Here is a 55,871-nt window from a genome sequence, read left to right as displayed (position 1 = left end):
ACCGTCGGACTGATGGTCGTGAGCATCGTGCTCGCCGGATGCTCCAACGCGGCACCGCCGCCGCCTTCGGCACCATCATCAGCCGCCGCACCGTCGTCTCCCTGGATCCCCACCCCGGAACACGAGATCGCGCCGAAGGCGTTGGCGGTCTACCGCCAGTACTGGGAACTGAGCGAGCAAGCGGAAGCAGCGCCTCGGTCCCAGGACTGGCGTCCAGCGCTGACGCGGCTCATGGCAGACCCCGCCCTCACGTCGTTCGTTGACGAGCTGGCCAACTTGGCTTCGGTGCCTGCTCATTCGGCCGGGCAGTATCGCCGAGCTCCCTCAGTGCGCTCGGTCAGCGTGGCCGAGCCGGCTCGTGTCGTGATCGACGACTGCCTGGATGCCTCCGAGGAACACCTGGTCAGCGACCGGGTGGGGGAGGCGGGCAAATACCTCGACAATCCCCAGCAGCCTCGCCGTTACCGGCTCGAAGCCGAGGTGGTCCGGTATCCGGCGCCGTACCGGTGGCTGGTGCAGATCGTGCGACCGCATGTGGACCAGCCATGCTGAGCCGCGCTGACGCCGCCATCGGCGTGATTCTGCTGCTGATCCTCCTTCCGACACCGGCGGACGGGCAGGCGGGAGGGTGTACATCTACCGGCACACGCGGCCGCTGCTGGGTCGCCGCGACCGATCCTGGTCGTCCAGGCGGTCCTGCGCCCGCACCGAGCCCTCAATCGCCCGGCACAGGAGTGCAAGCACCGCGGCCGAAGTTCACGTGTGTCGAGCGACCGTGGGCTCAGCAGCCGCCTCCGGGTGATCCGATGTGGGGCGGGCACGACCCGCAGGAGGGGGCGCTGAAGTTCCAGATGTGCCAAGGCGACGGTGCGGCCCTGCCCTGGCCGCGGGTCGTGTTCGCCCCCAACGGCCAGCCTGCCGCTGCTCCGCAGGTTTCGCCTGCGGAACTGGCCCAGCAGGCGATCGCTGAACTGGGGATCGAGGCTCCTGATATCCGGCTCGCGCCGCCGGGGGATTCGCCGCACGGCGCGACCGTCGGCTTCCCGGTCTGGATGTGGACGGCCCGTCGCCCGGCGACGACCGGTCCGATCTCGAAGACGGCAGCCGCCGGCGGGATCTCGGTGACCGTGACCGCCGCACTCGAGTCGGTCACGTGGGCGATGGGCGACGGCGCGGTAGTCACCTGCGCTGGCCCGGGCACTCCGTTCACTGAGGACCAAGCTGGCCGACCGTCTCCGACCTGCGGACACGTCTACTCGCAATCGTCCTCGCCGGGGTTCTCTATCGCAGCGACCGGGCACTGGCGGATCCGCTGGTCCGGGGCAGGACAGGGCGCGACCGACTCGATGGACCTCACGTCCCGAGCACAGCTGGCAGTCCGGGAGATCCGCACCCTCAACACCCACGTCCGGGGAGGCTGAGATGACTGTCAAGTCCGTCCCGGCCTCGGACCGTCCGGCACCGCCGGCTCCGACGCCTCTGCACCCGCCGCGGCGGCACCGGTCGAAGCTGCTGATCCTTGTCGGCGTGGTTATCTCGGCGGTGTGCGCCGTCGGAACCGTCGCAGTCTTCCGATCGACCAGCGAAACGATCGCGGCAGTCGGGGTCGCCGCGCCGGTCCGCTTCGGCGAGGCGGTGACCGAGGCTGCCTTGCGAGAGGTCGAGGTCCATCCGACCGCTGGGCTCGATCCGATTCCATGGGACGACCGGGCGGAAATCGTCGGCAAACTCGCTACCTCGGACCTCGTCGTCGGAAACCTGGTGACGCGGACCCAAGTCGAAGGCCCGTTGCTTCCTGTTGTCGGGCAGCAGCTCGTCGGCGTTCCGTTCAAGGCCGGGCAGATGCCAGCTGGCACACCGACCACTCGGTCACCGGTCCTGCTGGTATCAGCCGAGGCCGACAGCTGGCAGCCGGTCCGCGCGAGCGTCCTGCGGGTCGGTACGCCCGACGCCAGCGGAATCCGCGTGGTCGACGTCGTCGTGCCCGCCGCAGACGGGCCTCGCCTTGCGGCCAAAGCCGCCGCCGGGGCAGTGGTGCTGATCATGCTTCCGATGGGAGCTGGATAACATGCTGATCTCCTTCTTCTCGCTGGCCGCCAGCCCCGGCGTCACCACGGCGGTGCTGGCCCTCACCTGGTCGTGGCCGCACGATGCCGTCGCCGTCGAGGCAGATCCGACCGGCGGGCACGCACTGGAGGTGTTCGACCCGGATGGCGCTCTCGGCCGTCGCGGGCTCCTCGAATTGACGGTGGCCGCCCGGAAAACCCCGCTGCACCACGCCATGTCGGCGCAGCTGGTCACTTTGCCAGACGGAACCGGCCGCCACCATCTGCTGCCGGGATGCCGCAGCCCGCTGGAGTCCGACGCGGTGCCCTGGACCTCGCTCGCGGGATTGTTTCGCGAGCTCAAGACGGTTGATGTCCTGGTCGATTGCGGTCGTATCCGGGCGCACGGCGCACCGCGCGCGGTCATGGCCGCCTCGGACCTCGTCGTGCTCGTTCTCCGAAACGATCGTCATTCGCTGGCCCGCGCTGTCCGCTCGTTCGAACTCGTCCAGCGCGAAGCCGGACTCACCGCGTCCGGCGACGGCAGTCTCGTCGCCGTGGTTGTCCCCGCAGCGTCCCAGGGCTTCCCGCCTGCCGAAGTCGCCAAAGTGTTCGCGGCGCACGGGGTGCCGGTGGCAGGGGTGCTGGCCAAAGATCCTCCCGCGGCCGCGCAGTTCGCCGACCAGTTCTGCCCGCCGCGGCGATTCGCTTCCTCCTCGCTGGTGTCGTCGAGTCGCGCGGTCGCACAGGAACTCGGGAGGCGAGCCTCGACCCGGAAAGCCCTGTTGCGCTCCGCCAACGTCGTCCGGTTCCCGCCCCGCCCCGGCCCTCCGTCGGTGCGCATGGCTCCGGTGCCTGAGGCGAGGCCGATGCCGGTGCCACGGCCGAATCACGGTGGGGAGCCAGACAATGCCGGGTGAAGCGGAGATGTTCGAGGGCGCCGACGAGCTGGTCGATCTGGTACAGGAACGCTTGGCTCCGCGCGTCCAGAACGCATTGCGGCAAGGAAGCCATGCTCCCGCCGACGAACGAGCGATCGCCGGGAATCTGCTCGACGCAGTGCTGACCGACGTCGGAAAAGAGTGGGTGGCTCGCGGCAGGCCGCTTCCGGACCAGGACCAGGATTGGGCGATCCGGCAGGCCGTCATGGCGGAGATGTTCGGTCTGGGCCGTCTCGAACCCTTGCTCGCGGACGACGCGATCGAGAACATCGACGTGATCGGCAACGACGCCGCGTGGCTGTCCTACAGCGACGGCCGCGTCATGCGCGGACCGCGGATCGCGCCCACCGACGACGCGCTGATCCGCTGGCTGCAACGGATCGCCGCACGCCACGGCCGGACCGAGCACGCGATCAACGCGACACATCCGCTGCTGAACATGGAACTTCCCGGCGGCGAACGCCTCGCCGCGACCATTAGCGTCACCGACCGGCCGCACGTCTCGATCCGCCGCCACCGGCTCGGCGCAGCCGACCTGGAGGCGCTGCGCGACCGCGGAATGATCTCCACTGCCCAGTTGGCGTTGCTGCGCGCCGCGGTCCGTGCGGAGAAGAACATCGTGATCAGCGGACGACAGAAGGCCGGCAAGACGACGCTGCTGCGCGGCCTGTGCTGGGAGATTCCGCCGACCGAACGGTTCGCGACGTTGGAGACCGAGTTCGAACTCGGCCTGCACCGGCACCGCGACCGATTCCCCGCGGTGGTGGCTTTCGAAGAACAACAAGGAAACGCCGAACACGTCGAGAACGGCCGCCCGGCCGGTGGCGTCAGCCTGATGCAGCTTGTGTGGCAGGCCCTACGCATGCACACCGCCCGGATCGTCGTGGGCGAGGTCCGCGGCAAAGAGATCGTCCCGATGCTCAACGCGCTGTCCTCCGGCGGTGCCGGATCACTGTCCACTGTGCACGCTCGCAGCGCGGATCAGGCGATCCAGCGGATGGCGTTGCTGTGCCTGGACGCGAATTCCGCGTGGACACCCGAGTTCGCGCGCGACATGGTCGCGCAGTCGGTGGACCTGATCGTCCACGTCGATCTCACCGCTCGCGACGGCGCGCTTGCCCGGTCGGTGTCGGAGATCGTCGCGGTCGAGCCGGGAGAGCACGGACACCCGGCGCGCACCCACCTGTTTCGCCGCCCGACCGGAGCGTTTCGCGCCATCCCGACCGGGAACCTCCCGACCGACATCGCCGATCTCGAAGCCTGCGGATTCGACCGGAACTGGCTCACCACCAACGGCGACGGTGACTGGACCCTCCCGGCCGAGGGGCGGGCCTCATGAGCGAACTGCTCGTTGCACTCACCGGTCTCGGATTCGCCGCCGGTCTGACCGCAGTGCTGGCCGGTTTCCTCGGAACGACCACAGACCGCGCCGCGTGGCAACCTCACCTGCGCCGCCTGCGGTTCACGCGACGCCACCTGGTCGCGGCCGCCATCGGGGGAGTGCTGTGGCTGGTCTCCGGATGGCCGGTCGTCGGCGTCGGCGGTGCCGCAGCCGTGATCTTCCTGCCCTGGCTTGCTTCTGCCGGTCGCGTGTCAGCAGCGCGCATCGCTCGCCTGGAAGCGATCGAGACCTGGCTCCGCCGCCTCGCCGACCTGCTCGGCCCCGGCCACATCGGCCTGACCAGCGCGATTCAAGCTTCCGTCCGTGAAGCACCGCCGGAGATCGCCTCCGAGGTGCGCACTCTCGCTCAGCGGTTGCGGATCTGGGAGTTCCGTCCGGCGCTGCTGGAGTTCGCCGATGATCTCGACGACCGGGTCGGCGACATCGCCGCCGCAGGACTGTGCGTGGCACACCACTACGGTGCAGGCGCGGCCGAACTCCTCACCGCGCTGGCACGCCAGGTCTTTGAGGAAGTCGGCGCGCGCCGTGCCGCCGAGGTCGACCGCGCCCGACGACGCTCGACCGCCCGCATCCTCCTCGGCATCTGGGCCCTGATGTTCCTCGGCTTCGTCCTTCTCAACGGATCGACCTACACCAGCGCCTACAACACCGTCGGCGGCCAAGCAGTGCTTGCCGCCGTCCTGGGGCTAGTAGGCGCGGCAGTCGTGTGGCTGCGTCGGCTCGGCGTCGAACCGAAACCCCCACGGTTCCTCCGCACGGGAGCACGGCAATGACCACCCTCTCGCTGCTGATCCTCCTGTCCGCCGGTTTCGCGACCGGCGTCACCGCCGTGGCCGCGGCATTCGTCCGGACGCGGCCACAGTTGGCGGACATCGTCGGCGACTCCACCCCTGCACGCGGACCGGCGCGCTTCGCCTTTCTCACCGCACCGCTCGCAGATCTGGAGGTGGTACAGCGGGCACCGGAATCCTTTATGCTGCAACGGATCGTGTTCGCAGCGATCGGCGCACTCTGGGTTCCGCTGCTCGCCATCGTTCTCGCGTTCGGCGAAGTGGCCCCGCCAGTAGCCCTCACCGGCGTGCTGTCGCTGGCCACGGCTGTGATCGGCTGGATGCTCCCGGCAGTGAACCTCAAATCGAAGGTCGCCCGCGCACGGACCGAACTGCGCGGTGCGCTGGCGTGCTACTGCCGCCTCGTCGCGCTCGGCAGGGCCGGCGACCGGGGCCCGGTCGAGGCACTCCGGTACCCCGCAAGCTTGGGCGACGGCTGGACGTTCCGCCGCATCCGCGACGCAATGGACGAGGCCGCCCTGCTCGGCGACATGCCCTGGGACGGCCTCCAACGACTCGGTGCCGCGACCGGCGTCCGCGAACTTGGCGACCTGACCCACGTCGTCGCCAGCGCCGGTCACGACGGCGCGAGCATCGTCACCTCGCTGCGCGCCAAGGCCGACTCCATTGAGCAGCAACTGTCGGCCGAACGCAAAACCGGTGCGGCGGTGCGTTCCGACCGGATGGATCTCCCGCTCGCTCTGCTAGGCCTCGCGTTCGTCGTCTTTCTCGCGTTCCCCGGTGTCGCCACCATGCTCACCACCTAAGGAAGGAATCCGTCATGCCCCGCTTCGTTTTGACCTTTTGGTTGTTCGCACACGAGCTGCTTTCCGCCCGGCTGCAGGAGTTCCGCCGCGACAGCGAACGCGGCGACGAGAACATCACCAAGGCGCTGTACGCCGCCCTCGCCGTGGGCATTGCCACGCTCATCGCCGGCGCGATCACTGCCTACGTCAACGGCAAGATCCCCCTCATCGGCGGACACTGACATGAATCGCGTCGCAGAACTACGAACAGGGGAGCGGGGCGACGACACGATTAGTGCGGCCCTGATCATCAGCACGCTGATGGTTGCCGCGCTGACGGTGTTTCAGCTCGTTGCGGTCTTCCTCGGCCGGACCATCGCGCTGGAAGCCGCGCGGGACGGCGCCGACCGAGCCCGCATCCCGCCCGTCGACGTGACCGGGGCCGCTCAGCAAGCCGCAGCGTACGCCCGCAACGCCACTGGCACCTGGCTGTCCCACGCAGACGTAAGCGGCTATTCGGACGGCGACGTCGTGCGGGTCACCGTCACAGCCGAGGTCGCGTCCTTCGTGCCGTTCCTGACCGTGCGGATCAGCCAGACGGCCGCCGCGCCGATCGAGCGGATCCAGCCATGACCACCCGACTCGCCGAACTGCGCGCCGAGCGAGGCGACATGAACATCGAAGCCGTCATCGGGACGTCGGCCCTGATCGCGCTATTCGGGCTCGGTTTGCTGGGCATGCGCGTCGAGACCACCCAGTCCGCCGTGGACGCTGCGGCGCGAGCGGCCGCCCGGCAAGCGTCGCTGGCGCACGACGGCCGGGCAGCCGCGTCCGTCGCTGAGAAACAGGCCGGCGCCACGCTCGAGGAGCAGTCCCTCACCTGCACCCGGCTGGTCGTCGGCGTCGACGCCAGCGAGTTCTCACTGCCCGCAGGGACCGACGGCACCGTCACCGCGCACATCCGCTGCGACGTCCCGCTCGCCGACCTCCTCCCCGGCCTGACCGGGACCAGGCCGGTCGAGGCAACTTTCCGCTCTCCGATCGACCGCTACGGAGTCCGCCGATGAACCTGTTCCGCGACGAACGCGGCTCCATTTCCGTGCTGGTCCTCGGACTCAGCCTCGCCCTGATCATCGCCATCGGCCTCGCCGTCGACGGCTCCCGCAAAGCACTCGCCGCCTCACGGGCTACCGCAGTTGCTGAAGAAGCCGCCCGTGCCGGGGGTCAAGCCCTCGACCCGCACGCGCTCGCCGACGGACGAACCGCGCATGTTGCCCCGGAAGAGGCCGTTGCCGCAGCGAAACGCTATCTCGCGGCGGTCGGGATGTCCGGGACCGTCCAGGTCCAGGCCAACCGCGTCGCCGTGGATACGACCGACTCCGTCCACACCGTTTTCCTCGGCGTTGTCGGGATTTCTGCGTTGACCGTCCACGGCAACGGCGCGGCGGACCTGATTTCCGCCGGTTGAGCATGAAGGAGCCGATCATGCGTCCCGTCACCAGTATCGTCCGGTTCCTGGGCGGGCTGCTCGCCTTGGCCGCGATTCTCGCCGGGCCGCCGACCGCCTTCTGGACCTTCCGCGACGTCCTGCTCCCGAACCATGTGCACACCTTTGCTGACGCGCTGGCCGCACTTGTCACACACGACAGCGGCCAAGTTTTCCTCACCCTGCTTGCATTCGCCGGCGTCGTCGCCTGGCTTCAGCTCACTACCGCAGTGCTGGTCGAAGCAACCGGCTGCCTTCGCGGACTCCCGGTACGCCGACTCGCAGGCCTCGACTGGGCGAGGAAGATCGCCGCCGGGATCCTCCTGCTGATGATCGGGACCGCTACCGTCGCCACCGCAGCGGAACCACCCGCCGCTCCCACGTCCCAGTCGCGCACGACTGCCTACGTCGTGCGCCCTGGGGACAGCCTGATGCGCATCGCCGCCGCACAACTCGGCGACGAACGCCGCTACACCGAGATCTACGCCCTCAACCATGCTCGCCGCCAACCGGACGGGGAAGCCCTCCGCGACGTCGCATTGATCAAACCGGGCTGGTACCTCGACCTCCCTGCGAAGACGTCGGCCGACGGATACCGCGTGCAGCGAGGCGAAACCCTGACGTCGATCGCTCGTGAGCGGCTCGGCAACGCGGACCGATACCAAGAAATCCTGCGGCTCAACAAGAACGTGCACAATCCGGACTTCATCCGAGCGGGCGACACCCTGCAATTGCCGACTGCGCCGCCCGCCGTCCCCGCACCGCGGCCACCGCAACCGGAGCCCTCGGCACCGCCTCCTCCGGTGACCAGCCCGCTCCCGGAGCCCGCCGCGAAGCAGGAGAGCGGCGCACAGGCAGCCCCGCCATCCGGCTCGGCTGTCAACACCCCGCTCGTCATCGCGGGAGCTGTGGGACTGGCGTCGGCAGCTGTCGTGAGCGCAGTCGGTATCCGCCGGCTCCGCGCAGCCCGCAAGCACGACTCGGGCGGAGCGGAGACGGGCCCGATCGACAGACTGGACCGCGCTTTGCGCCAGCTCGCCCATCACGCCGAGAGCGAGGGGAGCAAGCTGCCGGGAATCCGGATGGTCCGGCTCGGCAGCAAGGACACGATCGTCCTTCTGGACGAACCCGCAGAACCGATCGCGCCGTTCACCGCCACCGCGACCAGCACAGAATGGCAATTGGCCGATCCAGTCCCACCAGGGCACACGGATGGAGACGCTCCATACCCGTTCCTGACCGGCCTCGGCCACGACCTGGACGGCAACCTGATCCTGCTGGGCCTCGACCACGTCGGTGCGCTCCTCCTCGACGGAGGCCCGGAGGATGTTGCGGAGGTCGCCTCTGCCATAGCCCTCGAGATCGCCAGCTCGCCCTGGGCGCACGACGTCACCGCCGACCTCGTCGGTGCCGGACACATCCTCGACGACACAGACGGCATCGAACACCATCAGACCGTCGACGCCCTCCTCGATCATCTGGCCGACTCCGCCGAGCGGCACCCGCACGTCGTGCTCGTGCCGAGTCCACTTGCGCAGGACGACGCCGACCGTCTCGCCACCAGCGACGCCGCGGCCGACATCGTCGCCGTCGTCGCAGGCACCGGCCCGGACACGCACATTCCGGGCGCATGGGAACTCGACCTCCGCCAGCACCCGACCCCGGTGGAGCAACTCGACGTTCGCGTCGCACTGCAGCGCCTCCAACAGGACGAGACACGAGACGCCGCCGAGACCGCCAGCCCCGCTCCAGCCGAGACTGTCCACCGCCCCCCGCGGGACGAGCGAGACCAGCCCGAGACACCTGCCGAGACCGGCACCGAACCAGCAGTCCCGGAGCTGCGGCTTCTCGGCCCGGTCTCGCTGCGCGGCGTCGACTACAGCCGGGTCGAAGGCAAGAAAGTCAACCGCCTCACCGAACTGGCCGCTTTCCTGGCCCTCAACCCGGGTGCCCACGCAGACGAGATCTCGCAGCAGTTGGGCACTGCCACCCAGTCATGGTCGGCCGCCACCAGGCAGGGCTACATCTCTCGCCTGCGCACTTGGCTCGGCCACGACCCCGACGGCGCGCTGTATCTGCCGAATGTGGATGCCAAGAACGGCGGTTATCGCCTCGCCGACACCGTGCTCTGCGACTGGTTCCGATTCCAGCACCTCGTCAAGACCGCAACCGGAGATAATCGGCTCGACCGATTGCAAGAAGCGCTTGATCTGGTCGAGGGCATGCCTCTGAGCAATGTTCCGCGAGGCCGCTACGAATGGGGTTCCTGGCACCAACGCGACATGATCGACCAGATCGTCGAGATCGCCCACGCACTCGTGACCGCATACCGCGACACCGGTGACCTCCCCCTGGCGCGCCGAGCAGCCGCACGGGGACTTCGCGCTGAACCCGCAAGCGAAATCCTGATCCGGGATCTGCTTCAAATCGAGCACGCCAGCGGGAACCGCTCAGCGGTGAGCGCAGTAGCCGGAAGGTTGAAGGAGAGCGCTGAGGAACTCGGCGTGCCGTTGGAAACAGACACGACAGAGCTGCTGCGCACGGTTTTGGGCGGACACCGTTAGCGAACTGCCTATTGCAGTCGATACCGGTGCAGGTTCGGTTTGCTGTCGCCGTCATCGCAGGGTATCAGATTATGTCGGATTGTCCGTGTCTGATTTACCAGCAGACGCGGAGGCGGGAATGAACAATAACAAACAAATCCCAAGAATATTGAGTGCGGGACTCTCGGCTATTCCCGATGCTTCGGTAGACTGCTGTCTTGTTCGGTTACCCGCTTCTTCAGCGCACGTGCGTCAGGTGCGAGCCCTTGCAGGAGAACTGGATCGGCTCTTGAAACCCGAGGGATCGGCGTGGCTCACCGTCGATGACAGCCGCACCTCGGGCGGTCTTGGCGGGCTGCCGTGGCGGGTCGCGTTCGTGCTCCAGAATGACGGCTGGCTTCTTCGCAACGCCGTCGTCGTCAGCATCGAGGACGGTAAGTGCGAAACTGTGCTGTTCTGCGTGAAACAAGCACGCTATTACTTCGATCTGTCGGCAGCTCGCTCAGCGCTGGGTCCGAGCCGCGGTGATGTTCTGCTGGCAGGACGAGCCGCGTTCGCGGACCGGGTTGTGCTTGCGGCATGCCCGGAAGGCGGGGTCGTCTTGGATTTGACGGACGGGCCGGAAGCAAGGGCGGCCGCAGATCGCTGGAGGCGCAGGCTTGTCCGCGTGCCACAGGCAAGGGCGGCCGCGTGATGTTGGTTCACGACGACGGGCAAGTAGCTCTTTACTGCGAGGACGCGGTTGTGGCATTGCGGTGTCTGCCAGCCGGGTCGGTGGACTGTGTGGTGACATCGCCGCCGTACTGGGGTTTGCGGGACTATCGGATCGCCGGGCAGATCGGCGCCGAGGCCACGGTGAGCGAATATGTCGAGCGGCTTGCGGGCGTGTTCGACGAATTGGCGGTCGTGCTGGCATCGTCTGGCTCGGTGTGGCTCAACTTGGGGGACAGCTACGGCGGTTCCTGGGGCAACTATGTCGCCGCCGGCTCGGCGGCGCGTACCGCAGCCACACGGTCTCGGTCGCCGTACGGCCGGCATCGTCCGCCGCAGGCGCGGCGTCGAGCGAAGGATCTGGTCGGGGTTCCGTGGCGGGTCGGGCATGCGTTGCAGGATCGCGGCTGGGTGGTACGGCGGGAGATCGTCTGGCACAAGCCGAACGCGCGCCCGGAAAGCGTCCGAGACCGGTTCTCCCATCGGTACGAGACGATCTTCGCGTTGACCCGAGACCGTCGAGACCATGGCGAGACCGGCGTCGAGACCTGGGCGGGACAGGACCTGTGGACGGTCCCGGCCGGCCGCAGCGGAGTGGGGCATCCGGCCGTCGGGACAGTAGAGATCGCCCGCCGGTGCGTGCGGTTGGGGTGCCGGCCCGGAGGGACGGTGCTGGACCCGTTCTCGGGCAGCGGGACCACGGGTCTCGCTGCCCGAGAGCACCGGTGCCGTTTCATCGGCATTGACCTCGATCCCGACAGTCATCGGGTGGCGTTGCGCCGACTCGGCCTCGATGAGGAACAGCCATGACTGTCGACGTGCCGGGGATGACATTGGCTGAAGCCGCGGCCTTGCCGGCGGTGGTGGATTTGATGACGGCCGCGCGGGTGCTGCGGATCCGGCGGACGACCGCCTATGCGCTGGCTCGCTCTGGCTCGTTCCCTTGCCCTGTTCTGCGGGTGGGCGGCGTGTATCGAGTTCCGACGGCGGGGTTGCTGCGGCTGCTGGGCGTCGATCACCTGATGCGGTGATCTCGCTTCTGCTCGGGCTTCCCCGAGTGCGGGTCGCAGCGCGAGTATCGATGTCCGAGAAACCGCCCTGGTGGGTGATGGCCAAGACGAGAGGGGTCCACGTGCCTGTTGCGAAGGGATCGGTGTTCCGGCGTTGTTCGTGCCGGGACGCTAAGGGGAAGTCGTTGGGCGGCGAGTGCCCGAAGCTGCGGAACAGGCGGCATGGGCAGTGGTTCTTCCGTATCGAGCTTCCGCCTGATGCTGCGGGCAACCGGCGTCCGCGTCGTCGCGGCGGTTACGAGAGCGCGACGGATGCCGAGACTGGTCTCGGTCGTGTCCGGGACTTGCTCGCGATCGCGGAGGAGGACGACGAGGAGACGCTGCGCAAGATCGGCGATCTCGTCGCAGCTGTGATTGCGCAGAAGCAGCCGTTGCCGGAGGTGGAGCCGGTGCGGCGGCTGGTGCGGGCGGCCGCACCAGCGCTGGAGCATCCGTTCATGGACGAGGTGTTCGATGCGTTCCTGGTGTTGAAGAAGCGCACGGTGAGCCGGAACATGTACCGCTCTTACGAGTCGCACGTGCGACTCTATCTTCGGCCGCATCTGGGGAGGATCCGCCGGGACCGGCTGCGGGTGGGGCATCTGGACGCGATGTTCGAGGCGATCGTGGACCACAACGAGGTGATCGCGGAGTACCGCGCCAGCGGCGACCCGCGCAAGATCGCCGCGGTGAAGTGGCAGCGGCCGGTCGGGCCGTCGTCGCTGCACCGGATCAGGGAGTCATTGCGGGCGATCCTGAGTCCTGCGGTGAACGAGGGGCTGTTGCTGGTGAATGTGGCGAAGCTGGTGGAGTTGCCTCCGGCGGTGCGGCCGCGGCCGAAGCTGTGGACTCCGGAACGCGTCGCGCTGTGGCGGGAGACCGGAGAGGTCCCGTATCCGGTGATGGTGTGGACCGGGGAACAGACAGGGGAGTTCCTCGATTCGGCAGTCAATCATCCGCTGTACCCGTTGTTCCACCTGATTGCCTACACCGGCCTGCGGCGGGGCGAGTCGTGCGGGCAGCGCCGTTCGGACACCTTCCTGGACGCGGCGAGCCTGGAGGTGGCGAACCAGATCGTCCAGTACGGGTGGGAAACGGGGCAGAGCAAGCCCAAGACCCCGTCGTCGGAGGGCGTTATCGCGCTGGACCCGGACACGGTGCTGGTGCTGCGGGCGCACCTGGTCAGTCAGGACGAGGCGAAAGCGAGGCTCGGCAGCGACTGGGTCGAGAGCGACTTGCTCTTCACCTGCCCTGACGGCAGTCCGCTGCATCCCGCGGACGTCGCGGATGAGTTCGCTCGCCTGATTCGGGAAGCCGGTCTTCCGCCGATTACGTTGCACGGGCTGCGGCACGGCGCTGCGACGCTGGCGTTGGGGGCGGGGGTGGACATGAAGGTGATCCAGCACATGCTCCGCCACTCCTCGATCAAGGTGACGATGGACCTCTACACCAACGTCGCTCAGGAAGTCGCCGCCGACGCCGCCCGGAAACTCGCCGGAGCCATCCCGCGGAAGACGGCGCTGCACCCGGTCCGCGCGCTCGGGCTCCCCTCGGGCTCGCAGGAGACCACAATGGACAGACAGCAGTCGGAAGACTCTTGCTCAGATAGCACAAATCCCCAGGTCGAATACTTCTCGAACCTGGGGACTGAGGGTGCGCCATCAGGGACTCGAACCCCGAACCCGCTGGTTAAGAGCCAGCTGCTCTGCCAATTGAGCTAATGGCGCTTGGTACTTCCCGCCGCTGTGGTTTCCCTCGGCGACGTGGAAAAGATTAGCAGGGCGTTCAGGCCCCGTTCCAGGGGGGTCCTCTTTTCGGCTCGCGGGGGCAACCGCCCTGGTCAGCGGCAGTGACCCACCTTGAACCAGGCGAGCGAGGGCCAGTGCGTCGGCAGCTGGACCAGGGGAGAAGTCGCAGTGACCTGCGCGACACCCGCACTGCCACCGTAACCCCGGAAATGACAAAACCCCGGCTTCTCCGGAAAAGATCTCGGTGAAGCCGGGGTGCAAGGGTGGCTAACGGGGCTCGAACCCGCGACCTCCTGGACCACAACCAGGTGCTCTACCAGCTGAGCTATAGCCACCATCTGGCAAAAAGATCTCGCGATCGCCTTGCTGGAAGCAATCCTAGCGGGTGCCCGCGAGCGCTTTTCAGGGGGTCACCCTCGGTGGCGTTCCAGCACTTCAGCGGCGGCGGCTTTGGCCTCGTCGCTCGTCGGGCCGGGCTGGGGGACGAAGGCGATCGCGCGGTAGTACTCGAGTTCGCCGACGGACTCCCTGATGTCCGCGAGCGCGCGGTGGGCCAGGCCTTTCTCCGGCTTGGCGTAGTAGATCCGCGGGTACCAGCGGCGCACGAGCTCCTTGACCGACGACACGTCGACCATCCGGTAGTGCAGGTGGCTGTCGAGCGCGGGCATGTCGCGGGCGATGAAACCGCGGTCGGTCGCGATCGAGTTGCCGGCGAGCGGCGCGCTGGCCGGGTCGGGCACCCATTCGCGGATGTACTCCAGCACGCGCTGCTCGGCCTCGGCCAGCGTGGTCGTCGAGGCGCGGACCTCTTCGGTGAGGCCGGACTTGGCGTGCATGTCGTGGACGACCTGCGGCATGCCGTCGAGCTTGGCGTCGTCGGCGTGGATGACGATGTCGACGCCCTCGCCCAGCACGTTCAGGTCGGCGTCGGTCACCAGCGCGGCTATTTCGATCAACGCGTCCTTGCCGAGGTCGAGCCCCGTCATCTCGCAGTCGATCCAGACAAGATGGTCGTTCACCCGCACCACCCTAACCCGACACGGGGATATCAGCGGCGTCACCTGCGCTTCCGGCGCGTTACGCTCGGTCAGCCAGTGCAACGAGGTGTGATTTCGGACTCGGAACGGGGTGCGGCCAGTGGCCGAGCAAGCGTCGGGACCAGCTGCGGAGATCGCGCAGGGATATGTCAGCGACGGGGCGGCCGTCGAGCTGGGCGCGGTGGTGATCGACGGGAAGACGGAAGCGTCGGCCGCGGTCCGGTTGCCGCTGGCGACGCTGAACCGGCACGGCCTGGTCGCGGGCGCGACCGGCACCGGCAAGACCAAGACGCTTCAGTTGATCTCCGAGCAGCTGTCCGCGGCCGGGGTTCCGGTGGTGCTCGCCGACGTCAAGGGCGACCTGTCCGGGCTGTCCGCGCCCGGCGAGGCGAGCGACCGCACCGCGAAACGGTCCGCGGAACTGGGCGACGACTGGGCGCCGGCGGGCGGTCCGGTGCAGTTCCTGTCGCTCGGCACCAGTGGCACCGGGATCCCGGTGCGCGCGACGATCACCAGCTTCGGGCCGGTGCTGCTGTCGAAGGTGCTGGGGCTGAACGAGACGCAGGAATCGACGCTCGGCCTGATCTTCCACTGGGCCGATCAGCGCGGTCTCGCCTTGCTGGACACCAAGGATCTGCGGTCGGTCATCACGCATCTGACCAGCGACGAGGGCAAGGAAGACCTCAAGGGCATCGGCGGGGTGTCCGCGGCGACGGCGGGCGTCATCCTGCGGGCACTGTCCAATCTGGAGGCTCAGGGCGGCGAGGAGTTCTTCGGCGAGCCCGAGCTGGACGTCCACGACCTGATGCGCCAGCAGGACGGCATGGGCGTCATCACCTTGCTGGAGCTGGACAATCTGCAGTCCAAACCGGCGCTGTTCTCGACGTTCCTGATGTGGCTGCTGGCCGAGCTGTTCGAGGAGCTGCCCGAGGAAGGCGACCTCGACCAGCCGAAGTTGGTGTTCTTCTTCGACGAGGCGCATCTGCTGTTCTCCGGTGCGTCGAAGGCGTTCCTGGAGCGGATCGAGCAGACGGTGAAGCTCATCCGGTCGAAGGGCGTCGGCGTGTTCTTCTGCACGCAGCTGTCGACCGACATCCCGAACAACGTGCTGTCCCAGCTCGGCGCGCGGGTGCAGCACGCGTTGCGCGCGTTCACGCCGGATGACCAGAAGGCGTTGGCGCGCACGGTGAAGACGTATCCGAAGTCGCAGCACTACGACCTCGAGACGGCGTTGACGTCGCTGGGGATCGGCGAGGCGATCGTCACCGTGCTGTCCGAGCGAGGGGCGCCGACGCCGGTCGCGTGGACGCGGCTGCGTGCGCCGCGGTCGAAGATGGGGTCGATCGGGGCGGACGCGATCCGCGCGGCGGTCACGTCGTCGGAGCTGAACGCCAAGTACGGGGAGACGATCGACCGGGAGTCGGCGTACGAGAAGTTGACGGCGAAGGCCACGCCTGCCGAGCCTTCCGCGCCCGCTGCCGAACCTGAGGCGCGAGTTGCTCCGAAGCCGGAGAAGGAGGAGCCGGGGATGATCTCGCAGGTGTTGAGCAACCCGGCGGTGAAGTCGTTCATGCGCTCGGCGGCGAGTTCGCTCGGGCGGGAGTTCTCGCGCGGGCTGTTCGGCAACCGGCGGCGTTGAGATACCTGACAGGAGATGGCAGGTATCCGCGGTTGACTGTGCCTGATCGAGTTTCCGGCAGAGGAGCAGCAGCATGACCAGTACCGCCGTCGCCGCGTTCGAACTGGACAAATGGGAGCCGCGGGCGCAGGACGAGGCCGGTGGCACGGCGTTCGCGCAGGTGCTGATCGAGAAGACGTTCACCGGGGCGGTCGAGGGGACCAGCCGGGTCGAGATGCTGACGGCGTCGAACGAGACCTCGCGCGCGTACGTCGCTTTCGAGCGCTTTACCGGCTCCGTCGACGGACGGAAGGGCGGCTTCGTTCTCCGGCACACGGCCGGGGACGAGGGATTGTCGCTGGTCCTGCTTCCCGGCTCTGGCACGGGCGAGCTGGCAGGTATCTCCGGGTCGGCCGACATCGCGGTCGACGAGGCGGGCAAGCACACGTTCACGCTGGTCTACGAGCTGCCGGGCGCGTGAAGAAGCCGCTCTCTCCAGGTCCCGAATCCCCGGAGAGAGCGGCCAGGTTTCCTCACCGTCCCGAGTGAGGAGCGAAGGCGGGCCGCCCCGACCGCGGTCCGCCTCCGGGGTTCCCGGTCAGCCGTTCCCGATCTGGTCGACGATCTTGTTGGCGTCGTTGATCGGGATGGCGAACCCGATCCCGACGCTGCCGGCCGAGGAGTTCGGGCTGTAGAGCGCGGAGTTGATTCCGATGACCCGGCCCTGGCTGTCGACGAGCGCGCCGCCGGAGTTGCCCTGGTTGATCGAGGCGTCGGTTTGGATCGCGGTGTAGCTGGGGCCGGACGTGACGTTCGAGGTCTGCCTGCCGAAGGGCGAGTTCTGCTGATCGCCGCCGGTCCCGCCTCCGACGTCGGACAGCGGCCGGTTGAGCGCGCTGACGATGCCGGTGGTGACGGTGTTCTGCAGCCCGCCCGGCGACCCGATCGCGATGACCTGCTGCCCGACGGCGAGCTTGCCCGAATCGCCGAGCGTCGCGGCGGTGAGCCCGCTCGCACCTTGTGCCTGCAGCACCGCGATGTCGCTCTTGGTGTCCGAGCCGACGACCTTGGCCTGGTACTTCTTACCGTCCGACGTGCTGATCGTGACGGTCTGCGCCCCCTGCACGACGTGCGCGTTAGTGAGGATGCGGCCGTCAGCGGTGAGAATGACGCCCGACCCGATCGCCGTGCCTTGCCCAGTCGTGACGTTCACCTGAACAACACTGGGCACGACTTTCGCGGCGACGGTGCTGACGTCCCCGGAGCCGGTGGTGTTGCTGATGGTCTGCCCGGTAGCGGAGGACGACGCAGTGGTCGAGGAGCCGCTGGAACCGCCGCTCAGCCCGACGATCGCCGCGCCCGCACCACCGCCGAGGAGCGCTGCGGCCAGCGCAGTGGCCCCGACGAGGACAGCCATGCGGCCAGGCCGCTTCCGCGGACCGGCCAGCGCCGCGGGCGGTTGCGCGGGCTGTGGCATCGGCCCGTAGTGCGGGGTGCCGGGTTGGTGCTGTGCGGCGTGCTGGTTCGGCAGGGGAGCGGTGTTCGGCTCGGACTGTTGAGCAGTGTCCGATTGCGTTTGGCGTGCGGTGTTCGGCTGAGATTGCTGGGCAGCGCTCAGCCCGGCTGACTGGCGTTGCTGGGCAGTGCTCGGCATGACCGGCTGGGATTGCTGAGCAGCGCTCAGTCCGACCGCTCTGGGTTGCTGGGCGCTGTACGGCCCGACCGGTTGGGCACCACTCGGCCGACTCGCCGGGACACCGCCGGGCGTCTGCGCGTCACCCGGTGCCGGTTGCTGTGCGGGTCCCGCCACCGCTGGCTGCGCGCCATCGACCGCCGACGGCCTTTGCCGCGCGCTCTGCTGCGACTGCGGCACCGCCGGAACTTGCGGGCCGACGTGCGACATCTCCGCGTTGCCGCCGAACGGACTCGACCCGGCCCGGTACTGGCCGTACTGCTCACTGCTCTGGTGCGGCTGGCGCCCACCGGGTGTAGCGGGGCCGGGCCGGCTCTCGTTCTCGGTCATGAACCCAGACTCGCGCCCGTGCTTATGAGCAGCCTGTGGAAAACCCTCAGGCTTTCCTGAGAAGAATAAGCTGAGAATTCTCAGCCGTTCTCAGGCAGCGGTGCATCGTCGCCCGTGCCGTGCCGTGCCGTGCCGTGCCGTGCCGTGCCGTGCCGTGCCGTGCCGTGCCGTGCCGTGCCGTGCCGTGCCGTGCGCCGACAAGATCCCGCAATCGCTCGGTCCCCGCTACCGCCACGGCGTCAGACCAACCTGCGCGAACCTCCAGCCAAACCAGCGCGCAACTCCAGTCAAACCCGTCAAGCCGTCCGACGCACCTCCTCTCCAGCCTCGCGGCCCATCGTCATCTCCACCTTCTCCCTCTCTCCCGCCACACGTCAGTCGAAGAAACTCGGCACGTCCAGCGCCCCTCCCGATGCCTCGAACTCGTCGTGCACGGCTTTGCGCAGGTCCGCGTCGGCGAGATAGTCGGCGGCTGTCAGCGCCAGACCCAGTGCACCGTCGACGACCGCTTGATCACCCGTCTGCGACCCGGCGGCCTCGGCGAATTCTTTGGTGTGCAACGCGACCGTCGGCCCGGACACCGCGATCATCGGATGCAGCGCGGGCATTCGGAACGACAAATTTCCGAGGTCCGTGCTCCCGGTCAGGAATTCCGGCACGATGCCCGGCGGCAGCGGCTTCCGCCCGGTGCCCTCTTGGTTGACCGACCACCGCCCGGCCAGCGTGGTGTTGAACCGGATCGGTAGGTACGCAGGCTGCTCGTCCCAATGCAATTCCACCCCGCAACCCGTCATTTCTGCTGCGCCCTGGGCGATTGCGGTCATCCGGTTGGCCAGGTCGCGCAGCGTCTCCGGATTCGCCGACCGGAGGTAGAACAAAAGCGCCGCCCGGGCTGGAATCACGTTCGGCCGCGCGCCGCCATCGGTGAAGATGCCGTGCACTCGATCGCTCGACGGCAACTGTTGCCGCAGCGCGGACACTCCTTGATAGGCCGCCACCGCCGCGTCGAGCGCATTGCGCCCCATGAACGGCTGCGCCGAAGCATGTGCGCCAACCCCGTGGAACACCATCTCCAGCTGTCGCCTGCCGAGGAACGGGTGCAGTGCGATGTCGTGGCTGAACGGATGCAGCATGATCACCGCATCGACATCGTCGAAGATCCCAGCACGCGCGAGCGTTTCCTTGCCGCCACCGCCTTCCTCCGCGGGCGTGCCCACCAGTGACACGCGACCGCCGAGTCGTTCGGCCACTGCCGCCGCGCCGAGGAACCCGCCGGCTCCGGCTGTGCAAATAACGTTGTGCCCGCAGCCATGTCCTAATCCGGGCAGGGCGTCGTACTCGGACAGGACTGCGATGTGCGGCCCGTCGTTGTCCGGAGTTCCCGTGCGCAAGGCGGTATCCAGCCCGCCCAGCCCGACGGTGACTTCGTGTCCATGCGCACGCAGCAACTCGGCGAGCGCGCCGACTGACCGGTGCTCGGCGAACCCTTCTTCCGGATGCGCGTGCAGATCCTGACTCAGCGCGACGAGTTCGTCAGCTCGGGAACGCACTTCTTCTTCAACCGCAGCACGGGTTTCCGCGTCGGCTCCGGTGTGGTCGGAGCCGAGCGGTTCAGCGGCGGCCACGGCGTCGGCGGTGGCTTCGACGAGGGAACGGAGGTGGCTGTCGTCGGGCGGGACAGGTGCGGCGTGGGTCATGCGGGGAATGCTATCGCCGAACCCTGACAAAAATGGATCACCGCACGTCGGACAGCCGACCGGAGACGAGTTGGGCGACCCCGAAGTACTGCTCGTGCACCTCGTCGAAGCCATGCGCGCGCAGGCTGGCCGCGATCTCCCCGCGGTCGAACATGCGTTGCCCGCTGACGATTCCTCCTGCGGTGTCGGCGATCCGGGTCACCTGGCAGTCACGGCGAGCGCTGGTGAGCAGGACGATGCGGCCGCCGGGACGCAGGACCCGGGTGAACGAATCAAGCGCGCGTTCCGGCTCGGCGAACATGTGCAGGGCGGCGAAACAGCAGATCGCGTCCACAGTGGACGAAAGCAGTGGCGGCTCGACCGCGTCGGCGCGAAGGTAAGTCACGGCCGGCGAATCAGTTTCTTCGACCGCGCGCGAAAGCATGCTGCGTGCGCCGTCCAAGCCGATCGCAAGCCCGTCTGGTCCTACTGCGTCCCCGAAAGCGCGCGTGAACCGGCCGGTCCCGCACGCGACGTCGAGCACGACCTGGCCTGGCTGCAGCGAGAGACGTTCGGCGGCCAGGGCGACCTCGTCGGTCATGCTCGGGCCGCTGGGGCCTTTGAGGACGCGGCCGAGCACTGGCCGCCAATAGCGTTCGTAGACCTGCGGCAGCAGTGTGGTGCGCATGAGCCGCTGAGTGAGTCCGGTGGGCGGCCCGGCTTGGGCAGCGTCGCCGAGCGTGTCGAGGAAGCCGTCGACTGTCGTGGCCGGTTCGCTGAGCAGGTCAGTGAGCCGTTGCTGGGTGCTGTGGTGGGGCACGGGGGTCCTCTCGGTGGGGATACCGGCAGTATGCGGCATCAGTGGCTCCCTCGTTCGAGTGAAGATCGGCCCGATCAAGCGTTCGATGCCCGGCATTGTCGGTGCCTGTTCCTAACGTCGTCCGCACGGTCTCCGACCCGCGGAGGCCAGCGAGGAGGACTGTCTGATGACCGCACCGATCCTGCGTCCGATCGACCTGCCCACGGGCGAAATCGCCGTGCACGGGGCCTTCGACCTGAGCGCCGCGGCGCAGTGGCTCGCCGCGGCGGGCCCGGTCGGATCCTTCGCGGCCGAGCCAGGCGTGTTGCGGTTGGCGTTCCCGGTGGAGGGGACCTGGACCCACGCCGGGGCAGCGATCCGGCAGAGATCCCCGGGCACGGTCGAAGTCGGCGTGGCGGCGCCGGTGGAGATCGCCGCGCGAGTGGTCTCGCAGGTGAGCCGGATGCTCTCGCTCGATGTCGACGAATCCGGTTTCGCCGAGGTCGCGAGCCGTGACTCCGTGGTCCGGCGGTTGCAGGCTCGCCACAGCGGAGCGCGTCCAGTGCTGTATTCGTCGCCGTACGAAGCAGCCTGCTGGACCGTGCTCACCCAAGGAATGCGTGCTCGGCAGGCGATGCGGTTCCGGGAACAGCTCGCGGTGCGACACGGCCGTCAGGTTGGCGACGATGGGCCGTTTTCCTTTCCCGCACCGCAGATTCTGGCCGAGCTGGGCGACGAACCGTTGGTCGGACCGTTCCGGCTCGCGCGCCTTCGAGCCGTCGCCCGGGCAGCAGCCGATGGGCGTCTGGACGCTGAAGAGCTTCTGGCGCTGTCGATCCCCGACGCGATGACGCGGCTGTGCGCGATTCCGGGCATCGGAGCGTTCTCCGCCGAGCAGATCCTGCTGCACGGCGCGGGACATCCCGATCTCTTCCCGCGGCTGGACACTCAGCTTCACCAGATGCTGTGCGCGGAGTACGCGTTGCCTCCAGACACGCCGCCGGACGAGCTCGAACCGCTGGCTGAGGACTGGCGTCCGTATCGGTCGTGGGTTGCGCATCTCTTCCGGTTCGACCGGCTGAGGACGTCGGAGTCCGGGGAGGTGGCGGACTGAGCGGTTGCTGAAGTCGCGGATCGACAGGAGGGAGACGTTATGGAGTGAGGCTGCCGCCCATACCGAATCGCGGCCGACGGTTGTTGCCTGGGCACTCACAGGGGCCAAATAGCGCCTGTGGTGAGGTGTCCGCGTGACTACGCCTGTACTCGCCGTCTCGACTGTGCTCAGTGCTCGACCGGGTACCGGAGAAATCTCTGGTGCGGCCATGGCAGCGGGCACTGGGACAGTCGGTGCGGCGTTGGAACAGGCGAACACACCCAGCGTCATCACGTTGGTCACCGGCGGTATCGCCTTGCTGGTAGTGCTCGCCGGCGGGACGCCGTGGCGGTTCGCCCGCAACGTCATCACGATCGTGCACGAGGCCGGCCATGCGCTGGCCGCGGTGACGGTCGGGCGACGGCTGCGGTCGATCCGGCTGCACTCGGACACCTCCGGGGTCACCGTGTCGCGCGGCAAGCCCGAGGGGCCGGGCATGGCGTTCACGGCCTTGGCCGGGTACGTCGCGCCGTCGGTCTTGGGGCTGCTGTTCGCGAGCTTGGTCGGGGCTGACCTGATCACCGCGGTGCTCGTGCTGGTCGCGTTGCTGCTGCTGGGTGTGCTGATCATGGTGCGCAACGCCTACGGCGTGTTCACGGTGGTCGCGAGTGCCATCGTGCTCGGGCTCGTGGCGCTGGTCGCGCCGAAGGTCGTGCAGGCGCCGTTCGTGTATCTGCTGACGTGGTTCCTGCTGTTCGGCGGGGTCCGGCCGGTGGTGGAGCTTCAGCTCAAACGGCGACGTGGCCAGGCGCGGGACTCCGACGCAGATCAGCTCAGCCGGTTGACCGCCGTGCCCGCGGTGTTGTGGGTGCTGGTGTTCGGCGTGCTCACGGTGAGCTGCGTCATCGCGGGCGGGCTGTGGCTGTTGCAGCCGTTGGCGTTGTGATGCTGCCGCTGCGGTTCTGGCCTGTGGCGAGCTGACGCGCGGACTGGCGGCTCGGTCGCGCGGGGCGAGCTGATACGCGGGCTAGTAGCTCGGTCGCGTGGGGTGACTGCGTGGGGCCGCTGGGTTGTAGCGGAGCGGTCGGTGGTGCGGCGGCGACGTCTGTGGGCGTCGAATTGCTGCGGGGCCGGTGGCTGGACTGCGCGAGCTGATGTCGTGAGCGCACGGCTGCGGTGGAGCGGCTGGCTGTGGGCTGGCACCGGTGCGGGCGGGCAGCTGCTGGGGTGCGTCGGTTGACGTCGTGGGGCGCTGGGTTCCGTCGTGGTGATTGGGCACTGGTGACGCTGTGGGTGCCGCGGGCGTGGGGCTGTGCTGTGTGGCTCCTCGGGCAGTAGCGGGGCCTCGCGGTCGCGGCTTGTCGCCTGGCCTGGACCGCCGTCTGTGTTCGCGGTGGTTGGCGGGCTGAGCAGGTGGCACGGTGGGGTCGGCGCGACCGCGTGGCGGTGTGACGATGCGATCGCGGCCTGGGCACCGGCCGGACATCAGCAGCGCCGGTGGCTGGCTTGGGCGTGTCCTTGGCTGCGGCGGCGAACCCCGGGCGGAGCGCACCGGTCGTGAGCGGCGGCGTTGTCGACCATGTTGTCCACCAGGCGACTGGCGCGGCGAGTGTCCCGAGGGCTGAGCCCGTCGTCTCCCCATGTGGGCGGTACGGCAGACTGGACGTCTGCTGAGCCGCCGGAGGGAGACAGGCGATGGACGAGGTCGCGAAGGCCGTCGAGGAGTGTGCGCGGGCGGCGAAGGCGGCTGCGCCGTCGTTGGCTGCCGCCGGGGACGACGCGGTGGACGCGGCGCTCGTCGGGATGGCGGAGCGGCTCGTCGCGCACCGGGACGAGGTGCTTGAGGCCAACCGGGCCGACGTCGCCAAGGCTACGGCCGACGGGATGAGCGCTGGTCTGCTCGACCGGCTCGCCATCACGCCCGAGCGGCTCGACGGGATGGCCGCGCAGCTGCGGTTGCTGGCTGGCGCGCCGCACCAGGAGCGGTCCGTTCCGGTGTCCACGTTGGACGGTGGGCTGCGGCTGGTCGAGCGGCGGCGTCCGGTGGGTGTCATCGGCGCGAACTACGAGGCGCGGCCGAACGTGACGGTCGATGTGGCGTCGCAGTTGGTCAAGTCGCGCAACGGCGGCGTGCTGCGGACCGGGTCGGCGGCGCTGGGCTCGGCGCAGCGGCTGCGGGACGTCGTGATCGCGCCCGCGCTCGAGGCTGCCGGGATCAACCCGGACGTCGTGCAGCTGGTTCCGCGTGTTGAGCGGGAAGCGGCGTCGGCGCTGGTTCGGTTGCCTGAGCTCGTGCCGCTCGTCATCCTGCGCGGCAGCGGCGACAGCACGCGGGCGTTGGCGACTGAGGCCGCCGTGCACGGGGTGCGCACGTTGGCGCATGCCGACGGTGGCGGGGTGCTGTACGTCGACGCTGCGGCGGATGCGGGCAAGGTCCGGGACCTCGTGTTCTCGAGCCTCGACCGGCTTGGCGTCTGCAACCGGCTGAACCTGCTGCTGATCCACGAGGACGTGCACGACACGGTGTGGCCGCAGGTCGAGTCCGCGCTGGCCGAGCGTGGTGTCACGCCTTCGCTCGCGCCGCACGAGCATCCGATCGGCTACGAGTGGGCGCTGGACTCCGAGCGGGAGGCGACCGTCACGGTGGAGAAGGTCGGCGGGCTCGTCGATGCGGTCGAGATCGCGAACGAGCGCACGTCGGGGCTGGCCGCGGGGATCGCGACCGAGAACCCGGCGGCCGCGGAGCAGTTCTTCGACGGCTACACCGGAACCGGCGTGTTCTGGAACGCGCCGACCCGGCTGCTGGACGGCTTCAAGCTGCTCGCGGTGCCCGAAACCGGCATCAACCTCGACCGGGTGCCGGGTCCGCGCGGACCGGTGACCTACACCGACCTGTACGTCCGCCAGTACGCCGTGGTGCCTGCCTGACCTGGCCGGAGCACGATGAGCGGATGGGCACGATGACCGGGCGGCCGCACGTCCTGCTGTCCGCGGCGCAATCGCTGGACGGCTACCTCGACGACGCCGGCAGCACGCGTCTGATCCTGTCGAACGAGGACGACTTCGCGGAGGTCGACCGGCTCCGCGCCGAGGCCGACGCGATCCTCGTCGGCGCGGGCACGGTGCGGGCCGACAACCCGCGGCTTCTCGTGCGCTCCCCCGAGCTGCGTCGCGAGCGTGTCGCGGCGGGGCGGCCGGAGCAACCGGTCAAAGTGACGGTCACGAGCAGCGGCAAGCTGGATCCGGCGTCGCGGTTCTTCACCGTCGGGGACACCGAGAAGCTCGTCTACGCGCCGCGAGGTAGCGCGGACAGTCTGAGCGCGGTCGCGACTGTGGTGGATGTCGGCACTCCGCCGCAGCTCGAGCGCGTCTTGGACGACCTCGGCGCGCGGGGGATCCGGAAGCTGCTCGTCGAGGGCGGCGGGGCGGTGCACACGCAGTTCCTCGACGCCGGGCTCGCCGACGAACTCCGGCTCGCGGTCGCGCCGATCATGGTCGGCGATCCGCGAGCGCCGCGGTTCCTCGGGCCGGGTGCGTTCCCGCGACCGTTGGAGCTGACGGAAGTGCGGCGGCTCGGGGACGTCGCGGTGCTGCGGTATCGCGCCGCGGCCGAACCGTCGTCGCTCGATCTGCTGCGGTTGCGGCAGGCCATCGAGCTTGCCGACGAGTGCCCGCCGAGTTCGACGTTTCGGGTCGGCGCGGTCGTCGGGCTGCCGGACGGGACGGTGCTCGCCACCGGGCATTCGGGCGAGGGCGATCCGCGCAACCACGCGGAGGAGTCCGCGCTGGCGAAACTCGATCCGCACGATTCGCGGCTCGCCGACGCGACCATGTACAGCTCGCTCGAACCGTGCAGCGATCGCGCGTCCCATCCGAAAAGCTGCACGCAGCTGATTCTCGAAACGGCCATTCCGCGGGTAGTGATGGCCTGGCGGGAACCGTCGTTGTTCGTCGAGGCCGAAGGGGTCGAGCGACTGGTCGCGGCCGGACGGCGGGTGATCGAGGTGCCGGCGCTGGCCTCGGAGGTCCGCCGGGCGAATACGCACCTTCCCGGCGTCCGTCCCTGATTTTCTCAACGCGATTGACGGATCGGGCGCCGCGGCACGGAATCCGCGGCGCAGCGCCCGATCGGGAAAACTAGCCGGTCAGCAGCCTCCGTTGTCGGTCCAGACGCCCCACTGGCCGGTCGTGCCGGGTTCTTCGCCCTGGGTCCACCATTTCGCGGTCCATTTGTGGCTGTTGTGCGCGACCACGGTGCCGCCGGTGTAAACCTGCGTTTTCTGCCATTCCGGTGCCGAACAGGTGCCCGGGGGATTGCTGGTCGGACTGGTTGGGCTCGTCGGGCTCGTCGGCGGAGTGGTCTGCGGAGGTGTCGCGCCGGCGAAGCGGGTGGTGAACTTCGTGAAGTCCCAGTCGTTTTGCTGGACGTTCGAGCACACGCTGTTGTCGGTCGTCGTCGTGCACTGCCGGTCGCGGTTCACTGCCCAGAACGTGAACCGGCCGAGGTGGTGGCTGGTCGCGTAGTCGTACACGGTCTGGAAATCGGAAACGTTGAAGAATTCCGACGAGTCGGATTTCCCGTTCATTCCCGAGAAACCCTCGTGCGAATACGCGGTGTCGCTGTCCCAGCCGAGGTGGCTTTGGAGCAGGCCGTGGAACGCTTCCAGCGCCGACACCTGCGACGCGCCGCCGCCGGTGAAACCGCCGTCGAACGGCATGATCGAGAAGTCGTTGGGGGAGAAGCCGATCGACTTCGCCTGGTCCAGCAACTGGGTGCCGAACCAGCCGGTGCCCGCGGCGGTTCCCGGCATGGTCACCGAGACGAACAGACCGGGGTTGTCCGCCTGCAGTTTCTTCGCCGCGCCGAGTTCGTTCGCGATGGCCGCGGTGTCTTCGTACTCGGGTTCCTCGAGGTCGAAGTCGATGGCTTTCAGGTTGTATTTCGCCACGACCTGCTGGTAGGCGGCGGCGGTCGCGTCGACAGTGCCGCAGGTCTGGCCCAGCTTCGTGCCGCCGTAGCCGCCGACAGAAACCGACACGTCGCCGCCGTTGCCGCGGATGCGGTTGATCGCGTCGCCGACGGTCGTGTCCGAGGAAACCGGCGTGGTGCCGTCCCAGGTGGGACTGCATCCGCCGCTCTTGGGCGCGAGGATGAAGGCCAGCTGGAACGCTTTCTGCCCGGTCGCGTTCATGACCGTCACCGGGTCGGGCGGGTTGTTGCTCTGCGGCATGAGGTACGGCGCGGCGGCGTACCAATTGTTGTCGAGGCCGGTCGACGTCCCGGTCTGCGCGTGGGCGGTCGCGGCCACGACGGCAGCTGCTCCGGCCACGGTAGCGGCGGCGACGAGTGTGGCGGCCAGTCTGCTTCGCTGCATCTGTCCTCCGGCGAACATGCGGAAAATTGATGCGGTAAGCATTGGACTAGACCATTATGAAGTCAAGGTGCGGTCGGCTGCTCTTGTCCGGAGGGGGACGGGTTCGGGGGGTATGCCGGAATTCGGATTCGGCGGGTTCACCCTTGCGGCGCAACGGTTCCGTGCAAAGGGACGCGGACCGCTGGGGCGAGTGGTCCGCTGGGGGAGAGGGTGAGACGGTGACGGTGCGGTTGGACTGGACGGGGGCCGCCAGGGGGCGCGGGGCGCGAACTGCGGTGGTCGGGCGGCGGGGGAAGCTCGGACGGCTCGGTGCGTGGTGGCGGGAGCAGTGGTGGTGGCATGGCTGGGCTGGGCGGGCTTGGCGATAGGGCCCGGGCTGCGGGTGGACGCGGAGCAGGCGCCGGTGGGGCGGCGATGCGGTTGGCTGGTGGGTTTGGCGGTAGGGGTTAGGGCGGTTGGGCTCGCGGTAGGGCTTCGGGCGGTTGGGTGCGGTGCAGACGCTGGGGGATGCGGGCGCGACCTCGCGCTCGATCCAGGGGCGCTGGTGGACGAGGTGCTCGGGCTGGTGGGTTTGGCGGTTGGTCGCAGGGCGGCTGCCGGGTGGGGTCAGGACGCATTCGGGCTTGGGACAGTGAGGCGCCGCGCGGGTGCTGGTGGAACGGTGCCGCGGTCGGCTGATGAGTTTGGCGCGGTAGAGGGTTTGGGCGCAGGGCGGGCACTGGCGGGTTTGGTGGTAAGGGCTTGAAGCAGGTGGGCGCTGGTGGGGCAGCCACGAGGATGCGCGGCTGGGCGCGGCGGCGGGCCGGGGGCAGCGCGGGCGCCGGGGGGCGGCGTGCGTGGTTGGGGTGAGCCGCGCAGCCGAGTGATGGCGACTGGTCGGCACGGACGTTGCCTGGTCAGCGGTGATGGCGGCTGGTCGGCATGGAAGGTGGCTGGTCAGCGGTGACGGCGCCTGGTCAGCGGGAGGGTGGCCGGGTAGCGGAGGTCGGCGGCGCGGTTGGCCTAGTGAGTTCGTCGAGAAGGCCCGGCCAAACTCCGGCAACTGGGCGGGCGCGGCTCGGCCGGATGAGTGGGGACAGTGCGTGGAACCGTCGGTTGCGGCGGAACGGCGGGTTGCTGGAGGCCCGTGAAGGGTATCGCTGCGCGAGGAGCAGCACGCCAGCGGTGAGTTCGCCGGGTTGCCTCAGCTGGCCAGATCCGAACCAGCCAAGACAACCCTCGACGGCCTCAGTCGTTCTCCAGATCGCCTTCCAGCGTCAGGTAAACCTCGCGCATCTGAGCCAGCAACTCCGGATCCGGCTCTTCCCACAGCTCTCGATCCGCGGCTTCCGTCAGGCGTTCGATGATCCCCCGCAAAGCCCACGGGTTCGCGTCCCGCAGGAATTGCTGGTTTTCCTCATCCAAGACATACGACTGCGACAGCTTCTCGTACATCCAGTCGCCGACCACACCAGCCGTGGCGTCGAAGCCGAACAGGTAATCCACGGTCGCCGCGAGTTCGAAAGCACCCTTGTAGCCGTGGCGGCGCATGGCGGACAGCCACCGCGGGTTGACCACCCGGGCGCGGAAGACGCGGGCTGTTTCTTCGCCCAGGGTGCGAGTACGTACAGCATCGGGCGTGGTGGAATCGCCGACGTACGAAGCGGGGGCGGAGCCGGTCAGGGCGCGGACTGTGGCGATCATTCCGCCGTGGTACTGGAAATAGTCGTCCGAGTCGGCGATGTCGTGTTCGCGGGTGTCCGTGTTCTTCGCGGCTACCACGATGCGTTTGTACGACGATTCCATGTCCTCGCGCGCGGGACGGCCGTCAAGGTCCCTGCCGTAGGCGAAGCCGCCCCAGACTGCGTAGACCTCGGCCAAATCCTTGTCGTCGCGCCAGTTTCCGGAGTCCATCAACGGGAGGAGACCGGCTCCGTACGCGCCTGGTTTCGAGCCGAAGATCCGGGTGGTGGCTCGGCGATCGTCACCGTGCGCGGCCAGGTCGGCGGCGACGTGGGCGCGGACGTAGTTGGAGGATTCCGGTTCGTCAAGAGAGGCGGCCAGGCGGACGGCGTCGTCCAGGAGGGTGATGACGTGCGGGAAGGCGTCGCGGAAGAAGCCGCTGATGCGGACTGTCACGTCGATCCTCGGGCGGCCCAGTTCGGACAGCGGGATCGGTTCGATGCCGGTCACGCGGCGGGACGCCTCGTCCCAGACCGGCTGGATGCCCAGCAGGGCAAGGACTTCGGCGGCATCGTCGCCGGAGGTGCGCATGGCGGAGGTGCCCCAGACCGACAGGCCGACCGACCGGGGCCAATCGCCGGTGTCTTCGCGGTAGCGGCGGAGCAGGGAGTCTGCCAGGGCCTGGCCGGTTTCCCACGCCAGGCGGCTGGGGATGGCCTTCGGGTCCACGGTGTAGAAGTTTCGGCCGGTCGGCAGGACGTTCACCAAGCCGCGCAAAGGGGAGCCGCTGGGGCCTGCGGGGATGTAGCCGCCGTCCAGGGCGTGCAGGATTGCGTCTAGTTCGGACGAGGTGCCTGCCAGGCGGGGGACGATTTCGGCGGCGGCGAAGGTCAGGACGCGGGCGACCTCGGCGTCGAAAGCGCCCAGGACCTCGCTCACCACTGAAGAAACTGAAGAAGGGGACCACTCGTGGGTCTCCATCAGGGAAACCAAGGTGTGGGCGGTGGTTTCGATGGCGTCCACTTCGGACAGTGGGGCGTCCGAGTTTTCCTTCAGGCCAAGGGCGGAACGGAGGCCGGGGACGGCGCCTTGCTTGCCGCCCCACATTTGCTGGGCTCGGAGCATCGCGAGAACCAGGTTGACGCGGGCCTCGCCGACGGGGGCCTCGCCCAGGATGTGCAGGCCGTCGCGGATCTGGGCGTCCTTGACCTCGCACAGCCAGCCGTCGATGTGCAGCAGGAAGTCGTCGAATTCCGCGTCGTGCGGGCGTTCGTCGACGCCGAGGTCGTGGTCGAGTTTCGCGGCCTGGATGAGGGTCCAGATCTGGGCGCGGATCGCCGGGAGCTTCGCCGGGTCCATCGCGGCGATGTTGGCGTGCTCGTCCAGCAACTGCTCCAGCCGGGCCAGGTCGCCGTACGATTCCGCGCGGGCCATGGGCGGGACCAGGTGGTCCACGATGGTCGCGTGCGCGCGGCGTTTCGCTTGCGCGCCTTCGCCGGGGTCGTTGATCAGGAACGGGTACACCAAAGGCAGATTGCCCAGTACGGCGTCGGGGGCGCAGGAGGCCGACAGGCCCGCGGTCTTGCCGGGCAGCCATTCCAGCGAACCGTGTTTGCCGAGGTGGACGACGGCGTGCGCGCCGAATTCCTCTTCCAGCCAGCGGTACGCGGCGAGGTAGTGGTGGCTCGGCGGCAGGTCCGGGTTGTGGTAGATCGCGACCGGGTTTTCGCCGAAACCGCGTGGCGGCTGGATCATCAGGATGACGTTGCCGGACTGCAGCGACGCCAGGACGATGTCCCCCTCGGGGTTTGCCGACGTGTCGACGTACAGCGAACCCGGTGCGGGGCCCCAGTGTTCTTCCATCGCTTCTCGCAACTCGACCGGCAAGGCGGCGAACCAGGAGCGGTAGCGGGCCGCGGGGACGCGGATCGGGTTGCCGGACAGCTGTTCTTCGGTGAGCCACTCAGGGTCTTGGCCGCCCGCGGCGATCAGGGCGTGGATCAAGGCGTCGCCGTCCGGCTGGTCGGTGCCGGTCGGGTCGACGCCGGGGAAAGCATCCGCGCCGAGGTCGTAGCCGCGTTCGCGCATGAGGCGCAGGAGTTCGATCGCCGAAGCGGGGGTGTCGAGGCCGACTGCGTTGCCGACGCGCGAGTGCTTCGTGGGGTACGCGGACAGCATCAAGGCGATCCGGCGAGAAGCAGGCGGGGTGTGGCGGAGCCGGGCGTGCGCGAGAGCGATGCGGGCGACGCGGGAGGCTCGTTCGGTGTCGGCGATGTAGCGGGGGAGGCCGTCGTCGTCGAACTCCTTGAAGGAGAACGGGACGGTGATGATCCGGCCGTCGAATTCCGGTACCGCCATCTGGTTGCCCGCGTCGAGCGGCGACAGGCCGTCGTCGCTGGCGGACCAGGTTTCGCGGTCGCTGGTCAGGCACAACGCCTGCAGCACCGGCACGTCCAGCGCCGCCATCTCCGCGACGTCCCACGATTCGTCGTCCCCGCCCGCGCCGGCTTCCGACGGACGGGTGCCGCCCGCCGCCAGCACGGTGACCAGCAGGGCGTCGACCTTGCCCAGCTCAGCCATCATCTCCGGCGCGCGCGTGCGCAGGGATGCCGTGTGGATCGGCAACGCGCGGCCGCCCGCGGACTCGACCGCGTCGGCCAACGCGTGCACGAAACCGGTGTTTCCGGACAGGTGGTGCGCGCGGTAGTAGAGGATCCCGATGACCGGACCATCACCTGCGGGAGCCGGCCGCGAAAGCACGCCCCACGACGGCAGTTCGGCGGGCGGCTCGAAGCCTTCGCCGGTCAGGAGCAGGGTGTCGGACAGGAACCGGTGCAGTTGCGTGAGGTTCTCCGGACCGCCCTGCGCGAGATACAGATGCGCTTGCGCGGCGATCCCGGCCGGAGTGGTGGAGAGCTTCATCAGCTCCGCGTCCGGCGTCTGCTCGCCGCCCAGCACGATCACGTGCGCACCGGACGCGCGCAGCGTGTCCAGGCCTTCTTGCCAGGTCCGCGGCGTGCCGAGGATCCGGACGACGACGATCGAGCAGCCCTCGAGCAGCCCGGGCAGGTCGCCGAGCGGAAGCCGGGACGGGTTGCCGAGCCGGTAGTCCGCGCCGCTGGCCCGGGCGCTGAGCAGGTCGGTGTCCGAAGTGGACAGCAGCAGGATCACGGCGTTCCTCACTCGGGGTGTCCGCGCCCCGGGTCGACGGTGTCGCCGGCGGGAGTTCCTGGCTGACGGCGGCCGCGGGGCCGCCGGTCACAGTGGCGGGACCGCCCCGGATTTCCACCGGGTTCCTCCGCGTGCCGACGCGTGTGCGCTCTTACTCTCGCCGGGCGCACACGCGCCGTCAAGGTGAGCAGACCCTCACGCGGGCTTGCTTTTGTCCCCGATCCGCGGGAAGGGCGCGGTGGAGAACAGCACCTCCACCGCGACCTCGAAGAACTCCGCGATCCGCAACGCCAGGTAAAGGCTCGGGCTGTACTCGCCGCGCTCCAGGTACCCGATGGTCTGGTAGTGCACGCCGAGCGCGTCCGCGAGCTGCCGCCGCGAGATGCCGCGTTCGGCGCGCAGCACCGCGATGCGGTTGTAGACGTTCTCGCTCACCGCGCCTCACACACGCTGAAGTGCCCTTTCCCGTCGCGCCGCCACCGACGACCCCGATTCGCGCCGGGCCATCCGCTTCAGCAGGATCGGGGCCAGCACCAATCCGATCACGGCCCACGCGAGCAGCACCCCCAGGGTCGCCCACGGCCGCCAGGACTGCCCGATTTCGACGACGACCGCCTGGTCGGGCAGCAGCGCCGAGCGCATGCCGAGGCCGAGCCAGTACATCGGGAAGACCTGCCCGACGTCCTGCAGCCAGACCGGCAGCGCGGTGATCGGGTAGAAGATCCCGGAGATCGCGCCGAGCCCGAGCATCGGCAGCATGACCAGCGCCATCATCCGCGAATCCTGGATCAGCGAACCGATCGCGGCCCCGATCGGCATGGTCGCGACGAGGCCCGCGGCGAGCACCCACACCAGGTTCAGGATCGAGAAGAACCCGTCCGGAGCCAGCCCGTCGAACAGGAACAGCGACGGCACCAGCATCACGACGATGCTCGCGACCTGCATCATCGAGAACGTCGTGATCTTGCCGATGAGGTAGCCGAACATCCCGTTCGGCGTCGCCTTCGCCCGCAGCAGCGTGCCGTCCTCGCGGTCGACGATCAGCGCACCGGCGACGGCGGACATGCCGTTGAATACCAGGCCCGCGCCGATCACGCTCGGCACCGTCGCGGCGCCCAGCGAGAACGAGGTGCCCGGCAACTGCGCACCGCGCATGAAAAACAGCGTGCCGAAGATCATCGCCAGCCAGACGAGCTGGCCGATCAGGTCGTCCCGATTCGTCCACTGCTGGCGGAATTCGATGAACCCGCGGCGGAGTCCGACCCGCGCCGCGGTCCGCTGTGCCGACGCCGTCATCGCGCACCCGCTTCAGCCAGCCCGGACTCCGCGCGTTGCACGAGCGTCAGGTACGTGTCCTCCAGCGACGCGCGCCGGACCTCCAGGTCGGCGACCGCTTCGCCGTGCTGCTTGAACAACTCGTACACGTACTTCGTCGCCTCCGTGGTCGAGTGCACGAACCGCTGCCCGTCGATCGTCCAGCGCACCTCGGCCTCGCCCGCGATCTGCCTGCTCAGCTGGTCCGGCGAACCGTCGGCGACGATGTGGCCGCCGCTCAGGATCAGGATCCGGTCGGCGAGCTTTTCGGCCTCGTCGAGGTCGTGCGTGGTGAGCAGGATCGTGGTGTCGTCGTCGGCGAGCCGGTGCACGAGCTCGTGGAAATCGCGCCGGGCCTGTGGATCGAACCCGGCGGTCGGCTCGTCGAGGAACAGCAGTTCGGGACGGCCGACGATGCCGATCGCCACGTCCAGCCTGCGCCGCTGCCCGCCGGACAGCATCCGGATCTTCTTGCCCGCGTGCTCGGAAAGCCCGACCGCCTCGATCAGCTCGTCGGTGTCCCACGGGCGGCGGATCCGGTCGGTGGAGTACGGCGCGTAGAACGACCCGAGCAGGTCGAGCAGCTCGCGCACGCGCCATTTGCCGTGGTCGCGCCAGGACTGCAGGACGACCCCCAGTCGCGCCCTCCAGTCCTCGCCGCCGCGCGCCGGGTCGGTGCCCAGCACGGACACCTCGCCCGCGGACCGCATGCGGAACCCCTCGAGGATTTCGATTGTCGTGGTCTTGCCCGCCCCGTTCGGGCCGAGCAGGCACAGCACCTCGCCGCGGTGCGCGGTGAACGACGTGCCGTGCAGCACGTCGTTCGCGCCGTAGCGCATGCGTAAGCCTTCGACGCGGAGCACGGTGTCCGCTTGATCTCTCATTGGATGACCCCCATCCTGCCTGTGCGATCAAATGTAGCAGATGTACTACATACGATCGCAAGCCTGTTAAAACAGCCGCGGGTTACAGTGAGCGCCATGTCCAGCCCTGCCCGCGTGCGTGCCGACGCCTGCCCTGGAGTCTTCGCGACGCACGACGCGGCGGACGGGCCGCTCGCCAGGGTTCGGCTTCCCGGCGGCGTGGTGACCGCGGATCGGTTGCGCGCCTTGGCTTCCTGTGCGGAAGACCTCGGCGACGGCGACGTCCACCTGACCTCGCGCGCGAACGTCCAGCTGCGCGGCGTGCGCCGTCCGGGGTTGGCGGGACGGCTGACCGAAGCCGGGTTGCTGCCGTCGCCGAGCCACGAACGCGTGCGGAATGTGCTGGCCTCGCCGTTGAGCGGGGTGCGAGGCGGGCTCGCGGACGTCCGGGGGCTTTCCGCGAACCTGGATCGTGAGTTGTGCGCGCGGCCGGAACTCGCGGAGCTGCCAGGACGGTTCCTCTTCGGCTTTGACGACGGTCGCGGCGACGTCGTGGGCGCGGACGTTTGCTGGCGCGCGGTTGGTCCGACGACCGGTGCGGTGCTGTTGGCGGGCGCTGATTCCGGCTGGCTGGTGGCGCGCGACGAGGCGGTGTCCGCGCTGCTCACGGTGGCGGAAACGTTTGCGCGCACGCGAGGTTCGGCGTGGCGGATCGGGGAGCTGGACGATCCTTCGCCGCTGTCGCCGGACGGTCCGCGGGAAGCTCCGCAAACCTGGCCAAGCCGGATCGACCCGACCGTCGGCCGGATCCGGCGCGACGACGGCGGCGAGGCAGTCGGGGTCGCGCCGAGGTTCGGCCAGCTGACTGCAGCTCAGCTGCGCACGCTCGCGGACTTCGGCGACGCCGTGGTCACGCCGTGGCGTTCGGTGCTGCTGCCCGGCGGCGCGGATGTCGAGCGCTTGCACGCGGCGGAGCTGTCGACGGATCCGGCGACGGCGGAGCTTAGCGCCTGCATCGGCGCGCCGGGGTGTGCGAAGTCTCTCGCCGACGTCCGCGCGGACGCGGCGACACTGGTCGCGGACGGGGAGCTGGTGCACGTTTCGGGCTGTGCACGGCGGTGCGGACGGCCGTCCGGGGCCCACCGCGAGGTCGTCGCCGAACCCGGCGGCTACCGTGTCGACGGACGCTGGACCCCGGCGTCCGAGTTGGCGGATGCGTTGGCGAGAAAGGGACCTTCGTGATCGACTACCTGCGGGACGGGGCCGAGATCTACCGGCACTCGTTCGCCACGATCCGCGAAGAGGCGGACCTGGCGATCCTGCCCGACGACGTCGCGGGCGTCGCGGTCCGGATGATCCACTCCTGCGGCATGGTCGACCTGGTCGACGACCTGCGGTACTCGCTCGACGTGGTCGAGGCGGGCCGCGCCGCGCTGGAGGCGGGCGCGCCGATCCTGTGCGACGCGAAGATGATCGCCAGCGGCATCACGCGCAAACGCTTGCCCGCGGCGAACGACGTCGTGTGCACTTTGGCCGATCCGAGCGTGCCCGGGCTGGCCGAACGGCTGGGCACCACGCGCTCGGCCGCCGCGCTGGAGCTGTGGCGCGACCGGCTGCCCGGTTCCGTGGTGGCCATCGGGAACGCGCCGACCGCGTTGTTCCGGTTGCTGGAGCTGCTGGACGAGGGTGTCGGCGCCCCGGCCGCGATCATCGGTGTGCCGGTGGGGTTTGTCGGCGCGGCGGAGTCCAAAGTGGAACTGGCGAAGCGGGCGCCCGCGCCGTATCTGGTCGTGCACGGCCGTCGTGGCGGCAGTGCGATGGCCGTCGGCGCCGTGAATGCGATTGCGAGCACGGTCGAATGACGGGGCGGCTGTACGGCGTCGGGCTGGGCCCTGGCGATCCGGAACTGATGACGGTCAAAGCGGCCCGGCTGATCGGCGAGGCGGACGTCATCGCCTACCACAGCGCGCGGCACGGGCGCAGCATCGCGCGGTCGGTGGCTGAGCCATACCTTCGCGAAGGACAGCTGGAAGAGCGGCTGGTCTACCCAGTCACCACCGAGACCACCGACCATCCCGGCGGTTACGAAGGCGCGATCGCCGATTTCTACGAGCTGAGCGCGAAAAAACTCGCCGAGCACCTCGACGCCGGGCGTGACGTGGTGCTGCTGTGCGAGGGCGATCCGTTCTTCTACGGCTCCTACATGTACATGCACGAGCGGCTCGTCGGACGGTTCGAGACCGAGGTCGTTCCCGGCGTGACGTCGGTGAGCGCGGCGTCGGCGGTGCTCGGCCGTCCGTTGGTGCAGCGGGACGAAGTGCTCACGGTACTGCCGGGAACCTTGCCAGCGCCCGAATTGGCGCGTCGGCTCGCGGACACCGAAGCGGCGGCGGTGCTGAAATTGGGCCGTACCTTCGGTTCTGTCCGGGAAGCGCTCGCGGAGGCGGGCAAGCTCGACGACGCCTGGTACGTCGAGCGGGCGACCTGGGGGCAGCAGCGAGTGGAGCCGTTCGCGGACGTCGATCCGGAGTCGGTCCCGTATTTTTCCCTGGCGTTGCTGCCAAGTCCGGCTTACAAGTCGCGTGTGGACGGTGAACCGGCCGTTCCGGCGGGCGCTTCGGCGCCGGTGGAGGGCGGCGAGGTTGTCGTCGTCGGGCTCGGCCCGGCCGGGCCGGAATGGCTGACGCCGGAAGCGGCGGCGGAATTGGCGGCGGCGGACCACATTGTCGGCTACGGGCCGTACGTCGCGCGGGTCCCGCAGCGGGCGGGGCAGCAGCGGCACGCGTCGGGGAACCGGGTCGAGGCGGATCGGGCGGTCGAGGCGTTGCAGTTGGCCGCGACAGGTGCGCGGGTGGCTGTGGTGTCGTCCGGGGATCCGGGCGTGTTCGCGATGGCTTCGGCGGTGCTGGAACAGGTTTCGGCCGGGAACGGTGCTGGTGCGCGGGTGCGGATCGTGCCCGGGGTGACGGCGGCGCAGGCGGCCGCGGCGCGGGTCGGTGCTCCGTTGGGGCACGACTATTGCGTGCTGTCCCTTTCGGACCGGTTGAAGCCGTGGGACATCATCGAGCGCCGGCTGGACGCGGCTGGCGCGGCGGATTTGGTGTTGGCGTTGTACAACCCGGCTTCGCGGACTCGGGTCACGCAGCTGGAGAACGCGCGGGAAGTCCTTTTGCGGCACCGGGATCCTGGGACGCCGGTGGTGGTGGCCCGCGATGTCGGCGGGCCGGAGGAGGATGTTCGGGTTACCACGTTGGGGTCGCTTGATCCGGCTGCGGTGGACATGCGGTGCCTGCTGATTGTGGGTTCTTCGCGCACGGTGGCGGAGGAAGGGCCGGACGGGCGGTCGATCGTGTGGACGCCGCGGAGTTATTCCTGACCTTCTCGCAGCAGCCGTGCCGCCTCGGACAGATGGTGGGTGAGTTGTTTCCGTTGCGCGGCACTGAGTTTCGGTGCGTGCGCGGCGAGGGCTGAGGAGATCGAACCGTCCGCGCGGGTGCGGAACATCGCGCGGGCGGACGGTTCGATCTCCAGCCGCGACTTGCGTCGGTCCTTCTCGTCGGGCCGCACGCGCACGACGCCCGCGTCCGCCATCCGGTGCGTGATCCGGGAGACGAGGCTCTGCGCCAGCCCGGTCCGGCGGGTCACGTCGCTGATCGTCGCGCCCGGATTGCGCGAAACGTCCTCGATCACCGCCAGTTCTCCCGCGTTGACCTGATCCGCGCCGGTGTTCCCGGTGCTGGTCAGGGCGATCTCGCGCAGAGTGCGGGCGAGGCGGTGCAGGTCGGCGGCGCGCATGGCCCCATTCAATCACTGGTGATACATTCGGGGAAGTATCACTAGTGATGGAGTTGGCGATGATCGACGACGTGCTGATCGCGGTCGCGGTCGGGATCCTGATCGTGCGGCAGTTCCAGTGGCGCTCCGCCGAACCCCGGCGGATGCTGCTGATGCCGCTTCTCGTGATCGCGGTGGGCCTGGTTTGCCTCGGGTTCGAGCTGGGCGGCGGGCTCCGGCCGGCGGATTGGCTGCTGGTCGGCGAACTCGTCCTGGTCGCGGGCACCGGCACCGCGATGGGCCGAGTTACGCGGTTCCGGGAAGCGAACGGGCTGCAGTACCGGCTCACCGGTGCGGGAATCGCGCTGTGGGCGGTCTTTCTCGCGATCCGCATCGGCTCGTTCGCGCTGGCCAGCGTCCTCGGCGCGCACCTGCTCGACGCGACCGGGCTGATCCTCGTCTCGTTCGGCGTCAATCGGCTCGCGGCGAGTCTCGTGGTGCGCCACCGGATCCAGTCTGTCCACTGTGGAGATAAGACCCCGGCGTATGGCCAAGGGACCGCCGGAACACGTCGATAAAAGCGCTGGTCGTGGCGAATCCGCACAGCTGCGCCACGGAGGTCACCGAACGACCCTCCATCAGCAGCCGCAGGGCGTGATAGAGGCGGAGTTGCGTGCGCCATTGCGGAAACGTCATCCCGGCGTCCGCACGGAACAGCCGGGTCAGCGTCCGGCCGCTCGCACCGACAGTTCGGCCCAGCGCTTCCAGGCTGCGCGAGTCTGAAGGATCCTCCTCCAGCAACTGGCACACCGCGACCAGCCGCGGATCGTGCGCGGCCGGGACCTGCACCGGACGTTCCGGCGCGAGGGTGAGCTGATCGAACAACACCGCCCGCATCCGTTGGCCAGCAGGGGTCGTGCGGTCCTCGCCGAGTTCGGTGTACGCGATCAGGAGTTCCCGCAGCAGCGGAGTGACCGCGAGCGCGGTCGGCTCGGCCACCGGCAGCGGGCTCAGCTCCTGCGGAAAACCGAACAGATGCAGCCGCGTGACGCCGTAAGCGCGGTGGGAATGCACGGTGCCCGCAGGAATCCACAGTGCCCGGTGGGCGGGCGTGATCCAGCGCGACCGGTCCGTGTGCACCGCCAGGACGCCGCTGCTGGCGTAGACGATCTGGTGCTCGTCGTGCCAGTGTTCGGCGATGCTGGCGGTCGCGGCCAGGTCCCGGATGTTCGTGGGAGCCGCGGGCATATGGCCGGAAATCGACACAACTCGGCATAATAACGGAATCGCGCAGCGCCGGGCCAGTTCGACCATGGCTGGGTGACGACAACGCTTCCGGCCCGCACCGCGCGCTGGCCGATGCCGCTGATGGTGCTCAGCCACGCGGTCGACGACCTCTACCAGGGCGCGGTCCCCGCACTCGTGCCGTTTCTGGTCGCCGAGCGGCACTACGGCTACCTCGCCGCGGCCGGGATCACGGTGGCCGCGACGCTGCTGTCCTCGGTGGTCCAGCCGCTGTTCGGCGTACTGACCGACCGGCGGCCGATGCCGTGGCTCGTGCCGGTGGGGATGACGGTCGCGGGGGCCGGGATCGGACTCTCCGGGCTCGCCGATTCCTACGCGCTGACCTGGCTCGCGATCGCGCTGTCCGGCCTCGGCGTCGCGGCCTACCACCCGGAATCGGCGCGGATCGCCCGTCGGATCGCCGGGCGCGGGCACGTCGGGATGAGCTGGTTTTCCTTAGGCGGCAACGTCGGTTTCGCGCTCGGGCCGATTGTCGTCACCCCGGTGCTGCAGGCTGGCGGTCTCGGCGCGACGCCCTATCTGGTGCTGCCCGCGCTCGTCGCCGGGGTGGTGATCGCCGCGTTGTTCCGGCGGATGAGCGACCTGCATTCAGCCGCGCGACACAGGGCGCACGCCGGGCGGGACGATTGGCGTCAGTTCGGCTGGCTGACCGTCGTGGTCGTCGGACGCTCCATCGCGGCCTTCTCGCTCAACACCTTCCTGGCCATCTGGGTTACCCAGCGAACCGGCAGCGTGCTCGCCGGCGAAGTGGCGTTGGTGGTGTTGTTCGGGGTCGGCGCGCTGGGCACGTTGCTGGGCGGTGTGCTGGCCGGACGGTGGGGGCGAATTCGGACGGTTCGGGTCGCGTATGCGGTGTCGGTGCCTGCGGTGGCCGGGATCGCGCTGGTGCCGGGGTACGGCGTGTTTCCGCTGGTCGCGCTTGCGGCGGTGGCGTTGTATGTCCCGTTCTCGCTGCATGTGACGCTGGGGCAGGACTACTTGCCGAATCGGCTCGGGACCGCCAGCGGGGTGACGCTTGGGCTGGCGGTGAGTGTCGGCGGGGTGGCCGCGCCTGCGGTCGGGGCGCTCGCCAACGCGGCCGGGTTGCAGTGGGCGTTGCTGGCGCTGGCGGTGCTGCCCGCGGCGTCGGTGTTCGCCGCGCGGAGGCTACGAGAACCACAGCGCGAGCCGCAGGGCTAGCGCGTCGGGTCCTTGCCGTTCGGCTGCGAGGGCCCAGGCCCAGGCGACCACCAGCCCCACACCGTCTTCTCGCCGTGCCGCACCGTCGGCGCCACCCCGGTCGTATACGGCTCGATCTGCAGCAGTTGTCCCCACGACTGGTACGGCTGCCCGTTCAGATAGCTCGGCACCTCGGGCTCGTCCGCGATCTCCTCGAGCCAGCCGTTCGGGCCGCCGTTGGTGCTCGACGCCCATTTCGCCTCGTCGGCGAGCTGGCCGGGGGTGATGCGGTAGTCCGGCATCGCGGAGATGCCGTCGTGCGAGGTGACCGGGTTCGCGCACGGGTACACGAACGACGCGGGCCAGTCGATGTACACCGATTTGCCCGCGAGCTTGTCGGTGAGCGTGGTGAAGGTCGGCACGCGCGGCGCGGACGCGGCGATCCAGCCGTCCTCGGTGAGGTCGTTGTCCACCATCACGATCCGCACGGACGTGGTCTCCGGCGGCAGGTCGCGCAGGTTGATCCGGGTGTCGTTCCAGCCGCCGGTGCCCGCGCCGGGCGGGAGCGCGAACTGGCTGCGCAGCACGCGCACGCCTTCGGGGGTGTTGACGCCGTACTCCAGGCTCACCGACGCCGGCCGCCGGGGCTGGCTGGCGGTGGCGACCACGATCTGGCCGTTCTCGGTGCGGTCGGTGAGCGCGTACCAGTCGCTGCGCAGCCGTCCGGCGCGGGTCTGGGTGTCGAGGTAGCTGCTCCACATCGGCACCTGGTCCTGCTTGAATCCGTGCGGCGGCTCGGCCAGCGGGTCCTTGTCGTCGACCGGGCTGGTGTGGAAGCCGGTCTGGACGCGGCCGTTGTCCTGGTCCGGGTTGGGCAGCGGGTTCGGCGGGTTCTGCGTCACCGGTTTTTCCGGCACGGTCCGCTGGTCGGGCTGCGGGTGCAGGATGCTCTTCGCCGCGTCGCGCTCGACCATCACGTGGTCGGACAGGTTGCAGCTCTTGCCGAACAGGTGCCCGATGTTGGCCGCGCCGAGGCTGTAGCTGTCGCGCTGGAAGTAGATCGCCGCGCCCATCGTGTAGATCTCGCCCGCCGCGACCAGGCCGCACACCACGACCAGTGACAGCGAACCGAGCCGCAGCGATCGGCTCCGGCCTTCTTGCGGTGCTGGGCCCGGCCGATGCGCGCGGATGTTCTCGACGAACGCGTAGATCCCGGCGACGGCGGCCGCCCCGAGCAGGATCGTCGACAGCGGGATGCCGCCGATCGAGGGCGCGCCGTTCGTCCACGGCACCCCGATCTTCGAGACGAACCAGTACGCGTTCGGCCCGGTCGCGGCGAGCGCGCCGACCACCAGCAACACCGCGAGGAACGCCGCTCGGTTTCGGTTGGAACGCAGCACGGTCGAACTTGTGGCCAACGCGGTGAGCGCCGCCATCGACGCGCCGACCGCGGCGAACGCGCCGAAGTGGTGCGTCCATTTCGTCGGGGTCAGCGCGAGCAGCAGGAAGAACAGCGCGGTGGTGCCGATTAGCCGACGGCTCGGCCCGAGCGCCGCACCGGGGATCCGGCCTCGGCGCAGCAGCACCACGAGGCAGGTGACCGTGCAGAGCAGCACGAGCAGTACGGGGAAGCGGCGTGGCGCGGAGCCGTCCGGCAGGTTTTCGAACAGCAATTGGTACCGCGCGAGTTCCTGGAACCACGACAGGTTCGGGCCGACCGCGGTGCGGATGCGGGTGGCCTCCTGGACCGTCGCGAACGTCTGGTCGGCGAACATCACCACGAGCACCAGGAAGCCGGACGCGAGGATCGGCGCGAGCATCGGCAGCCAGCCGCTCGACGAGCGCTGCCGGACCAGCTTGAACAGCGGTTTCCCGGCGACCAGGAACGGGGCGACCGCGATCAGCCCGGTCGGCGTCGCGGCGAGGGTGAACGCGGCCGCGGTCAGGCCGAGGCACAGCGGCAGCAGCCGGCGGGTGACCAGCGCGCGTTCCACCGCACAGATCGCCAGCAGCGACCCGAGCGCGGCGACCGGTTCCGGCCGGACGCCGTTGTTGTACGGCATCCACCAGACCAGGAACACGGCCGCGGCGGCCCAGCCGGCCGCGCGGCTGCGGCGGACCTGGGTGCCCAGCCGCGGCATCACCTCGCGGCTGATCAGCAGCCAGCTGATCACGCCGAGCAGGTACGAGGGCAGCCGGATCCACGGCGGCACCGTGCTGACGTGCGTCATCAGCTCGTACAGGTGGTAGAACCAGCCGAACGGGGCCTCCGCGACGCCGAACCAGCGGTGGTAGTTCGTGAGGTACCCGGTGGCCTCGGTGACTCTGGCCATCGTGAGGATGTAGCCGTCGTCCGAGGTCACCGGTCCGATGAAGACCCACGCGCCGAGCACGCCGAACACCGTCGCGTCGCGGCCGGTGAGCCGCCACCAGCCGACCGGGGCCCAGCGCGGCGCGCGGCGGGCGAACCCGGAGTCCATCCGCCACACCGCGATCAGGCAGCCGAGGAACGACAGCGCGGCGAGGATGCCGACGACGACCTTCAGCGTGGTCGGCGAGGTCTGGTAGCGGGTGTCCGGGACGACCGACACGTGCAGCCCGGCGATCGGGTCGCGCGCGGAGGTGATCGAGGAGTAGATGCCGAGCACGCGCGGCCGGACGTCGCCGGTGGTGTGGAAGATCGGGGTCTTGCCGACCGAGAGCGTCATCTGGGTCGCGTCCGAGTCGAGCGTGACCGAGCAGCCGGTCTGCGGGAGCGGCTGCTGCGAGATCTGCTGGCCCTGGCTGGACGCGAGCAGCACGCCGTTGTCCACGCGCAGTTGCAGGCCGACGCCGTTGGCCGCGTGCTTGCCGGTGCGCCCGTCCGGGACGGTCGAGAACAGCAGCGCGGGGCCGTTCGTGCGCGCGTCGAGCGAGCGGATCGTGTCGCAGGGCAGTTCGGCCTTCAGGTCCTGTGCCCAGTACCCGGTCAAGGGCGCGTTGACGGAACGCGTGTCGGAGGCGGTGGGCCAGACGACTTCCGCGGTGTCCTGCACGACCGGCAGGAAGGGATAGGCCAGGGCGCACAGCGCCGAAAGCAACCCCAGCACTACGGCAATCGGACGCATTAGAAGGAATCTATTGGGTCACCCGGACGGTGTTACGCGGACCCCTCGTCACGCGGGGTGAAGCGCTCGTGGTGTACCGCGCTGGCCAGCGGCGCGCGGTTGCGCCAGCCGTGCCGCTCCAGGTCGGGAACGTCGGCGAGATTCGTTACCGGTCCTACACAAAGCCAGGCGACCGGGCGGATCCCGGCGGGGATGCCGAGCAGTTTCGCGAGCGCGGGTTCGCGGTAAAAACTCACCCACCCGACGCCAAGTCCTTCCGCCGTCGCGGCGAGCCAGAGGTTCTGGATCGCCAGGCACACCGAGTACAGCCCGGCGTCGGCGATCGCGTGCCTGCCGAGCACGGCCGGGGCGCCGCGCTGCTCGTCGTAGGTGACGACGATGCCGAGGCTCGATTCGCGGATGCCCTCGACCTTGATCTTGGCGAACGTGTCCGCGCGCTCGCCGTCCAGGGACGCGGCGAACACGTCGCGTTCTTCGTGCACGTGGCGGGCGAATTCCTCGCGCGTGCCGGGGTCGCGGACCAGCACGAAGTCCCACGGCTGGCTCATCCCGACGCTCGGCGCGGCGTGCGCGGCCTCGAGCACGCGGGTGAGGACGGCGTCGTCGACCGGTTCGCCGGTGAACTCGGCGCGGACGTCGCGGCGGCGGTGCAGGACTTCGTAAAACAGTTCATTCATTGGTTGAGCACCCATTCGACAGCGGCGGTGACGTCCGCGGTTTCCGTTGTGGACGGTCGGGGCGGACGGCGCACGACGACCACCGGCAGGCCGAGTTCCCGCGCGGCGGTCAGCTTCGCGGCGGTCATCGCGCCGCCGCTGTCCTTGGTGACCAGCACGTCGATGTCGTGCTCGGTCATCAGCGCGCGTTCGCCGTCGAGGCGGTACGGGCCGCGGTCGAGCACCACCTCGTGCTGGCGCGGCAGCGGCTGGGCAGGCGGGTCGACGCAGCGGATGAGGAACCACAGCGGGTCGAGGTCGGCGAAAACGGCCAAGCCCTGGCGGCCGCTGGTGAGGAACACGCGGGTGCCGAGGCCGGGCAGGAGCGTGGCGGCTTCTTCGAGGTCGGCGGCCCAATGCCAGCGGTCGTCTTCAGCCGGCTGCCAGCCTGGGCGCGCGAGTCGCAGCAGGGGGATATCCGCGGCGCGGGCGGCGTGGAAAGCGTTGGCGCCGATGCGTTCCGCGAACGGATGCGTGGCGTCGACCACTGCCCGCACACCGTTTTCGCGCAGCCAGGTCGTAAGGCCTTCGACGCCGCCGAACCCGCCGATTCGCACTTCGCCAACGGGCAGGCGGGGTCGCGTGACGCGTCCGGCCAGCGACGAGACCACCTTGACGGCGCGTTCGTGCAGCTGGGCGGCGAGGTCGCGGGCTTCCGCGGTGCCGCCCAGGATCAGGACGGTCATCGCCCGTACCCGACGGCCGTGCGCCACCGGTCGAGGGTGCGCATGTTGGCGAGCGTCTCCGCCCAGGTCAGCTCCGGGCCTTGCCGGTCAGCGACGTGCGCGGCGACGTAATCCGCTTCGCGCGCGTAAACCCCTTGGGTGGCTTCGATTTCGATGACTTCCGGCTCGCCGTCCGACGGAGTCAGCACGATCGTCGACACGCCCGGCGTGCGCAATTCGTGGATCCACGCGGGCTTCGGCACGTAGAGCTGGCCGGTGGTGCCGTAGATGCGGATGTGGTCGTCCTGCGTGAGTAGGTAACCGCAGGACAGCTGGGCGATGATGTCGCCGGGCAGCCGCAGCAGGCCCATCGCGAACTCGTCGACACCGCTTTCGGTGAGCCGAGCCATGCCGGTGACGCGCGTCGGCTCCACGGCCGGAATCCCGGTCGCGGCCTGCGAAACCAGCCGGGCCAGCGAGGTGCAGTAGCAGCCGACGTCGAGGATTCCGCCGCCGCCGAGCGCGGGGTCGCCGAGGCGGGCGGCGTCGTTCTCGTCGGAGTCGAAGCTGAACGTGACGTCCACGGCCCGGACCTCGCCGATCGCGCCGCATTCGATCAGCTCGACCAGCCGTCGCGTCTGCGGGTGCAGCCGGTACATGAACGCTTCCATGAGGAAAACGTCGTTGCGCCGTGCGGCATCGATGACTTTTTCCGCCTCGGGCGCGGCGATCGTGAGCGGCTTCTCGCACAAGACGTGCTTGCCCGCTTCGATGGCGCGGATCGCCCACTCCTCGTGCTGTGCGTGCGGAGTCGCGACGTAGACCGCGTCGACGTCCGGGTCGGCGAGGAGTTCCTCGTAGCTGCCGTACGCCTTCGGAATTTCGTACCTGGCCGCGAAATCCCGTGCCCGCTCGGCCGTGCGCGAGGCCACCGCGGCGAGCACGCCGTGGCGGCTTTGCTCGACGCCGGCGGCGAATTCGGCGGCAATGGTCCCGGTGGCCAGCAGGCCCCAGCGCAGGTCCGTCACAACGACTCCGGTTGGCTCGCTCGATCGCGGGTGCTCGAATACAGGAAACTGTCCGGGAATCCGCCCGCCGCGAGGACCCGTCCGACGAAAATCGTGGCCGCGCGGGTCATTCCGGCTGCCCGCGCTTGACCGGCGATATCGGCGAGGGTGCCGCGCACCACGGTTTCCCCCGGCTGGCTGGCCAACGCGACGACGGCGGCGGGACAGTCCTCGCCGTAGTGCCCGGCGAGTTCTGCGGTGACGCGCTCGATGTGGTTGATCGCCAGGTGCAGCGCGAGAGTCGTGCCGGTGCGCGCGAAATTCTCCAGCGTTTCGGTGTCCGGCATCGCCGTGGACCTCGCCTGCGCGCGCGTGATCACGAGGCTCTGCCCGATCCCCGGCACCGTCAGTTCGCGGCCGAGCACAGCGGCGGACGCGGCGAAAGCCGGAACGCCGGGCACCATCTCGTACGGCACGCCTTCCGGTTCCAGCCGTCGGACCTGCTCGGCCACCGCGCTGTACAGCGACGGATCTCCTGAACACAGCCGCGCGACGTCATGGCCAGCGCGATGCGCGTCGATCAGCTTCGCGGTGATCTCGTCGAGGCTGAGGTTCGCGGTGTCGACGCGTTCGGCGTCCGGTGCGCAGTAGGCGAGCAGGTCGGTCGGCGTCATGCTGCCCGGGTACAGGCAGACCTGGCAGCGCGCGAGCAGGTCGCGGCCGCGCACGGTGATCAGGTCGGCCGCGCCCGGTCCGGCGCCGATGAAGTAAACGGTCATTTCCAGCTCCACTGCGTGACTGCCCGGGACGGCGTCCATCCGGTGAACCCGCCGAGCGGTTTCGCGTGCTCCACGGAGATCCGTTGCAGTTCCCCGCCGTGCCGGGCGTAGGCCGCGGCGAGGAGCTGTTCGGCTTCGAGGGTGACACCGTGCGCGACGATCCGGGCGTCGGTTTCGACACACTGGTCGAGCACGCCGGGGACGGTCAGGCCGCCGCCGATGAAGATCGCGTCCGGACGGGGGAGTTCGGCCAGCGCCTCGGGCGCCGGGCCGGTGACCACCTGTAATTCCGGCACGCCAAGGGTATTGGCGTTGCGCTGGACGCGTTCGGCGCGCGCCGGGTCGCGTTCGATCGCGACGGCGCGGTTCAGCGCGTGCGCGCGGGACCACTCGATGCCGATGCTGCCCGCGCCCGCTCCGACGTCCCAGAGGAGTTCGCCTGGGTTCGGCGCGAGGCGGGCGAGAGCGGACGCGCGGAGGTCGCGTTTGGTGAGCTGGCCGTCGTGCTCGAAGGCGTCGTCGGGGAGACCGATCAGCGGGAGGCCGGGGCCTTGGCAGCGCACGGCGAACACGGTGAGCGGTCCGGGGTCGCGAGTCCAGCCGTCGGAGATCCGTTCGTCGTCCGCGCCGAGGTTTTCCAAGGCGGTGAGGGCGGAATCGCCGTAGCCGCGGGCGTTGAGCAGCTCGCGCAGTTCTGTCGCGGAGCCGCCTAGGACCAGCAGCTTCCGGTTGGGCGCCAGCGCTCGCGCGACACGGTGGACGGCGCGGCCGACGACCGTCACGACCTCGGTTTCCTCGAACGACCAGCCGAGCCGTGCGCGGGCCAGGGTCACTGACGAAACGGCGGGATGGACGTCGAGCGCGTAGCCGCGATCACGGAGGGTGGTGGCGATTCCGGACAGGAACGGATCGCCGCTGGCCAGCACGCACACTCGCCCGGTCTGTTCGCTCAGGAGCTCGTCGAGCGCGGGCAGCAGCGGGCTGGGCCAAGCTTGCGTGCGGAGGTCTTCGGGCAAGGACTTGAGTTGTCGTTCCGCGCCCAGCACGACGTCCGCCTGCCGCACGGCGTCGCGGGCCGCAGGGGTGAGCCCGGCCCACCCGTCGGCCCCGATCCCGACCACCGTCAGGCGTGATTCTTCGCGCACGATTTCCCACCCTAAGCGAGAGCTTCGCTGTGCGATGATCGGCCGGACGCCGACCCACGAGGGAGTGCTCTTGAAGCCCTATCCGTTCACCGCTGTCGTCGGGATGCCGGACCTGCGTCTGGCGCTCGTCCTCTCCTCGATCTCGCCCGCGGTCGGCGGGGTCCTGGTGCGGGGCGAGAAGGGCACCGCGAAGTCGACCATGGTGCGCGCGCTCGCCGGGCTGCTGCCGGGCGTCGACGTGGTGGACAGCTGCCGGTTCTCCTGCGACCCGGTCAGCCCGGACCCGGGGTGCCCGGACGGCCCGCACGCGGCGGGCGTTCCCGCGCACCGGCGGTCGGCGCGACTGGTGGAACTGCCGGTCGGCGCGGCCGAGGACCGGGTCGTCGGCTCGCTGAACCTGGAGAAGGCGCTGGCCGAGGGCGTCACCGACTACCAGCCCGGCCTGCTGGCCGCCGCGCATCGCGGGCTGCTGTACGTCGACGAGGTCAACCTGCTGCACGACCACCTGGTGGACACGCTGCTCGACGCGGCGGCGATGGGCCGCGCGACGGTCGAGCGCGAGGGCGTTTCCGTCTCGCACGCGGCGCGGTTCGTGCTGATCGGGACGATGAACCCGGAGGAAGGCGAGCTGCGGCCGCAGTTGCTCGACCGGTTCGGGCTGACTGTGGAGGTCGCGTCGAGCCGGGATCCGGAGCAGCGCGTCGAGGTCGTCCGGCGACGCCTTGCCTACGAAGCGGATCCGGACGGTTTCGCGGACGGCTACGCCTCGGCGGATGCGGAGCTGGCGGCGGAGATCGAGGCGGCGCAACGGCTTTTGCCCTCGGTGAAGCTGCCGGACGAGGCGCTGCGGCAGATCGCCGAGGTGTGCGCGTCGTTCGAGGTCGACGGCATGCGCGCGGACATCGTGACGGCGCGGACGGCGGTCGCGCACGCGGCTTGGGCCGGGCGCGACAAGGTCACCACGGAGGACATCCGGGTCGCGGCGCGGCTCGCGTTGCCGCATCGGCGGCGGCGCAATCCGTTTGACGCGCCGGGGATTTCCGAGGAGCAGCTGGAACAGGCGCTGGAGGATTCGCAGCCGCCTCCCGAGGGGCCGGACGACAATGGTCCCTCCGGTGGCGGGCCTGGGCCGGATGACGGCGGGCCGATGCCAGATGGCGGTCCGTCCGAGGGCGCTCCGCCTTCCGAGTCTCCTGGGGAGGCGCCTTCGGGAAATGGGTCTTCGCCGCAGAAGACGGTCGGAGCCGGGGATACGTTTCGCGCGCGGGTGTTCCGGGTGAAGGGCACCGGCGAGGGCGAACGAGGCCGCCGGTCGCGCGCGATCACCGACACCGGCCGGACGATCGGCGTGCAGCCGCCCAGCGTGCGGGACGGACGGCCGCACCTGGTCGCGACGATCCGGGCCGCCGCACCGCATCAGCAGGCGCGGGGCCGGTCCGGGCCGGGTCTCGAAGTGCGGTCGCCGGACCTGCGGTTCGCGCTGCGCGAGGGCCGCGAAGGCAATCTGGTGCTGTTCTGTGTGGACGCGTCCGGCTCGATGGGCGCGCGGGCACGGATGCGGGAAGTGAAGACCGCCGTGCTTTCCCTGCTGTTGGACGCTTACCAACGGCGGGACAAGGTCGGTCTCGTCACGTTCCGTGGCGCGGAAGCCGAACTGGCGCTGCCGCCGACGATCAGCGTCGAAGCCGCCGCCGCCCGGCTGGACGGTTTGCCGACGGGCGGACGCACGCCGCTCGCCGAGGGATTGCTGGAAGCCGCGCGAGTGCTGCGGGTGGAGGCGATCCGGGATCCGCGCCGTCGCCCGTTGCTGGTGCTCGTCACCGACGGCCGCGCCACGAGCGGCTCCGACGCGGTCGCGCGCGCCAAAGCCGCCGCGGGCTTGCTCACCGGCGTGACGGCGATCGTGATGGACTGCGAGACCGGCCGGATGCGGCTCGGCCTCGCCGCGGAATTGGCCGGCCACTTGGGTGCCGAGCACGTGCCACTGTCCGATGTGGCCGCTGAATCGCTGGCCTCGGCAGTGCGCGAACGGACGGGGAGGGCTGCCTGATGCCGCAGGGAAAACCGGCTGTCGTGCCGAAGGACGGGCTCACCACGCGGCAGCGGCGCAACCGTCCGCTGCTCGCCGTGCACACCGGCGAGATGAAAGGGAAATCCACCGCGGCGTTCGGAATGGCGTTGCGCGCGTGGAACCAGGGCTGGTCGATCGGCGTGTTCCAGTTCGTGAAGTCGGCGAAATGGCGTGTCGGCGAGGAAGCCGCGTTCAAGGCGCTCGGGAAGCTGCACGACGACACCGGGCAGGGCGGTCCGGTCGAGTGGCACAAAATGGGCGAGGGCTGGAGCTGGTCGCGCAAGCAGGGGTCCGAAGAGGACCATGCCGCCAACGCCAAGGAAGGCTGGGCGGAAATCAAACGCCGGCTCGCCGCTGAAACGCATGATTTCTATGTCCTGGACGAATTCAGCTACCTGCTCAAATGGGGCTGGCTCGAGGTCGACGACGTCGTGTCCGCTTTGGCCGCCCGGCCCGGGCACCAGCACGTCGTGATCACCGGTCGCTATGCGCCGCCGGAACTGATCGAAGCCGCCGATCTGGTCACCGAAATGACGAAGGTGAAGCACCCGATGGACGCCGGGCAGAAGGGCCAGCGGGGGATCGAGTGGTAGCACGGGTCGTCATTGCCGCGCCCGGTTCCGGGCACGGCAAAACCACCATCGCGGCTGGGCTCATGGCCGCGTTGCGCACGGCCGGGCACGCGGTGTCCGGGCACAAGGTCGGCCCGGACTTCATCGACCCCAGCTACCACTCGCTCGCCACCGGCCGTCCCGCGCGGAACCTCGACCCGTTCCTGCAGGGCGAAGAAACCCTGGTTCCGTTGCTGCGACACGGTTCCGCCGGTGCCGACATCGCCGTCATCGAAGGCGTGATGGGCCTTTTCGACGGCGCTTTGGGCACCGAGGGCTACGCGTCGACCGCTCATGTCGCACGGCTGCTCGACGCGCCGGTCGTGCTGGTCGTCGACGCTTCCGCGGCCTCGCGCAGCGTAGCGGCGACGGTGCTGGGGTTCGCGCAGTACGACACTCGCGTCCGGCTCGCCGGGGTGATCCTGAACAAACTGGGCTCGCAACGGCACGAGGACGAGATCGTCACCGCGCTGGAAGCCACGGGCGTTCCGTTGCTGGGTGCGTTGCGGCGCAACGAAAACGTGCACGCGCCGAGTCGTCATCTCGGGCTGGTCCCGGCCGCCGAACGGGCCGCGGAGTCGCAGCGGATGCTGCCGGAACTGGCGGCCTGGGTCGCTGCCGGGGTCGACCTCGAAGCCGTCGTCCGGGTGGCGCGGAGTGCGCCCGCACTGACTGGTCCTTTGTGGAATCCGGGACCCGCTTTCGAGGGTCCACGTGCGACACTCGCTGCTGCTGGCGGCCCGGCGTTCACCTTCCGCTACGCCGAGAATCTCGAACTGCTGGCTGCTCGCGGAATCGACGTCGTGGACATCAACCCGTTGCAAGACAAGGCCTTGCCGCCTGGTTGTGCCGGTCTGTACTTCGGCGGCGGTTTCCCGGAAGTGCACGCTGCCGAGCTTTCGTCCAATGTGGAACTCCGTACGGCGGTCAGTGCGGCGATCGACGCGGGCATGCCGGTCAGCGCGGAATGCGCAGGACTGCTGTACCTGTGCCGCTCGCTGGACGGCCTGCCGATGGTCGGCGCCGTCCCTGCGGACGCGACCATGACCGCACGCGGAAAACTAGGCTACCGCCGTGCCGTCGCGGTGGCGGACAATGTGCTGGCAGCAGCCGGACAGCGGGTCACCGGACACGAATTCCACCGCACCGAAATCGCTCCCGCACACGGTGAAACCGCGGCGTGGGGCTGGGATCGCAATCTGGACGGGTTCGCTTCGGAATCGCTGCACGCTTCCTACTTGCACGTCCATTGGGCCGGACATCCCGAGCTGGCGGACCGTTTCGCCTCCCGGGTGCGCGCGCATTCCCTGGCAGCAGTCCATGGCTGATTACGACCTCCACCACCACGGCGACCGCGAAGTCGGCGACGGTCTCGTCGACCTCGCCGTGAACGTCCGGCTCCCGGCCCCGCCCGCGTGGCTTCGGGCAGAACTGGCCGCCGCCCTGGACGACCTGGCCGCCTATCCAGATCCCACCCGCGCCGCAGAAGCCGTCGCCGCCCGACACGGCCGGGACTTCGACGACGTCCTGGTTACCGCCGGTGCCGCGGAAGCGTTCACGTTGCTGGCTTCACTTCCGGCGAAGCACCCGGTGGTGGTCCATCCGCAATTCACCGAACCAGAAGCCGCTTTGCGCGCCGCTGGTCACTCGGTCGACCGGCTAGTCCTGTCTGAAGTGGACGGTTACCGGCTAGATCCGTCGCTGGTCCCCGCTTCCGCCGATCTGGTCTTCCTCGGAAACCCGACCAACCCGACCTCGGTCCTGCACTCAGCCGATTCCGTGCGTGCCCTGGCGCGCCCCGGCCGGACGCTCGTGGTGGACGAGGCCTTCCTTGACGCCGTCCCCGGAGAGGTAGAAAGCCTTGCCGGAGAACGAATTCCCGGTGTCGTGGTCTTGCGAAGTCTCACCAAGACCTGGGGCTTGGCAGGCTTGCGCGCCGGATACGTCCTCGGCGAACCGTCGCTGATCGCGCGCTTGCGTGCGGTGCAACCACCCTGGTCAGTGTCCACTTTGGCCGCCGTCGCGACTGTCGCCTGCTGCCGTCCCGCCGCTCTGGAAGAAGCCGAGAAACTAGCCGCCGCCGCGGAAGCCGACCGCGACTACCTGGAATCCGGCCTGTCCGCATTGGGAATTCCCGTACTCGGCACCCCGCGCGGCCCGTTCGTGCTGATCCGCGTCCCCGGCGGCGCGGACGTCCGCTTGCGACTACGAGAAGCAGGCTACGCCGTCCGCCGCGGCGACACTTTCCCCGGACTGGGCCCAGACCACCTGCGCATCGCAGTCCGCGACCGAGCTACGACGGACGCTTTTCTCGCCGCGCTGGGCTAGCGGCTCTGGAGCGCAGTGAATTCCTCAAGCCAGGCGTAGTTCGGCGCTGCGGTGCCGTCGGGATTCTTCTGGACGGTCGCCCGCGCGAATACGCTGTTGAGGAGCCAAGGCGGGGTGTCCGGCCCGAAGTCCGCTCCCTTGAGCGCGGCAATGCCCTGGTCGATGCCGTACGTGGCGACGGCGAGCTTGCCGGTCGCGCGGAACTTCGCCATCTGGTCGGTCAGGAAGTTCTTGTTGTTCTCGAACCACGGGCTGGTGCGGAGAAAATCGTCCCACCGCGCCTGGGGGAACGGCTGACGCAGCGCGTTGCGGATGACCTGCCAGACCCTGGTGTCCTTCGGCACGTGATACTTGTCCGCGTACTCGGCCGAGATCCGGTCGGTGAGGTGCTTCTTCCACAGTTGAACCAGTGAAAACTCGGTGACGAGGAACCTCTTGCTGCCCAGCTTGGGCAGGGTGTAATCGAGAAAAGCCTGAACCTGGTCCGCCGCGGCGACGTGCGGATGAAGGTCGGTGCCTTCGATCTCCGGTGTGTCGCGGACGTACTTCATCCAGCGTTCCGTGCCCGCGCCAGTCCACTTGGGATCTTCGAGATTGTTGAGCGCGCCCATGTACAGGACCGTCTTTCCCTCGCGCTGCTTGATCACATGGGCGGCGATGGTCTCGTAGAATTCGTTGAGAGCGCCGTTGTTCCAGTCGGACTGCGGGCATTCGATGAACGGCTCATTGCCGATCACGAGGATGTCGACCTTGTCCATGACCGCGGGCAGCACCTTGTCGACCCGGGCGAGATCAGCCTGCATTGCCGGGGTTCCCGGACGCGGAATCGGTTTATGGGAATCAGGAAAGTACGGAAACTTGAGCGACAGCACGGTGCCGTACTGGCGATCGGCCGCCTGCAGCAACGTCTTGATCGTCGGATTCTCGGCGGCAGCGTGCTTGTCCAGGTCGGGCATCGCGGTGAACCCGCGCACCCACTTCGCGCCGGACCGCTGAAGCTCGTCCCAGCCCATGGTGTCCGGGTCGGCGTTGAAATTGGCCCCGAGCGCTCCGTCCGGCTTGGGTACCGCGGTGTTGGGGGCTGGGCTGTCCGGAGTCGCACTGCACGCGGTGGCGCCGAAAACCGAAAGACCGGCGGCCAGGTGAAACAGCCGACGCCGGTTGAGGTGCGCAGGTGCCACGAGGTCCTCTCGGTCAGTCGTCGCGGACTGTTCCTTGGTAGCACGGGCCTGGCCTTTACCGCAGTGTGGGGACGGCCCGGCCAGACGTATCAGACAAACCGGTTGCTGCACGGACTGTGCCGGGAGGATGATGGCGGAGGGAGTTGAGGGGAGAAGCGCTGATGTTGTTCGCGTACTCCCGTTTCGACACCTCGGATCTGCATTATCGGGGCAAGGGCGACGTCTTCGTCAACGTGGAAGCCGATCTTGAGGTCGTGGACGACGGAATCGTTCTCTGCGCCTGGAAGTCGTTTCCGGTGGCGGAACTCGCCGTGGCACTGCGGACGTGGAAGGCCCTCCCGGAGGCGGACCGGCCTGACTTCGAGTTCCTGTCCCTTTCGCTGGAAGGACGATGGCCACTGCGGATCTGCCGCGCGCCCGGCGGCTGGCAAGCGATCGACGACGCGGTGCGAGTGGTACGCGGTGCCGTGCGTCCGGCCGCGGAGATCGACACGGCGATCGACGATTTCGCGCGAAAGGTGCGGGCGGAATCCGCGCGCACGGTGGGTTCGTGGATCGAGGAGTTTTTCGTATGACAAGGCGGCTGAACGAGGACGAGCGCGCGGTACTGCGCCGAATCCTCGCGGGCCGTCCGGGGCTGCTCGCGCAAGTGGACCGGGCGGAGGTGGTCGCGACCTGGGCTCCAGGTTCGGTGAGCGTCGACATCGAGGTGCCCGGCGCGATCCCGGACGGCGATCTGAACGGGGTGTTTCCCCGGCTGGCCTTGGTGGAGGACGCCGGCGAGTTCCTCGTGTGGGTCGCTCAGGGCGTACTGTCCGGTTTGGAATACGCCACCTACCTCGGCGAATACCCGACCTCCCTGCCGGACGCGGAGACGATTTCCTTTCCGGAGTAACGGCGGGCTGGCGCTTGGTCAGGCGGTCGCCAGCAATGCCGCGGCCACCGCGACCTCGACGCAGCCGCCGAGGACGTCGCCGGTCACCCCGCCGATGCGCTGGACGCACCGGGCCAGCAACACCGCCGCGGCCGCGTAGCCGAGCGCCACCGCGAGAACCCCTCGCCACCACGGCAATCCCGGCGTCAACGCGGCACACCCCGCCGCGAGCACGAACACCGCCGCGGCCACCAGGACCGGAACCGACCCGGCGACCGTCGCGCCCAACCCCTCCGGCCGGGCCGAAGGGACCCCTCGTGCGCAGCACAACGAGAGCACACACCGTCCACACAGGACGGACAGGACCGCGGCGGCGATCCCGTGCCCGTGCGCGATCGCGCCGGTCAGCGCGCCGGTTTGGACGAGCAGGACGAAGAGCAGCGTCGCGACACCCGTAGGTCCCGAGTCGCCGCGCCGCATGACGTCGAGGGCCTTCGCGCGGTCGTAGGAGGCACCGAGTCCGTCGGCGGTGTCGGCGAGTCCGTCGAGATGCAGTCCGCGGCTACCCAGGGCTACCGCCCCGAGCGCCAGTGCGGCGACGGCCAGCGCGGGGAGCCCGATCGCGACTCCACCGGCCACGATCAGCCCCGCCACCGCCGCGAGCGGCAGCGCGGCCAGCGGGCCCAGCGTCATCGCCACCCCCGCCACGCGCCGGTCGATCGCGCGCGGTGCGGGGACCGGGACGGTGGTCAGGGTGCCGACGGCCAGCCGGATACCGTCGCTCAGCGGGATCACGGCTCGCGCCCCAATGCCACATTGGGTGCGTGAGATGCACCCAACGCCACATTGGGTGCACCCGGCGCACCGAATGCCACATTGGGTGCGTGGGATGCACCGAATGCCACATTGGGTGCACCCGATGCACCGAATGCCACATTGGGTGCGTGGGATGCACCGAACGCCGCATTGGGTGCACCTGGCGCACCGAATGCCGCGTTGGGTGCGTGGGATGCACCGA

At 69.2% G+C, this 55,871-nt stretch carries 51 protein-coding genes, 2 tRNA genes, 1 pseudogene and 1 riboswitch (1 of these 55 running past the window's edge); of the genes and pseudogenes, 33 read left to right on the top strand and 21 right to left on the bottom strand.

All coding sequences use genetic code 11. The features are described 5' to 3' along the window. From ACFORO_RS08385 to ACFORO_RS08310, 16 genes and pseudogenes are all read left to right on the top strand, one after another. Positions 1–552, top strand: the 3' portion of a protein-coding gene (locus ACFORO_RS08385) for a hypothetical protein (protein ID WP_377868243.1). It extends 21 nt beyond the left edge of the window; only the last 552 of its 573 coding nucleotides appear in the window; its start codon lies off the left edge, out of view; its stop codon occupies positions 550–552. 254 nt (positions 553–806) lie between these two features. Beyond that, positions 807–1,421: a hypothetical protein gene (locus tag ACFORO_RS08380; protein WP_377868244.1), complete on the top strand. Its 615-nt coding sequence runs from the start codon at positions 807–809 to the stop codon at positions 1,419–1,421. Position 1,422: 1 nt separating this feature from the next. Next, on the top strand, positions 1,423–2,067 hold the full coding sequence (locus ACFORO_RS08375) for a flagellar biosynthesis protein FlgA (RefSeq protein ID WP_377868246.1): 645 nt from the start codon (positions 1,423–1,425) through the stop codon (positions 2,065–2,067). 1 nt (position 2,068) lies between these two features. Further along, positions 2,069–2,965 carry a hypothetical protein gene (locus tag ACFORO_RS08370; protein ID WP_377868247.1) on the top strand — a complete coding sequence of 299 codons (897 nt, stop codon included), beginning with the start codon at positions 2,069–2,071 and terminating at the stop codon, positions 2,963–2,965. Next, the gene (locus ACFORO_RS08365) at positions 2,955–4,325 is read left to right on the top strand and encodes a CpaF family protein (protein ID WP_377868248.1); all 1,371 of its coding nucleotides are present in this window, start codon (positions 2,955–2,957) and stop codon (positions 4,323–4,325) included. Before ACFORO_RS08370 ends, ACFORO_RS08365 begins: the two co-directional genes overlap by 11 nt. Continuing rightward, positions 4,322–5,161, top strand: coding sequence for a type II secretion system F family protein (locus ACFORO_RS08360; protein WP_377868249.1), 840 nt, complete (start codon positions 4,322–4,324; stop codon positions 5,159–5,161). The genes ACFORO_RS08365 and ACFORO_RS08360 overlap by 4 nt, the downstream gene beginning before the upstream one ends. Beyond that, positions 5,158–5,985, top strand: a complete 828-nt coding sequence (locus ACFORO_RS08355) for a type II secretion system F family protein (protein ID WP_377868250.1) — start codon at positions 5,158–5,160, stop codon at positions 5,983–5,985. Before ACFORO_RS08360 ends, ACFORO_RS08355 begins: the two co-directional genes overlap by 4 nt. A 14-nt stretch (positions 5,986–5,999) precedes the next feature. Beyond that, the gene (locus tag ACFORO_RS08350) at positions 6,000–6,206 is read left to right on the top strand and encodes a hypothetical protein (RefSeq protein WP_134662621.1); all 207 of its coding nucleotides are present in this window, start codon (positions 6,000–6,002) and stop codon (positions 6,204–6,206) included. Position 6,207: 1 nt separating this feature from the next. Next, the gene (locus ACFORO_RS08345; protein WP_377868251.1) at positions 6,208–6,597 is read left to right on the top strand and encodes a hypothetical protein; all 390 of its coding nucleotides are present in this window, start codon (positions 6,208–6,210) and stop codon (positions 6,595–6,597) included. Beyond that, the gene (locus ACFORO_RS08340) at positions 6,594–7,031 is read left to right on the top strand and encodes a hypothetical protein (protein ID WP_377868252.1); all 438 of its coding nucleotides are present in this window, start codon (positions 6,594–6,596) and stop codon (positions 7,029–7,031) included. The genes ACFORO_RS08345 and ACFORO_RS08340 overlap by 4 nt, the downstream gene beginning before the upstream one ends. Then, positions 7,028–7,432, top strand: a complete 405-nt coding sequence (locus ACFORO_RS08335; protein ID WP_377868253.1) for a pilus assembly protein TadG-related protein — start codon at positions 7,028–7,030, stop codon at positions 7,430–7,432. Before ACFORO_RS08340 ends, ACFORO_RS08335 begins: the two co-directional genes overlap by 4 nt. A 17-nt stretch (positions 7,433–7,449) precedes the next feature. Continuing rightward, positions 7,450–10,014 (top strand): LysM peptidoglycan-binding domain-containing protein, encoded by a 2,565-nt coding sequence (locus ACFORO_RS08330; RefSeq protein WP_377868254.1) that lies wholly within the window; start codon positions 7,450–7,452, stop codon positions 10,012–10,014. Between the two features lie 118 nt (positions 10,015–10,132). Continuing rightward, entirely contained in the window at positions 10,133–10,687 is a 555-nt protein-coding gene (locus ACFORO_RS08325; RefSeq protein WP_377868255.1) for a hypothetical protein, read from the top strand. Between the two features lie 92 nt (positions 10,688–10,779). Beyond that, complete coding sequence (locus tag ACFORO_RS08320; protein WP_377868256.1) at positions 10,780–11,514, top strand: DNA-methyltransferase; 735 nt, start codon at positions 10,780–10,782, stop codon at positions 11,512–11,514. Beyond that, positions 11,511–11,735: a helix-turn-helix domain-containing protein gene (locus ACFORO_RS08315; RefSeq protein WP_377868257.1), complete on the top strand. Its 225-nt coding sequence runs from the start codon at positions 11,511–11,513 to the stop codon at positions 11,733–11,735. Before ACFORO_RS08320 ends, ACFORO_RS08315 begins: the two co-directional genes overlap by 4 nt. Positions 11,736–11,785: 50 nt before the next feature. Next, a pseudogene (locus ACFORO_RS08310) lies at positions 11,786–13,204 on the top strand (tyrosine-type recombinase/integrase); the annotation flags it as partial. A 203-nt stretch (positions 13,205–13,407) separates the two neighbouring features. Here the strand turns inward: ACFORO_RS08310 and ACFORO_RS08305 are convergent. The 3 genes from ACFORO_RS08305 to orn form a co-directional block, all read right to left on the bottom strand. Then, positions 13,408–13,480, bottom strand: a tRNA-Lys gene (locus ACFORO_RS08305). A 283-nt stretch (positions 13,481–13,763) separates the two neighbouring features. Beyond that, a tRNA-His gene (locus tag ACFORO_RS08300) sits at positions 13,764–13,836 on the bottom strand. Between the two features lie 75 nt (positions 13,837–13,911). Beyond that, positions 13,912–14,520 carry an oligoribonuclease gene (orn, locus tag ACFORO_RS08295; protein WP_377868258.1) on the bottom strand — a complete coding sequence of 203 codons (609 nt, stop codon included), beginning with the start codon at positions 14,518–14,520 and terminating at the stop codon, positions 13,912–13,914. Positions 14,521–14,638: 118 nt separating this feature from the next. Here orn and ACFORO_RS08290 point away from each other — a divergent pair, with 118 nt between their 5' ends. After that, positions 14,639–16,177: a helicase HerA-like domain-containing protein gene (locus ACFORO_RS08290; protein ID WP_377868259.1), complete on the top strand. Its 1,539-nt coding sequence runs from the start codon at positions 14,639–14,641 to the stop codon at positions 16,175–16,177. 73 nt (positions 16,178–16,250) lie between these two features. Further along, entirely contained in the window at positions 16,251–16,637 is a 387-nt protein-coding gene (locus tag ACFORO_RS08285) for a DUF3224 domain-containing protein (RefSeq protein WP_377868260.1), read from the top strand. 117 nt (positions 16,638–16,754) lie between these two features. Here ACFORO_RS08285 and ACFORO_RS08280 read toward each other — a convergent pair whose 3' ends face one another. From ACFORO_RS08280 to ACFORO_RS08270, 3 genes are all read right to left on the bottom strand, one after another. Continuing rightward, the gene (locus tag ACFORO_RS08280) at positions 16,755–17,810 is read right to left on the bottom strand and encodes a S1C family serine protease (RefSeq protein ID WP_377868261.1); all 1,056 of its coding nucleotides are present in this window, start codon (positions 17,808–17,810) and stop codon (positions 16,755–16,757) included. Positions 17,811–18,553: 743 nt separating this feature from the next. Next, entirely contained in the window at positions 18,554–19,876 is a 1,323-nt protein-coding gene (locus ACFORO_RS08275) for a M20 family metallopeptidase (RefSeq protein WP_377868262.1), read from the bottom strand. Positions 19,877–19,913: 37 nt separating this feature from the next. After that, a complete protein-coding gene (locus ACFORO_RS08270; RefSeq protein ID WP_377868263.1) occupies positions 19,914–20,675 on the bottom strand; it encodes a class I SAM-dependent methyltransferase in 762 nt (253 codons plus the stop codon). Positions 20,676–20,841: 166 nt separating this feature from the next. Here ACFORO_RS08270 and ACFORO_RS08265 point away from each other — a divergent pair, with 166 nt between their 5' ends. From ACFORO_RS08265 to ACFORO_RS08250, 4 genes are all read left to right on the top strand, one after another. Then, entirely contained in the window at positions 20,842–21,768 is a 927-nt protein-coding gene (locus ACFORO_RS08265; RefSeq protein ID WP_354736633.1) for a DNA-3-methyladenine glycosylase family protein, read from the top strand. A 208-nt stretch (positions 21,769–21,976) separates the two neighbouring features. Further along, positions 21,977–22,693, top strand: coding sequence for a M50 family metallopeptidase (locus ACFORO_RS08260; protein WP_370935189.1), 717 nt, complete (start codon positions 21,977–21,979; stop codon positions 22,691–22,693). Positions 22,694–23,442: 749 nt separating this feature from the next. Next, positions 23,443–24,675, top strand: coding sequence for an aldehyde dehydrogenase family protein (locus ACFORO_RS08255; RefSeq protein WP_377868264.1), 1,233 nt, complete (start codon positions 23,443–23,445; stop codon positions 24,673–24,675). A gap of 32 nt (positions 24,676–24,707) precedes the next feature. After that, entirely contained in the window at positions 24,708–25,814 is a 1,107-nt protein-coding gene (locus tag ACFORO_RS08250) for a dihydrofolate reductase family protein (RefSeq protein WP_377868389.1), read from the top strand. Positions 25,815–25,892: 78 nt separating this feature from the next. Here the strand turns inward: ACFORO_RS08250 and ACFORO_RS08245 are convergent, their stop codons facing one another. The 5 genes from ACFORO_RS08245 to ACFORO_RS08225 form a co-directional block, all read right to left on the bottom strand. Beyond that, a complete protein-coding gene (locus ACFORO_RS08245) occupies positions 25,893–27,122 on the bottom strand; it encodes a chitinase (protein ID WP_377868265.1) in 1,230 nt (409 codons plus the stop codon). 1,227 nt (positions 27,123–28,349) lie between these two features. Then, positions 28,350–31,955, bottom strand: a complete 3,606-nt coding sequence (gene cobN, locus ACFORO_RS08240) for a cobaltochelatase subunit CobN (RefSeq protein ID WP_377868390.1) — start codon at positions 31,953–31,955, stop codon at positions 28,350–28,352. Positions 31,956–32,007: 52 nt separating this feature from the next. Further along, positions 32,008–32,083, bottom strand: a riboswitch (cobalamin riboswitch). A 67-nt stretch (positions 32,084–32,150) separates the two neighbouring features. Continuing rightward, positions 32,151–32,390, bottom strand: coding sequence for a helix-turn-helix transcriptional regulator (locus ACFORO_RS08235; protein WP_377868266.1), 240 nt, complete (start codon positions 32,388–32,390; stop codon positions 32,151–32,153). Positions 32,391–32,396: 6 nt separating this feature from the next. Continuing rightward, on the bottom strand, positions 32,397–33,251 hold the full coding sequence (locus ACFORO_RS08230) for an ABC transporter permease (RefSeq protein WP_377868267.1): 855 nt from the start codon (positions 33,249–33,251) through the stop codon (positions 32,397–32,399). Continuing rightward, complete coding sequence (locus ACFORO_RS08225) at positions 33,248–34,153, bottom strand: ABC transporter ATP-binding protein (protein ID WP_377868268.1); 906 nt, start codon at positions 34,151–34,153, stop codon at positions 33,248–33,250. Before ACFORO_RS08225 ends, ACFORO_RS08230 begins: the two co-directional genes overlap by 4 nt. A 96-nt stretch (positions 34,154–34,249) precedes the next feature. On the opposite strand from ACFORO_RS08225, the gene ACFORO_RS08220 reads away from it, so the two are divergent. The 3 genes from ACFORO_RS08220 to ACFORO_RS08210 are packed head-to-tail and all read left to right on the top strand — an operon-like array spanning position 34,250 to position 37,508. Further along, positions 34,250–35,374 carry a precorrin-3B synthase gene (locus ACFORO_RS08220; protein ID WP_377868269.1) on the top strand — a complete coding sequence of 375 codons (1,125 nt, stop codon included), beginning with the start codon at positions 34,250–34,252 and terminating at the stop codon, positions 35,372–35,374. Beyond that, on the top strand, positions 35,371–35,994 hold the full coding sequence (locus ACFORO_RS08215) for a precorrin-8X methylmutase (protein WP_354736645.1): 624 nt from the start codon (positions 35,371–35,373) through the stop codon (positions 35,992–35,994). Before ACFORO_RS08220 ends, ACFORO_RS08215 begins: the two co-directional genes overlap by 4 nt. Further along, the gene (locus tag ACFORO_RS08210; RefSeq protein WP_377868270.1) at positions 35,991–37,508 is read left to right on the top strand and encodes a precorrin-2 C(20)-methyltransferase; all 1,518 of its coding nucleotides are present in this window, start codon (positions 35,991–35,993) and stop codon (positions 37,506–37,508) included. The genes ACFORO_RS08215 and ACFORO_RS08210 overlap by 4 nt, the downstream gene beginning before the upstream one ends. Here ACFORO_RS08210 and ACFORO_RS08205 read toward each other — a convergent pair. Then, on the bottom strand, positions 37,499–37,927 hold the full coding sequence (locus tag ACFORO_RS08205; RefSeq protein WP_354736648.1) for a MarR family winged helix-turn-helix transcriptional regulator: 429 nt from the start codon (positions 37,925–37,927) through the stop codon (positions 37,499–37,501). The genes ACFORO_RS08210 and ACFORO_RS08205 overlap by 10 nt on opposite strands. Before the next feature lie 59 nt (positions 37,928–37,986). Here ACFORO_RS08205 and ACFORO_RS08200 point away from each other — a divergent pair, with 59 nt between their 5' ends. Further along, positions 37,987–38,484 carry a hypothetical protein gene (locus tag ACFORO_RS08200; protein WP_354736650.1) on the top strand — a complete coding sequence of 166 codons (498 nt, stop codon included), beginning with the start codon at positions 37,987–37,989 and terminating at the stop codon, positions 38,482–38,484. Here ACFORO_RS08200 and ACFORO_RS08195 read toward each other — a convergent pair. Further along, on the bottom strand, positions 38,378–39,172 hold the full coding sequence (locus ACFORO_RS08195; RefSeq protein ID WP_377868271.1) for an AraC family transcriptional regulator: 795 nt from the start codon (positions 39,170–39,172) through the stop codon (positions 38,378–38,380). The two genes, ACFORO_RS08200 and ACFORO_RS08195, sit on opposite strands and share 107 nt — an antisense overlap. A 54-nt stretch (positions 39,173–39,226) precedes the next feature. Between ACFORO_RS08195 and ACFORO_RS08190 the strand changes: the two genes are divergently transcribed. Further along, entirely contained in the window at positions 39,227–40,390 is a 1,164-nt protein-coding gene (locus ACFORO_RS08190) for an MFS transporter (RefSeq protein WP_377868272.1), read from the top strand. On the opposite strand, the gene ACFORO_RS08185 is transcribed toward ACFORO_RS08190, so the two are convergent. The 6 genes from ACFORO_RS08185 to cbiE are packed head-to-tail and all read right to left on the bottom strand — an operon-like array spanning position 40,387 to position 47,788. Next, entirely contained in the window at positions 40,387–43,476 is a 3,090-nt protein-coding gene (locus ACFORO_RS08185; RefSeq protein ID WP_354736656.1) for an arabinosyltransferase domain-containing protein, read from the bottom strand. The two genes, ACFORO_RS08190 and ACFORO_RS08185, sit on opposite strands and share 4 nt — an antisense overlap. Positions 43,477–43,508: 32 nt before the next feature. Beyond that, entirely contained in the window at positions 43,509–44,153 is a 645-nt protein-coding gene (bluB, locus tag ACFORO_RS08180) for a 5,6-dimethylbenzimidazole synthase (protein WP_377868273.1), read from the bottom strand. Further along, on the bottom strand, positions 44,150–44,878 hold the full coding sequence (locus ACFORO_RS08175; RefSeq protein ID WP_377868274.1) for a cobalt-precorrin-6A reductase: 729 nt from the start codon (positions 44,876–44,878) through the stop codon (positions 44,150–44,152). Before ACFORO_RS08175 ends, bluB begins: the two co-directional genes overlap by 4 nt. Beyond that, complete coding sequence (locus ACFORO_RS08170) at positions 44,875–45,885, bottom strand: Gfo/Idh/MocA family protein (protein ID WP_354736662.1); 1,011 nt, start codon at positions 45,883–45,885, stop codon at positions 44,875–44,877. The genes ACFORO_RS08175 and ACFORO_RS08170 overlap by 4 nt, the downstream gene beginning before the upstream one ends. Beyond that, positions 45,882–46,643, bottom strand: a complete 762-nt coding sequence (gene cobM, locus ACFORO_RS08165; RefSeq protein WP_377868275.1) for a precorrin-4 C(11)-methyltransferase — start codon at positions 46,641–46,643, stop codon at positions 45,882–45,884. The genes ACFORO_RS08170 and cobM overlap by 4 nt, the downstream gene beginning before the upstream one ends. Then, complete coding sequence (gene cbiE / locus ACFORO_RS08160; protein WP_377868276.1) at positions 46,640–47,788, bottom strand: precorrin-6y C5,15-methyltransferase (decarboxylating) subunit CbiE; 1,149 nt, start codon at positions 47,786–47,788, stop codon at positions 46,640–46,642. Before cbiE ends, cobM begins: the two co-directional genes overlap by 4 nt. A 70-nt stretch (positions 47,789–47,858) precedes the next feature. Here cbiE and ACFORO_RS08155 point away from each other — a divergent pair, with 70 nt between their 5' ends. Genes ACFORO_RS08155 through cobC form a run of 4 tightly spaced genes read left to right on the top strand, consistent with a single transcriptional unit; the run spans position 47,859 to position 52,798 of the window. After that, entirely contained in the window at positions 47,859–49,838 is a 1,980-nt protein-coding gene (locus ACFORO_RS08155; RefSeq protein WP_377868277.1) for a putative cobaltochelatase, read from the top strand. After that, positions 49,838–50,452, top strand: a complete 615-nt coding sequence (gene cobO, locus ACFORO_RS08150) for a cob(I)yrinic acid a,c-diamide adenosyltransferase (protein WP_377868278.1) — start codon at positions 49,838–49,840, stop codon at positions 50,450–50,452. The genes ACFORO_RS08155 and cobO overlap by 1 nt, the downstream gene beginning before the upstream one ends. Then, positions 50,446–51,798 carry a cobyrinate a,c-diamide synthase gene (locus ACFORO_RS08145; protein ID WP_377868279.1) on the top strand — a complete coding sequence of 451 codons (1,353 nt, stop codon included), beginning with the start codon at positions 50,446–50,448 and terminating at the stop codon, positions 51,796–51,798. Before cobO ends, ACFORO_RS08145 begins: the two co-directional genes overlap by 7 nt. After that, the gene (gene cobC, locus ACFORO_RS08140) at positions 51,791–52,798 is read left to right on the top strand and encodes an Rv2231c family pyridoxal phosphate-dependent protein CobC (protein ID WP_377868280.1); all 1,008 of its coding nucleotides are present in this window, start codon (positions 51,791–51,793) and stop codon (positions 52,796–52,798) included. The genes ACFORO_RS08145 and cobC overlap by 8 nt, the downstream gene beginning before the upstream one ends. On the opposite strand, the gene ACFORO_RS08135 is transcribed toward cobC, so the two are convergent. Beyond that, a complete protein-coding gene (locus ACFORO_RS08135; RefSeq protein ID WP_377868281.1) occupies positions 52,795–53,754 on the bottom strand; it encodes a hypothetical protein in 960 nt (319 codons plus the stop codon). The two genes, cobC and ACFORO_RS08135, sit on opposite strands and share 4 nt — an antisense overlap. 386 nt (positions 53,755–54,140) lie before the next feature. Here ACFORO_RS08135 and ACFORO_RS08130 point away from each other — a divergent pair, with 386 nt between their 5' ends. Continuing rightward, on the top strand, positions 54,141–54,554 hold the full coding sequence (locus tag ACFORO_RS08130) for a DUF7878 domain-containing protein (protein ID WP_377868282.1): 414 nt from the start codon (positions 54,141–54,143) through the stop codon (positions 54,552–54,554). Continuing rightward, on the top strand, positions 54,551–54,874 hold the full coding sequence (locus tag ACFORO_RS08125) for a hypothetical protein (RefSeq protein WP_377868283.1): 324 nt from the start codon (positions 54,551–54,553) through the stop codon (positions 54,872–54,874). Before ACFORO_RS08130 ends, ACFORO_RS08125 begins: the two co-directional genes overlap by 4 nt. Positions 54,875–54,892: 18 nt before the next feature. Here ACFORO_RS08125 and ACFORO_RS08120 read toward each other — a convergent pair whose 3' ends face one another. Further along, positions 54,893–55,648 carry an adenosylcobinamide-GDP ribazoletransferase gene (locus ACFORO_RS08120; protein ID WP_377868284.1) on the bottom strand — a complete coding sequence of 252 codons (756 nt, stop codon included), beginning with the start codon at positions 55,646–55,648 and terminating at the stop codon, positions 54,893–54,895. Positions 55,649–55,871 lie beyond the last annotated feature (223 nt).

The sequence above is a fragment of the Amycolatopsis halotolerans genome (genome assembly GCF_042647905.1).
In the GTDB taxonomy this organism is placed as follows: domain Bacteria; phylum Actinomycetota; class Actinomycetes; order Mycobacteriales; family Pseudonocardiaceae; genus Amycolatopsis; species Amycolatopsis halotolerans.
The sequence above is the reverse complement of the archived record's forward strand: the minus strand, read 5'-3'. Positions and strand labels throughout refer to the sequence as shown.

Bases quoted from the DNA above. Each gene is read 5' to 3' on its own strand.
- ACFORO_RS08200 (WP_354736650.1), top strand. From the start codon at position 37,987: ATGATCGACGACGTGCTGATCGCGGTCGCGGTCGGGATCCTGATCGTG.
- ACFORO_RS08185 (WP_354736656.1), bottom strand. From the start codon at position 43,476: ATGCGTCCGATTGCCGTAGTGCTGGGGTTGCTTTCGGCGCTGTGCGCC.
- ACFORO_RS08210 (WP_377868270.1), top strand. From the start codon at position 35,991: ATGACGGGGCGGCTGTACGGCGTCGGGCTGGGCCCTGGCGATCCGGAA.
- ACFORO_RS08245 (WP_377868265.1), bottom strand. From the start codon at position 27,122: ATGCAGCGAAGCAGACTGGCCGCCACACTCGTCGCCGCCGCTACCGTG.
- ACFORO_RS08365 (WP_377868248.1), top strand. From the start codon at position 2,955: ATGCCGGGTGAAGCGGAGATGTTCGAGGGCGCCGACGAGCTGGTCGAT.
- ACFORO_RS08355 (WP_377868250.1), top strand. From the start codon at position 5,158: ATGACCACCCTCTCGCTGCTGATCCTCCTGTCCGCCGGTTTCGCGACC.
- ACFORO_RS08135 (WP_377868281.1), bottom strand. From the start codon at position 53,754: ATGCCCGACCTGGACAAGCACGCTGCCGCCGAGAATCCGACGATCAAG.
- ACFORO_RS08265 (WP_354736633.1), top strand. From the start codon at position 20,842: ATGACCGCACCGATCCTGCGTCCGATCGACCTGCCCACGGGCGAAATC.
- ACFORO_RS08275 (WP_377868262.1), bottom strand. From the start codon at position 19,876: ATGACCCACGCCGCACCTGTCCCGCCCGACGACAGCCACCTCCGTTCC.
- ACFORO_RS08380 (WP_377868244.1), top strand. From the start codon at position 807: ATGTGGGGCGGGCACGACCCGCAGGAGGGGGCGCTGAAGTTCCAGATG.
- cobM (WP_377868275.1), bottom strand. From the start codon at position 46,643: ATGACCGTTTACTTCATCGGCGCCGGACCGGGCGCGGCCGACCTGATC.
- ACFORO_RS08255 (WP_377868264.1), top strand. From the start codon at position 23,443: ATGGACGAGGTCGCGAAGGCCGTCGAGGAGTGTGCGCGGGCGGCGAAG.
- cobC (WP_377868280.1), top strand. From the start codon at position 51,791: ATGGCTGATTACGACCTCCACCACCACGGCGACCGCGAAGTCGGCGAC.
- ACFORO_RS08345 (WP_377868251.1), top strand. From the start codon at position 6,208: ATGAATCGCGTCGCAGAACTACGAACAGGGGAGCGGGGCGACGACACG.
- ACFORO_RS08125 (WP_377868283.1), top strand. From the start codon at position 54,551: ATGACAAGGCGGCTGAACGAGGACGAGCGCGCGGTACTGCGCCGAATC.
- ACFORO_RS08315 (WP_377868257.1), top strand. From the start codon at position 11,511: ATGACTGTCGACGTGCCGGGGATGACATTGGCTGAAGCCGCGGCCTTG.
- ACFORO_RS08280 (WP_377868261.1), bottom strand. From the start codon at position 17,810: ATGCCGAGCACTGCCCAGCAACGCCAGTCAGCCGGGCTGAGCGCTGCC.
- ACFORO_RS08325 (WP_377868255.1), top strand. From the start codon at position 10,133: ATGAACAATAACAAACAAATCCCAAGAATATTGAGTGCGGGACTCTCG.
- cobO (WP_377868278.1), top strand. From the start codon at position 49,838: ATGCCGCAGGGAAAACCGGCTGTCGTGCCGAAGGACGGGCTCACCACG.
- ACFORO_RS08225 (WP_377868268.1), bottom strand. From the start codon at position 34,153: ATGAGAGATCAAGCGGACACCGTGCTCCGCGTCGAAGGCTTACGCATG.
- ACFORO_RS08130 (WP_377868282.1), top strand. From the start codon at position 54,141: ATGTTGTTCGCGTACTCCCGTTTCGACACCTCGGATCTGCATTATCGG.
- ACFORO_RS08340 (WP_377868252.1), top strand. From the start codon at position 6,594: ATGACCACCCGACTCGCCGAACTGCGCGCCGAGCGAGGCGACATGAAC.
- ACFORO_RS08230 (WP_377868267.1), bottom strand. From the start codon at position 33,251: ATGACGGCGTCGGCACAGCGGACCGCGGCGCGGGTCGGACTCCGCCGC.
- ACFORO_RS08205 (WP_354736648.1), bottom strand. From the start codon at position 37,927: ATGCGCGCCGCCGACCTGCACCGCCTCGCCCGCACTCTGCGCGAGATC.
- ACFORO_RS08360 (WP_377868249.1), top strand. From the start codon at position 4,322: ATGAGCGAACTGCTCGTTGCACTCACCGGTCTCGGATTCGCCGCCGGT.
- ACFORO_RS08250 (WP_377868389.1), top strand. From the start codon at position 24,708: ATGACCGGGCGGCCGCACGTCCTGCTGTCCGCGGCGCAATCGCTGGAC.
- ACFORO_RS08220 (WP_377868269.1), top strand. From the start codon at position 34,250: ATGTCCAGCCCTGCCCGCGTGCGTGCCGACGCCTGCCCTGGAGTCTTC.
- ACFORO_RS08370 (WP_377868247.1), top strand. From the start codon at position 2,069: ATGCTGATCTCCTTCTTCTCGCTGGCCGCCAGCCCCGGCGTCACCACG.
- ACFORO_RS08285 (WP_377868260.1), top strand. From the start codon at position 16,251: ATGACCAGTACCGCCGTCGCCGCGTTCGAACTGGACAAATGGGAGCCG.
- ACFORO_RS08375 (WP_377868246.1), top strand. From the start codon at position 1,423: ATGACTGTCAAGTCCGTCCCGGCCTCGGACCGTCCGGCACCGCCGGCT.
- ACFORO_RS08260 (WP_370935189.1), top strand. From the start codon at position 21,977: ATGGCAGCGGGCACTGGGACAGTCGGTGCGGCGTTGGAACAGGCGAAC.
- ACFORO_RS08335 (WP_377868253.1), top strand. From the start codon at position 7,028: ATGAACCTGTTCCGCGACGAACGCGGCTCCATTTCCGTGCTGGTCCTC.
- ACFORO_RS08350 (WP_134662621.1), top strand. From the start codon at position 6,000: ATGCCCCGCTTCGTTTTGACCTTTTGGTTGTTCGCACACGAGCTGCTT.
- ACFORO_RS08330 (WP_377868254.1), top strand. From the start codon at position 7,450: ATGCGTCCCGTCACCAGTATCGTCCGGTTCCTGGGCGGGCTGCTCGCC.
- ACFORO_RS08175 (WP_377868274.1), bottom strand. From the start codon at position 44,878: ATGACCGTCCTGATCCTGGGCGGCACCGCGGAAGCCCGCGACCTCGCC.
- bluB (WP_377868273.1), bottom strand. From the start codon at position 44,153: ATGAATGAACTGTTTTACGAAGTCCTGCACCGCCGCCGCGACGTCCGC.